We start from the raw sequence: 55,147 nt of genomic DNA, 5'->3' as shown, positions 1-55,147 counted from the left end.
GCGCGAAAGCGCGCGACCGTCTCCGGCGTGACGTCCAGCCCCCTCGCCTCCAGCACCATCGGCACGACGGCGAGCCGCGCCATGGCATCGTGCGCGGTTTCCTCCGCCGCTTCCCAAAGGCCCGCATGGGCGGGCAGTTCGCCGTAACCCGACCCCAAAGTCTTCAACCGGCGATGGAGAACAGCGAAGTGCATCGCCTCGTCCGCGCCGACCGAAATCCAGTCGTCGACAAAGGTGCGCGGAAACTGGCCGCCGAACCGCCCCGCCGCGTCGAAGGCCAGATCGATCGCCGCGAACTCGATATGCGCCAACGCATGGAGCAGCGCGATCCGTCCCTTTTCCGATCCGCCGCGCCCACGCTTGGGCATCCGGTTGGGCGGCAACAGCTCGGGCCGGTCGGGACGGCCGGGCGCATCGGGCATGGCGACGTCGAATTCATGCGCCAGCGCACCCCGCCGCCAGCCACGCGCCACCGCCCGCGCGGCCTGCACCTTGGCCAGCGGATCGCTTTCGCGCAGCACGCCTGCGCAGGCCTGGGCGATCGTCGTCAAAGCGCGCGCGCCGCCTCCAGCACGGCCTCGGCATGGCCGGGCACCTTCACCTTGCGCCAGCTCTGCGCGAGCTTGCCGTCGCGGCCGAACAGGAAGGTCGCGCGCTCGATGCCCATATAGGTCTTGCCGTAGAGCTTCTTTTCACCCCAGACGCCGAACGCCTCGCAGGCCGCACCGTCCTCATCACTCGCCAACTCGACGGTCAGCGCATGTTTCTCGCTGAACTTGCGATGCTTGGCCGGGCTGTCCTTGGAGATGCCGATCACCCGCACGCCCGCGCCCGCGAACTCCCCGGCCAGCGCGGTGAAGTCCTGCGCCTCGCGCGTGCAACCGCTGGTGTCGTCCTTGGGGTAGAAATAGACCACCAGTGGTCCCGCCAGATCACCCAGCACCAGCGCCTCGTCGTTCGCGGTCTTCACCGTCACCGCCGGGATCGCGTCACCCTGTTGCATCTTCGCCTCCTTGCCAGACTTCGGCCACCTCCTGCCGCGTCGCCTCCAGCGTGGCAACCACCGTCGCCCAGTCGGCCAGCCCCATGGCGCGCGCGATCAGGGGGCGGGTCGGCTCGGGCGGCTCCTGCCCGTCGGGCACCAGCAGGCGGAAGGACACCAGCGCGCGGGTCAGCACGTCATGTGCCTGCGCCATGGACGGCGGCGTCAGTCCCTCCGCTACCAGCGCCGCAATCGCCCGCCCCAGATCGGGGTCAAAGCCGGTACGGTGGATCAGCTGCGTCCGGTGCACCGCGAACTCCAAATCGACCAGCCCACCCGGCAGCAGCTTGATATCGAGCGGTCCCTGTGGCGGCTTGTGCCGCGCCATCTCGGCGCGCATTTCGCCCGCTTCCGCCGCGATATCGCGGGCGGGCCGGTTGCCGTTCAATACATCGGCGACGATCGCCGCCACCGCCGCCCGCGCGTCCGCCGAACCGAAGATCGGCCGGGCGCGGGTCAATGCCATATGCTCCCAGGTCCAGGCGTCTTCGCGTTGATATCGCGCAAAACTTTCGACCGAGACGACCAACGGCCCCTGCGTGCCCGAGGGCCGCAACCGTGTGTCGACCGGATAGAGCGGCCCCGCCTGGGTCGGCACCGACAAGGCCGCCGTCACCCGCTGCGCCAGGCGGTTATAGTAAAGCGTTGCCCCCAGCGGCTTCGGCCCATCGGACTCGCCCGCAAAGTCGCCGGTGAACAGATAGACGAGGTCGAGGTCGGAGGCATGGGTCAGCGCCGCGCCGCCCATCCGCCCCAGGGCCAGGACCACCAACTCGCTGCCGGGCACCCGGCCATGCGCCGCGACGAATTCGTCCACCGTCGCCTGCGCCAGCACGCCGACCGCCGCCTCGGCCACGCGCGCATAGCCCCCCGCCACCTCCAGCGGATCGGCCCGCCCCGCGACGATCTGCGCGCCCAGAGCAAAGCGCAACTCGCCGACGACGCGGCGGACATGGTCCAGCCGGTCCTGATAATCCTGCCCCGCCTCGCCCCCGCGCATCGCACGTTCGAGGAATTTGACGGCAGGCAACGGCTCGAACGCGGATGCGTCAATAAGCCCGTCCAACAGCGCGGGGCGCCGCGCCAGCTCCGCCGCAAGTGGTGCGGCATGGCTGAGGATCGCGACGGTCAGGCTGGCGAGCCCCGGCCGCGCCTCCAGCAGCCGGAAGATGTTGATCGCGCTGGTCATCCGCTCGAACAGCGAATCGAGTTTCAGGATCGCGGCGTCAGGATCGGGCGCCTCGCCCAGCGCCTCGACCAACGTCGGTAATACCGCGTCCAGCGCCTCGCGCGCCGCCGGGCTGCGCAGCGCGGCATAGTCGCCGCCGCGCCATGCCGAAATCCGCCGGGCCGCCGCCTCGACATCCTTCAGACCTGCTCCCGCCAGCCGCTCGTGCAGCAGGACCGGATCATGCGGCAGGCGCGGCCGTTCGTCGGCGTCGAGCGCGTCATAGAAGCGCCCCACCTGCGCGGTGACGGGGGCGAGCATGTCGACCAGCGCCTCGCCATCCACCAGCCCGTGAAGCCGTGCGACCCGTCCCAGCCCCTCGCCCATCGGCAGTTGATGGGTCTGGCGGTCGTCGATCATCTGGACCCGGTGCTCGATGGTGCGCAGCAGCACATAGGCATCGGTCAGCGCGGCCGCCTGCCCCCCATCGATCCGTCCCGCCTGGGCCAGCTTCGCCAGTGCGTCGCGGGTCGCGGGCGCGCGCAGCGCCGGGTCGCGGCCGCCATGGATCAACTGATGGATTTGCGCGAAGAACTCGATCTCGCGAATACCGCCGCGCCCGCGCTTCAGGTCATAGCCCGGCCCCATAGCCTGCCCCTGCGCATGATGGTCGCGGATGCGGCGGGTCAGGTCGCGAATCTCGCCGACCGCGCCGAAATCGAGCGCGCGCCGCCACACGAACGGCCGGATCGCGTCGAGGAAACGCTGCCCCAGCGCCAGATCGCCCGCTGCCGCGCGCGCCCGGATGAACGCCGCCCGCTCCCAGGTCAGCGCCTGGCTTTCATAATAGGCGATCGCCCCCTCGACGGGTATCGCGATCGGCGTCGCCTCGGGCGAGGGCCGCAGCCGCAGGTCGACGCGCAGCACATAGCCATCGCCGTCGCGCGCCTGGAGCAGCTCGACCACCCGCTTGCCGATCCGCACCGCCGCATCCTCCGGCTCCTCGCGTGGACGGCGGGGCAGCGTCAGCGGATCGAAGATCAGGATCGGGTCGATGTCGGACGAATAATTGAGTTCACGGCTGCCCTGCTTGCCCAGCGCAATGGCGGCGAAACCGACCGGCTCGGCACCGGGCGTGCGTTCATCGATCGCGGCACGGATCGCTTGGGTTAGCGAGCGGTCGGCGAAATCGCTCAGCCTGTGCGTGACCTCGGTCAGATCGTACAGCCCCGCCAGATCGCCCAGCGCGATGGTCAACGCCAGAGCGCGCCGCTCGCGACGCAACCGGGTGCCAACCGGCAAATCATCCGCCACGGCGGGCGGCGCCAGCAGCTCGCCCGCCAATGCCGCCGCCTCGATGTCGGGCTCCCGGTCGAGCAACATCGCCAGAAAGGACGAATGCCGACGCGCGCGGGCAACGGCATCGGGCAAGGCGGAACGGGACAGGCTGTTCATACCCGCGCTTCTACGCCGCGGGACGCACCGAAAGAAACACTTTCCAATAGGTTAACAAAAAGCAATTCAGATGATTTGCAACTTGTCAAGCCGTGATCGGTTATGTTGCCATGATGAGCACCGAAACCGGGACCAGCGATATCCGCATCGTCCGCGCACCGCAGCGCACGGACGATATCGGCTGCGTGCTACGCTCGGCCTATTCCCGGCCGGCGCGGTTGCCGGATCATTGGGTGCGGTTGCTCGCGCGGCTAGATCGGCGGCTCGGGCAGTCCTGATACGGCTACCGCTCGCCGGATTGGCAGCGGCCAAGGCTTTTATCCATTTCAGCCAGATATTCCGCCACGGGAGCCAGACCCACCGCGGCGCGCAGACGGTTTACCGCCTTCTCCTCCTCCAATGGCTGGGAAAGGCGCCTGCCCTTATCACATATCGCCTGCGTGCCGTAGCGCTGCTTGCCGGTGATCTTCAGCATCACGCGATCGTACAGATAGGCATAGTCCGTCTGGGATACGTCGCCACTCGGCACAAGCGGCTCCATGGCGCGGAGCACGGCGAGCTGAAACGCCGGGTCGGCATCCGCATGCTGAACCAGTAGCCAAGCCTCCCCCGCTGCGTCATCGCCGACATCCGATCGCTTGGGCCAGCCCCGCTCCGCGACGATCCGTTTGAGCCATTCGGTATTTTCATGGTCTTCGACCATGGCAGCCGCCATGAGACGCGCCCGAATGATGGCGCCGACCGGCTCGGGGACGGCCGGAGCCCTTACCAAGCCGTCTGGCCTCCAGTCACCGACATACCGCAACATTTGCTCGCCCATCGGGCGCGCCATCAGCAGATCATGAAGCTTGGGCGTCTTGGAAGCGCTGATCTGTTTGGCCGCCCCCACGGCCATCAGATAAGTGTCCACGATCGGCACGGCAGTTTCGAGAGACTGCTGGAAGGCGGAAAAATCAGCCCAATGGGATATATGGGGAGCAGCGCTCACCTGCGCGCATAGCACATCGTCAACGGGCGCCTCTTTCAGTATAGGATCGACGATACCAAGAGCACGCAGTTCAGCCCGCGTTTCAGCCAAGCCCTGCATATAACACGCCATCAACCAATCCCGGACCTGCTTCTCCTGCGCCTTCTCCTTGGGGGGGCGCGTCGGGGAAACACCCCTTCATCTATTTGTAATCACCCGGATCGAAGCGATCGCCCTTGATGTATGGCTTCAAGACTTCCGGCACCGGCGGCGTGGCCGCAGTCAGCAGGAAAGCGGAAAAGATCAGGGACAGCACGCGCATGGCCAGATCGGACAGAACTAGCCCAAAACCGTCAAGCCGATCGCCAGCCATCAAAATGGCCGCCCCGATCAGGATCGGAGCGGCCATCCATTAAAGCCTCAATAAGATAAGCGCTTACCGACCGCCGCTCAACTGGTCGACATCACCCATGATGCTGTCAAGCGCGGTCTTGCTGCTGTCGGTTTCATGCAGGCGACGCGAGGGCAGCGAGCCTTCGGTCAGGATCGCCTCCAGCGCGACGCGGCCACGCGCCACGCGGCTCTTGATCGTGCCGACCGCGACATTGCAGATTTCGGCGGCTTCCTCATAAGCGAAGCCGCCCGCGCCGACCAGGATCAGTGCCTCGCGCTGCGGCTGCGGCAGGTGCATCAGGGCACGCTGCATATCGCCCAGTTCGACATGACGGTCCTGGCTGGCCGGCGCGGCCAGAATGCGGTCGGCGACCAGATCGTCCCACTCGCCCTTGAAGCGCGCACGGCGCATCTGGGACAGATAAAGATTGCGCAGAATGATGAAGGTCCAGGCGCGCATGTTGGTGCCCGCCTGGAAGCGCTTACGCGCGGCCCAGGCCTTGAGCAGCGTCTCCTGCACCAGATCGTCGGCCAGATCACGGCTGCCCGACAATGACCGGCCGAACGCGCGCAGATGGGGAATCACGCGCGCCAGTTCCGCCTTGAACTCGGAATCGGGCAGCGCGACGTGCTCGACGGGCGCAACGGGTGCGTCGTCGTCCTCTAATTCGTCCCGAGTCAGTGGCTGCGTCATGAAAATCCGATCATCGGAAACGGCCGATCCTGCGGCCGTTTCGAAATATAAGGGGCCGACCCTATAATAGCCAGCCGTCCCAAGGGCCTAACCGCTCGAACGCGTGTCAGCGCAACACCAGAAAGGCGAAGATCGCGATCACGAGCACGAGGGAAATGGGCAGGACATACCGCGTAACATGCGGCGTCGATCCTGCCCGAGCGTCCTCTTTGGCGACATGAATGGGTTCATCGGAATCAGCCATGCCTGCCTCAACGCCTTTCGACCGTTTTGGGTCCGTAACTGTAAGTCTTTCTTATTCGGCCGGAACCGTGCTCTGGTCGAAGAACAGCGCCTGGCTGATCGCGGCCTTCACGGTCGACCGCTGGAACGGCTTGGTGATCAGGAAGGTCGGTTCAGGCCGCTCACCGGTCAGCAGACGCTCTGGGAAGGCCGTGATGAAGATCACCGGCACCTCGAACTCGGCCAGGATATCCTTGACCGCGTCGATCCCCGAGCTGTCGTCGGCCAGCTGGATGTCGGCCAGCACCAGGCCGGGGCGATCCTCCATGGCGAGCGCCACCGCTTCGTCACGGGTCACGGCGACGCCGGTGACTTCATGGCCCAGATCGCGCACGATCGTCTCGATATCCATCGCGATGATTGGCTCGTCCTCGATGATGAGCACGCGGGCACGGGTCTGCTTCTCGATCTCGGCCAGCGCCTGGGAGACGAGATTCTCGACCTCGCTCGGCTCCACGTCGATCAGATAGGCTGCGTCCTCGGGCGTGAAGCCTTCCATCGCGGTCAGCAGCAGCGCCTGACGCGACAGCGGCGTCATCCGGGCGAGCCGCGCACGGGCCAGCCCTTCATTGCCATCGGCATCGACGCCGTCATTGTCCAGTTCGTCATAATTGGCCGAGGACCAGATGCCCTGGAACATGCGGTACAGGCCCAGGCGGGGATCGACGTCACGCGGGAACTGATCCGGGGCCGCGACGATCGCCTCCAGCGTGGCGCGGACATATTTGTCGCCGTGCATCTGGCTGCCGGTCAGGGCCCGGCCATAGCGCCGCAGAAAGGGAAGGTGGGGCGCAAGCTGCTGTCCAAGCGACATGGGTAATAATCACTCCCTGAGGTATTCGCGGATGCCTGATGTGCTGACCCCCGCGCATGTTTTCAATGCCGTTTCCCGAAATCCCCGTCCGCCACGCCCTCTGGACGTGCTCTCCGGATTTTTCGTATCGGATCGGGAACCAACAAGATCGAATTTGGTTTCATCGCCACATCAACTATGGCCCAGGCATGACGCCGATCGGCGGTGCCCATGGCCGCCATTGCGTCGGTTGCCCCGCTAGTGGGTCGTGCAGGGGGATATTTTGAGTTTGGGCAACAAGACGAAGAAGACGCCGTCATCGACGCCCCAAAAGGGCGGTCAGAAGGATGCGGGCTCGGCACTTCGCCAAGCGTATCAGAAGACGGTCGACGAACGAATCCCGGACGAGATGCTTGACCTTCTCAGCAAGCTGGACTGAACGTCCGGCTGAATGGCCAGCGTCCCTCCCCAAGATTTCGAGGCCCCCGAACGCCTCCGTCCCGCCCCGCACCGCCTGACCACGGGCGCGAAGCTCGTGCTGGTGCTGGGAAGCACCCTTTTCATCCTGGCAGCCATCGCAGTGTTCGCGACGCTTCAGACGACGCGGCTCGCGGACAGCGAAGCCAGCGGCCGTTTGCGCATTGCCGCCAACGAGGATGCCCGCGCCATCGCCGTCGAGCTGATGGGCGACATGACCGCGCTGCGCGTCGCGGTACGCGCCATGGGTCAAGACCCGCTCGACATGCCGAGTTGCGCGCGGGCTCAAGGCGTCTTTGCGCAGCAGTCGATGACCGGCGCCCGCTTCCTCATCACCGACCGCTCGGGGAAGACGCTGTGCGGCGACCCGCTTCCCGCCGCGCTGCCGACGCCGGTCGACGGTTCCCCCATCGGCGCCGATGTGCTGCCGGGCAAGGGGCTGGTCCTGTCGGTCCAGAGCCAGGACGGCCGCGCCCAGGCCCGCGCCTTCTTCTCCCTGCCCTTCCTCCAGTCGCTGGTCGACCAGAGCAGCACAGCAAGCCCGATCGAATCGGTGCTGGAGCTGGACGGCGAATTGCTGCCCATCCACCAGCTGCCCCGCCAGGGTGCGCTGGCGCGGATGAAGTCGATGCGGACCGAGCTGGGCATTGCCGGACTGGTCCTGCGCACTTCGACGCCCAGCGCGCCGATCACCTCCTCGCTGATCGTTGCACTTGCGCTGCCGCTGCTGATGTGGCTGGCCGCCGTGGTGCTGGGTTGGTTCATCGTCGACCGGCTGCTGATCCGGCCGCTGCGGCGTCTGCGGGCCGTTGTCGCGACCTATCGACCGGGCGAAGTCCTCGACATTTCGCAAGTCGAGGCCGCACCCGCACAGGAAATCCGCGATCTGGCGGACACGTTCGAGGCGATCACCCGCACCGTCGCCACCCATGAAGCCGGGCTGGCCGAAGGACTGGTGCGCCAGACGAAGCTGACCCGCGAGGTCCATCACAGGGTCAAGAACAACCTCCAGGTCATCTCCAGCCTCATCAACTTCCATGCCCGGGGCGCGACGGGTCCGGAGGCCATGGCCGCCTATTCCTCGATCCAGCGTCGGGTCGATGCGCTGGCGGTCGTCCATCGGCATCACTTCGCCGAGCTGGAGGAAAATCGCGGGCTCAATCTGCGCACGATGATTGGAGAGCTGGCCGCCAATATCCGAGCGACCGCGCCGGAAGGCGCTGCTGGCATCGGCATCTCGCTCGACGTGGCACCCTTGCTGGTCAACCAGGACGTCGCCGTCGCCGTCGCCTTCCTTGTGACCGAGACGATCGAACTGGCGATGAATTGCGACCCTGCCGCACAGATCCGTGTCGCGATCAAACCCGCCGAGCAGGAAAGCCGCGCCGTCGTCCGCGTCATCTCGCGCGCGTTGGTCGAGACGGACGAACTGCGCCACCTGATCGGCAAGCGGTACGGACGCGTGATGGAGGGGCTGGCACGGCAGCTTCGGGCACCGTTGCACCATGATCCGTTGACCGGAGCCTATGAGATCGCGATCCCGATCGTCGGGCGCGACTGAATTTTTTCAAAAAAAATTGGCGGTTTGAAAAAAGGTGGGAACCCCTGCCTCGGCAGTGTGTTCTCCTCTTCGGATAGCGAACTTATGCCCCCCCCGCTCTCGCTGTCCAAGCCATAGGCCTGGAAGCGTCCACCCTCCCCCCCCCGGTGACGCTTCCAGGCCTTAATCTTTTCCGGGCCTGCTTGTCCGATTCCCTCCCCCTTTTCCCGCGTGCCGGCCGTGACAGGTCCGGAACGAATAAGCGCGTGACGCATTGGGCAAAACGGATTTGGTGAAGGAGATAGAGAATGCGTAAGCTGATGGGTCTGGCGATCGTCGCCGGTGCACTGCTGGTCAGCGCCTGCAACACCGTCGAAGGCGTGGGCCGCGACGTGAGTTCGGCTGGCAATACGGTTGCCAAGACGGCGGACGACGCGAAGTAAGCCCTTCACCCGGCTGACCATGCGAAGGGCTCCGGCGGATATCGCCGGGGCCTTTTTTCTTTGAAGATCGGCCGGCGGTCGCCGCTTTCGGTTTCGCTCAGACCGAACGAACCGAGGGAACAGCGTCCATATATCCACCTGAGCGAAGACGAACGCCACGCCCGCCCGCTATCACAAAAAAGGCCCCGGCTTTCGCCGAGGCCCCACGTCCAAAACGACCCTCTACAATCACGCAGTCGCGTCGGCTTCCTCATCTTCTTCCACCGCGACCTGTTTCGATCGCGCGCGCTCGGTGAACCAGATACCGATGATCGCCAGCTCGTAAAGAATGATGAGCGGCACCGCGAGCAGCACCTGCGACATCAGGTCGGGCGGGGTCAGGACGGCTGCGATCGCGGTCGCCGCGACGATCGCATAGCGCCGCGCTCCGATCAGTTGCTTGCGGGTCACGATGCCCGCCCGCTCCAACAGCATCAGCAGCACCGGCAGCAAGAATGCGAGCCCGAAGGCAAAAAGGAACTGCATGACGAAGGACAGGTAATTGCCGATCGCGGGCAGCGCCTCTCGCTTCACGCCGCCGACCATGCCGTCGAAGCCCAGCAGAAAGTGCAGCGCCATCGGGATGGCGATATAATAGGCCATCGCCGCCCCCATCAGGAACAGCACCGGCGTCGCCAGCAGGAAGGGCAGAAGCGCCTTCTTTTCCTTGCGATAAAGGCCAGGCGCGACGAACTGCCACAGCTGGTTGGCGATCACCGGGAACGAGATCATCATCGCGGCGAAGAACGAAACCTTCACCTGGACGAAAAACGCCTCGAAAATCTGGGTATAGACCAGCGTCCCCTGCCCGGCCCGCAGCAACGGCTTGGCGAGGAAGCCGAAAATCGCTTCCGAAAAATACATCGATACCGCAAAGGCCAGCCCGATGGCGACGATGCAGTAGAGCAGCCGACGTCGCAGCTCGATCAGATGCTCGAGCAAGGGCGCGCGGCTGGCGTCGATCTCGTCCTGGTCGGTCACGATGCCGCCCCCTCGGTCCCGCGCGAGGGATGCGTGCTCACGGGCGCAGGCGCGACCATGGGCTTTTCCACCATCACCGGTTCATCGCTGTGATCGGGGTGGGGATCGCCATGGTCATGGGCGTCGCGATGAGGCGCATCGGCGGCCGGCGCCTGATGCGACGCATCCAGCAAGGCCGCCGGGGTCGCTACTGCTGGCAGATCGGCATCGACATGCGGCACCGGCGGCGTATCGGCGGCATGTTCGCGCATGATCCGCTCATTCTCCGCGGCCCAGCGCTTCTCCATTTCCTCCAACTCGGCCTCGCGGACCATATTGTCGAAGCCCTGCCGGAACTGGCGGGTGACGCCACGCGCCTTGCCCACCCAATAGCCGACGACGCGCATCGCCTTGGGCAGGTCCTTGGGGCCGATCACGACGAGCGCGACGATGGCGACCAGCAGGAACTCGCTGGAGTCGATATTGAACATGGAGGTCCGGTATCAGCTGGCGGACCGGATCAGCGATCGTCGCGCACGCGCTCGCCGTCGCGATCGAAGGCGGGCTCGGCCGACTTCTGCACCTCGATCCGCGCCGACGGCTTGGCGGGTGTCTCGTCTTCCTCGGCCATGCCCTTCTTGAAGTTCTTCACACCCTTGGCGACGTCGCCCATCAGGCTGGAGAAACGCCCGCCGCCGAGCAGCAGGATCGCGACGATCGCGAGAACGACAAGATGGATCGGGCTAAAGCTGCCCATGGCACGTCTCCTGGAATTTATATTCTATCTAGGGCTTGGCATCGCCAGCGGCAATGGTCGACCGTGGGAATAGCCCCGAACCTGGGATGCGGGAGCCGTGGCCGAGCATTGTGACGCGGCCATGACGCAAAGGAAAGCGCTCAATCGCCGTCATCTGCCGCCGATTCCGCGGGCGTATCGGACATGTCCCCGTCGCCCATCCGCTCCAGCGCCAGATCGACCGGGTCGAGCAACCCAGCGGCGCGTAAATCTTCGAGCCCCGGCAGATCACGCCGACTGGTCAGCCCGAAATGCTGGAGAAAGGCGGGCGTCGTCGCATAGATGAGCGGCCGCCCCGGCACCTCGCGTCGCCCGGCGGGGCGTACCCAGCCCGCCTCCATCAGTACGTCGAGCGTGCCCTTGGAGATCGCTACACCGCGAATCGCCTCGATCTCCGCGCGGCTGACGGGTTCCTGATAGGCGATGATCGCCAACGTCTCGATGGCGGCGCGCGACAGGCGGCGTGCTTCCTCGCGATCCCGGCGGAGCAGATGGGCGAGGTCGGGCGCGGTCTGGAAATGCCAGCGGTCGCCGCGCCGGACGAGGATGATGCCTCGCCCGCGATAGTCCGCCTCCAATTGCTCCAACGCCGCGCGGATATCCCCGCCCTTCCCCACACCGACATGCGCACGAATCGAGTCGATCGCCATCGGTTCGGGCGAGGCGAACAGTACCGCTTCCACGGCGCGAACGGTCGCGTCGATCCCGGTCATGCGGGCTGGCGGATCAGCAGCGGGGCGAAGGGGGCGGCCTGGCGGAGTTCCACCTTACCCTGACGCGCCAATTCCAGCACCGCCAGAAAGCTCGACGCCAACGCCGATCGTCGCAGCCGCTCGCTGCCCTCGGGTAGGAAGGTCTCGATTGCGGACCAGTCGACCCGGCTGCCGACCAGTAGGGACACGCGCTCCAGGGCGGCTTCCAGCGTCATGACCTGTCGGTCGGCGACGACATGCATGACCGGGCGGGTCCGCGCGTTGATCCGGCCATAAGCAGAGATCAGGTCATACAGCTCGGCCTGCCACATCGCCTTGCGCTGCACGGCCAGCCCCTCCGGCGCGCCGCGCGCGAACACGTCGCGGCCCAGCCGGTCGCGTGCCATCAGCCGCGCCCCGCATTCGCGCATCGCGGCCAGCCTCTCCAGCCGAAGTTGCAGGCGCAGCGCCATTTCCTCGGGGTCGGGCTCTTCCTCGGGCTGGCGCGGCAGCAGCAGCGAGGATTTCAGATAGGCAAGCCAGGCGGCCATCACCAGATAATCGGCCGCCAGTTCCAGCTGCATCCGCCCGGCCTTGTCGACAAAGCGCAGATATTGTTCGACCAGCGCCAGGATCGAAATCTGCCGCAGATCGACCTTTTGCGACCGGGCGAGCGACAGCAACAGGTCGAGCGGCCCCTCCCACCCGTCCAGATCAAGCGTCAGCTGTTCCCCCGTCATGATGCGCGACCCTAGCCGCGATCATCCGGGATGGCGAGACGGCGCGTGACGACCCGATCCTCTCCCAATCTGGGCTTAGGGATGGATAGGCGTCCCTAAGCGACCAGCGACAGCAGCGCGTCGCGGCGGGCGATCAGTTCGGCGAAATCGCCCTCGCCCGGCCCGACACTGGCCATGGCACGGTCGAGCCGACTCCGTGCCGTTTCGCCGATCGGCGGCACGCGGCCGGCGATCTCGACCATCTCGTCCATCCGTGCCCAGCAGTCGAGGACGAGATCGCATCCGGCCGCCAAAGCGCCCGCCGCCTTCTCGCCCGCCGTCCCCGACAGCGCCTTCATATCGATATCGTCGGTCATCAGCAGCCCGTCGAAGCCGATCCGTCCGCGGATGATCCGATCGATCACGGTCGAAGACAGGGTCGCAGGCCGCTCGGCATCCCAGGCCTCGAACACGATATGGCTGGTCATCCCCATCGCCGCGCCCGACAAGGTGATGAAGGGTTCGAGATCGACCTCCAGCTCCGCCTCGCTGGCGGTGACGGTGGGCAGCAAATGGTGCGAGTCGACCAGCGCGCGACCATGGCCGGGCATGTGCTTGACCACACCGACGACACCCGCCGCCGCCAGCCCCTCCAGCATGGCGCGGCCGAGCGCGGCCACCTGCATCGGGTCGACCCCATAAGCGCGACTGGCGATCGCGTCGGTCGTATCGGCCTGCGCCACGTCAAGCAGCGGAGCGCAGTCGACGGTGATTCCCACTTCGCGCAGCATCACGCCCAACGCCTGGCCATTGGCGCGCATCGCCTGGATCGCCGACATCGGCGCCTTCTCGTATAGCTGCGCAAAAACCGGCCCGGCGGGGAAAGCGGGCCATTCGGGCGGCCCCATACGCGCGACCCGGCCCCCTTCCTGGTCGATCAGGATCGCCAGATCGTCACGCCCCGCCAGGTCCCGCAAGCTATCGGTCAGTGAGCGGACCTGCACCCGGTCGACGATGTTGCGCTTGAACAGGATATAGCCCGCCGGTTCGACCGAGGCGAAGAACGCCCGCTCGTCGGGGGTCAGCACCGGACCGGACAGGCCGAAGATGACGGGGATCATGGGCGGGCAATCAGCTGGCGACGAAGCAGCTCTCGCCCGCCACGCGCAGGCGGCCGCAGATGTCGGCGGCCTGGTTGGCCGAACCGGCATTCACGCGCAGGCGATACAGGGTCTTGCCGTTGGAGGCGACCGGCTGAACCACCTTGCCGAGCGCGGCGACATAGGAAAAGCGCTTGGAGAAGCGATCCCAGGCGGCATTGGCCGAGGACTCACTGGGATAGGCGCCCAACTGGACCATCGCGCCGCCGGTCGGGGCGGCAGCGGGCGCCCGCGCCGCCGCGACGGGCGCCGGGGCGACAAGCTTGCCACCCGATTCCGGCACCTGCGCCACCGCGTTGCGGCCGCCATTGGGCTCGGCAGGCTTTTGGACAACGCGCGTGCCGTTCATCGGTGCTTCGGGCACGGCGCGCAGATCGATCGCGCCCGTGCCGCCGGGCTTGCCCGCGCTGGTCGCGATCGCGGTGTTACCCTCCCCCTTGACCTTCAAGCCGCCGGGATCGGCCGGGCGGACCTTATAGTCGCCCTCCGGCGCGGCGATCAGCGCGCCGTCGCCATCCGCTGCCGCGCGGTTCGCCTGCCATTTGTAAAAGGCGAAGCCGATCGCCGCCAGGATGGCGAGACCGACGATGACCAACGCCATGACCTTGCCGATGCCGACACCTTCCGGCTCATCGGCCTCGACCGTTTCGAGCCAGGGCAGTCGATCCGCCTCATCCAGATCCAGGGCACGCCCGTCCGTCTCGTTCGCCATCACTTCATCTCCGACACGGCTTCGACGCCCATCAGGGCCAGGCCGTTACGTATGATCTGCCCGATCCCGTCGCTGAGGAAAAGACGTGCGCGCGTCAGTTCGGCATCTTCCGCGATGAGAAAGCGACGATCCACCCGGTCGTTGCCGACATTCCAGGCGGCATGGAAGGCGGCCGCCAGATCATAGAGGTAGAAGGCGATGCGATGCGGCTCGCGCGCCGCCGCCGCCGTCTCGACGATGCGCGGGAACTGGGCAGCGAGTTTGACCAGCGCCAGATCCTCCGCGTCGAGCAGCGACAAGTCGGCACTGCCTTCCGCAATCCCTGCCTCCGCCGCGCGGCGTTTCAGCGAGGCGATCCGGGCATGGGCGTACTGGACGTAGAAGACCGGATTGTCCTTCGACGCCTCGACCACCTTGGCGAAGTCGAAGTCCATCTGCGCGTCGGCGCGGCGGGTCAGCATGGTGAAGCGCACGACATCCTTGCCGACCTCGCGCACGACATCGGCGAGCGTGACGAAGTTCCCCGCGCGCTTCGACATCTTCACCGGCTCGCCGCCCCGCAGCAGGCGGACCATCTGGACGAGCTTGACGTCGAACTTGGTCTTGCCACCGGTCAGCGCCTCGACCGCCGCGACGATCCGCTTGACGGTGCCCGCATGGTCCGCCCCCCAGATGTCGATCAGCTGATCGGCGGACTGCGCCTTCTGATAGTGATAGGCCAGGTCGGCGCCGAAATAGGTCCAGGCCCCGTTCGACTTCTTGATCGGGCGATCCTGATCGTCGCCAAACTGGCTGGAGCGGAACAGCGGCAGCTCGACCGGCTCCCAATCCTCGGGCGTCTCGCCCTTGGGGGCCTCCAGAACGCCGTCATAGACGAGCCCGCGCGAACGCAGCTCGGCCTCGGCGGCCTCGGGCTTGCCCGCCGCCTGCAACTCGGCCTCCGAGGAGAAGATGTCGTGATGGATGCCGAGCAGCGCCAGATCCTCACGGATCATCGCCATCATCGCCGCCACGGCGCGAGTGCGGAACAGGACCAGCCATTCGCTTTCGGGCGCATCGACGAACTTGTCGCCGAACTCCGCCTTCAGCGCCTCGCCCACCGGCTTGAGATATTCGCCCGGATACAGGCCTTCGGGAATCTCGATCGTCTCGCCCAGCGCCTCGCGGTAGCGCAGATGCGCCGACCGCGCGAGGACGTCGACCTGGCCGCCCGCATCGTTGACATAATATTCGCGGATGACCTTGTGGCCCGCAAACTCCAGCAACGTGGCGAGCGCATCGCCCACCACCGCGCCACGACAATGACCCATATGCATCGGCCCCGTCGGATTGGCCGAGACATATTCGATGTTGACCGTCACCCCCTGCCCGCGCGTCGAGCGACCATAATCTCCGCCCGCCGCCGGAATCGCGGCCAGCTCGTCGCGCCAAGCCGCATCGGTCAGCCGCATGTTGAGGAAGCCCGGCCCCGCGAGCGACACGCTGTCCACCTCGTCCAGCTTGCCCAACTCAGCGGCAATCGCCTCGGCCAGCACACGCGGGTTGGTGCCTGCGGGCTTGGCCAGCACCATCGCGGCGTTGGTGGCCAGGTCGCCATGGCTGGCGTCGCGCGGCGGTTCGACCGTCACATTGCGGCGATCCAGCCCGCCGGGCAGCGTGCCGGCGGTGACCAGCGTGTCCAGCGCCGCGTCGATATGCGCGGCAAAGCGGGTGTAGAGCGTCATCACATCGTCCGATCGGGGTAGCAAAGCGTTGCGCTCTAGCGAAATCGGGCGCTGGCTTCAAACCATGGCGTACCTGGCCACGGGACGATTGCACCCACTGCAATCAGGCAGAACCCCTTTGCAGTTGCGCCTCATGCTGCATCGCAATATTTCGGTATACGAAAGTACAGCGCGGACAACGCGCGAGAGGACCTGATCCGGCTCAACGCAAATGCGGGAGTTTCGATCATGCGCAAGACCATTCTGATCCTGGCCGCCACCGTCGCCGCCGCCGTCCCCACCATCGGTGCGATCGCCGCCGAGGGCGAGCAGCGCTTCGTCCACGAGGGCAGCACCTATGTCTATACCCGTTCCAGTCAGAACGGCCAGTCGGTGATCCAGGGCCACCGCTATCCAGGCGGCGAGCCGTTCCGCTTCGTCGTGAAGGGCCACCGCGTCACCGGCACCACCGGCAACACCCCGGTTGCCTTCACCACCGACGAAGCGCGCGGCGCGCTGGGCGCGGGCGTCGAGACCAGCGCTCGCTGATCTCTGTCTGACGGCTTTAAGAAAAACGGCCCCGTGCCTCCGATAGGAGGCGCGGGGCTTTTTCGTGAAGCCGAATCCGCCGGAGCTACGATCCGAAGCGCTTCCAGAAGCAAACGCTTCGAACTCCATGTCGCTATGCATCCGAACTCGTCAGACCGGCCACTGCGTCCGGATCGGCAAGAACCTTTTCGAATTCGCTCGCCCGCGCGAGATCAGCCAAGTTCGAAAATATTCAAAGCCGTCATCCGATACGCCGCCCTTAGCTACTTTGGCGGCGCGCCATAGGTCCCATCGATATGATCGGATCATCGCCTCTTAAAACAACGGCGGAATGCGGCAATCTGGTTCGGCGTCGGCCGTTCGAGCGATGTGCAAAGATCAACCAACTGGGTATCCTCATCGTCGTCCCATGTTGCGGAGTGATCGACCGGCATCCGGAAATCGGGGCGGCTTAACCGGTCTCCGCCGATAACGGCCGGCGTCCATATCCCGATCTTGGCAACCCTAGAACTGCCCTTATACGGAGCGAACACCGCCAAGACTGGTGCTACGATCACCAGGAATATGATACCCTTCACGCCGATCCCAACCCCGTAGAGCGACGGTTAGTGATGCGGGTGGGGTCACAGCATCAAAACCCCTCCGGCAAGTCAATCGCGCCCACGACCTGCTGATAACACCGTACCGCATAACGATCGGTCATGCCCGCGATGAAGTCCGCGATGTGCCGACTGCGCGCTGGCTCTTCCTCCGGCAAGCGTTCGCGCCATTCCTCGGGCAGTTGTGCGGGGTCGGCGTGGTACGCCGCGAACAGCCCCTTCACGATGCCATGGGCCGCGTCCGCCGCCGCCAGCTGGCGCGGGTGATGATAGAGATTGGTGTACATGAAGCGCTTCAGGTCGCGCTCCTCGACGCGCATCGCGTCGGAAAAGCCGACCAGTGCCCAGCCCGCCGCGCGGACATCCGCCACGTCGCTCACCCCGCTCTCGGCAATGCGAATGCGAGTTTCGGCGACGAGGTCGTTGACCATCACGCCGATCTGCGAGCGGATCAGTTCGCTCGCCAGCCGCTTCGGGGCGACCTCGGGGAATTGCGCCCGCGCCGCGTCCCAGCCGCGCGCGACCAGCGGCACGGCCAGCAACTGATCCAGCGTCAGCAGCCCGGCGCGCAGGCCGTCATCGATATCATGATTGTCGTACGCGATGTCGTCGGCCAGCGCCGCGACCTGCGCCTCCAGCGAAGCATGGCTGTCCAGATCCAGCGGGAAGCCCGCATCCGCCTCCTGCAACGCCCAGCCGGGATGGCGCACTGGCCCGTTATGCTTGGCCAGCCCCTCCAATGTCTCCCAACTGAGGTTCAAACCGTCCCAACGGGGATAAGGCCGCTCGATCTCGGTCAGGGTGCGCAGCGTGTGGCCGTTATGGTCGAACCCGCCATGATCGGCGAGCGCCCCCTTCAGCGCATCTTCGCCCGCATGGCCGAAGGGCGGATGGCCGATATCGTGCGCCAGGCAGAGCGCCTCGGTCAGATCCTCGTTCAGCCCCAGCGTGCGCGCGATCGTCCGGCCGATCTGCGCCACCTCCAGGCTGTGGGTCAGCCGGACGCGGAAATGGTCGCCATCGGGCGCCATGAAGACCTGGGTCTTGTGCCGCAGCCGCCGGAAGCTGATCGAATGGATGATCCGGTCGCGATCGCGCTGGAACGCATCGCGTGGTCCGCGTGCCAGGGCCGTGGCCTCGTCATGACGACGGCCACGGCTGTGTTCGGGAAAGGAAGCCCAGGGTGCGAAGCGGCTCACTTCGCGTCGAGCCGCGTTACCGCCTGCCCTGCGTCGCTGGTCACGGGGAAGGCCGACACCCCCTTCTTGGCGAGCTGATTGACGAAGGCGCGCGCCTCCGCATCGGTCTTGAACGGGCCGGTCAGGACGCGATGGGTCGCGCGCAACGGGGTCTTGTAACCCTTGTGGCCCGCAAACATTTCGGGCGCCTTGGCCTTGGTCGCGGCCCAGGCCTTGGGCAGATCGTCCTCGTTCGCGCCGCCTGCGACCTGAACCCAGATACGCTCCGGATTGGCGCGGGCGCGCTTCTTTTCCTCGGCCGCTTCCTTGGCGGCGAGCGCCTTTTTATCGGCCTCGGCCTTTTTGGCGGCCAGTGCCTTCTTTTCGGCAGCGGCCTTGGCGGCGGCGGCCTTGCGCTCGGCTGCGGTCGGTGCGCGCGGCGCCTCTGCTTCGGCGGTCTTTTCGCGCGCTTCCTTATCGCGCTCCGCCTTGGCGCGCGCCTCCGCCACGACCCGTTGCGCGCCACTGCTCACCGGAGTCGCGGCGGCCATCGCGGCCGGGCGCTCGGGGCCTTCCACGCCCAGTTCGGACGCGGGAATCGAGAGGTTGGCGACGATCCGTGCCAGCACCGAGTCTTCCCGCGCCGCGCGTGTCGGCACCGGAGGGGTACGGCGGGACGCCACGCGCGTCGGGCGCGGTGCGGGGATGGGCTCCTCGGCCTTGCTCGGCAGCGGCTGCACCATCGCGGTCGCAACCGGCGCAGGAGTCGCTAGCACCGGGTCCGGCGCGGGCACGGTCTGCACCATCTGAAGCGGCGGCGTGGCCGTGGTCGCAGCAGGCACAGGCTGAACGATCGCGGTTGCCGTCGCCGGAGTCGTCGCGGCCGGAGCCGTCGCGGACACGGTGGGCAGCGGCTGGATCATGGGACGCGCGGTGTTCGACGCCATCTCGACCGGTGCGCGTGTTGCGGGCGCCGTCGGCAGCGCGCCAGTGAAGCCGGGTTGAGGTTGAGGTTGAGGTTGAGGTTGAGGTTGAGGCCGCGCTGACGCCTGGGGCAACGGCTGGATCATCTGCATCGGCGATGCCGCCGCGACGACACGGGGCGTGGTTGCCGATGCCACCGCCATCGGCGCAGGGCTTGCCGCCACCGCCGTACCGCGCGAAATGCGTCCACCGCGCCGCCGATCCTCGCGCGCCGCCGGGGAAGCGGACGGAAGAACGGGCGCAGAGGCGAGCGCCACCGGCGCCTGCGGGGTCAAAGGCGGCAGGTTGGGCGCCAGCCGTGCGTCGGCCAGCCGCTCCGGCGTCGCACGCGTTTCACCGAAATGGACGGCAAAGGCACGATCGACGGCGGGCAGGCTCGGCAGCCGCTGGAAAAAGGGTTGCAGCCCCTGCGCCAGTTGCGGCGGCATCATCGTCGACGCGATCCGCGTCGCTTCAGGCAGATCGCCGCCCATCGCCAGGATGAAGGCGCGCGCGCGCCACGCCGCGCGATCGGTCTTGCGCAACAGTGGGTCGAGTTGCTCGAGCGCCTGATCGCGCTGCCCCGAGATGCCCAGCGACAGGGCATAGCGACGGATGATCTCGTCACTCGGCGCATTGGCCAGCGCGAGACGATAATCGCGCTGCGCCCGCGCCTGATCGCCGATCAGGTCATAGGCCAGTCCCCGATCACCCGCGAAGCGCGCAGGCGGCAGCCCCGCCGCCTCCGCCTGGGTGAAGTAGCGAAGCGCCTCGCCCGGTCGTTCCGAACGGACCAGGATCGACGCCATCCCCGCTTTGACGCGCGGATCGCGGGCATCGACCTTCTCCGCACGCGCCAGCAGCGAGGCGGCGCCCGACAGATCGTCGAGATGGATGGACAACTCCGCCGCCTCCACCAGCGCGTCGACATTGCGGGGGTTCTGCGCGACGCGGCGCATCACGTCCCCCAGCTTGTCGGCGTCGGTGGTGCCGGGAAGCGGCTGGACCACTTCCTGCGCGAACGACGGCATGGGTGCAGCCGCAAGGGCCAGGGCGAGCGCCAGCGAGGCGCGGGGAAAAAATGCGAACGTCATGGGACCGTGGCTCATAAAGCGTGTTTCGCGGCGCACGGCAATGCCCCTCGCACACCCGCGCGCCCGATTGCTCCGGGCGGTCGACCAACAGGCGAAAATGATGGTGCGGTGGGTCGTCGGGGTTAGGTCTATCGTTGGCGCGGTGGCGTGCGGAAAGCCCCTCCCCCAACCCCTCCCGCCTGCGGGAGGGGAGAAGTGTGACGGCCGCCCTGCGCGCTCCCCCTCCCGCAGGCGGGAGGGGGGTCGGGGGGAGGGATTGGCTCAAACCTCGTTCCGATCGAAACAGAAAAGGCCCGCGCGATCGTCTCGCGCGGGCCTCTTTGCTCATCCTCATCCCGGCACGCCGGGGCAGGATATTACTGGTTGTTCTGTCGATGCAGGAAGCGCGGGATGTCGAGCGACGAGTCCGACCCGCCCTGGCCATTCTCATCCCGCTGCGCACCGCGCGCGGCGTTCGACATACGCTCGAACAGCGTGCCGCCCAGCTTCACGCGCGGCGCGGGCTGTGCGGGGGCTTCCCCGGCCTCACTGCCGGGTGCCAGCCAGCGTCGGCGTGCTTCGTCGCTTCCCGGAGCGGGCTCGGCGGCAGCGGGTTGGGAGGGTGCGGTCGGTGCGGGCACGATCGTGTCAGCGCCCAGCACCAACTCGTCATCCGCCGCCGGAGCCGGGGCCGGAGCTGCCGCGGGCTTGGCCACCGGCGCGGCGACGGTCGACGCGACAGGAGCCGCCACCGGAGCGGGGGTCGGCGCAGGCGCGGGGGCCGGCTGCTCGACCGGCGCGGAAGCAGCTACGCTGGCCTGCGGTGCGGACGCGGCGGGTTCGCTGGAGCGATGGCCCGGCGTCTCATCCGACTTGCGCGCCATGCCGCCCATGCTGAATCCGCTGCGGTTCGATTCCGAAGGCGACGGCGCAACCTTCACGTCGGCGTCGATGCCGGTCGCGACGACCGATACGCGGATGCGGCCTTCCAGTTCGGGATTGAACGCCGAACCCCAGATGATGTTGGCGTCGGGATCGACCAGTTCGCGGATATGGTTGGCCGCCTCGTCAACCTCCAGCAGGCGCATGTCGTCGCCGCCGGTGATCGAGATGATGACGCCCTTGGCCCCCTGCATCGACACGCCATCGAGCAGCGGGTTGGCGATCGCCTTCTGCGCCGCCTCGATCGCGCGATTGTCGCCGGTGGCTTCACCGGTGCCCATCATCGCCTTGCCCATCTCCTGCATCACCGAGCGGACGTCGGCGAAGTCGAGGTTGATGAGGCCCGGCATGACCATCAGGTCGGTGATGCCGCGCACGCCCTGCTGCAACACCTCGTCCGCCATCGCGAACGCTTCCTTGAAGGTGGTGTTGGCATTGGCGATCAGGAACAGATTCTGGTTGGGGATGACGATCAGCGTATCGACGTACTTCTGCAGTTCCTCGATGCCGCCATCGGCCGACTTGGCGCGACGATTGCCCTCGAACGCGAACGGCTTGGTCACGACGCCGACCGTCAGGATGCCCATGTCGCGCGCCGCCTTGGCGATGACCGGAGCCGCACCGGTGCCGGTGCCGCCGCCCATGCCCGCCGCGATGAAGCACATGTGGCTGCCTTCAAGCAGCTTCGACAGGTCCTCGATCGTCTCCTCGGCCGCCGCACGGCCGATTTCGGGACGACTGCCCGCACCCAGGCCTTGCGTGATCTTGGCACCCAACTGGATACGCTGCGGCGCGATCGACTGTTTCAGCGCCTGCGCGTCGGTGTTGGCGACGAGGAAATCCACGCCCTGCACCTCGGCGCGCATCATGTTCGCGATCGCGTTGCCGCCGGCACCGCCGACACCGATCACCGCGATGCGCGGCGTCAGTTCGTCGACCTCGGGTGCGATGAATTCGATGCTCATCCCAAATTTACTCCGCCGTTCCCGATCGGTACGCAAAGACCGGGCCCCTGAATTCATCGTTAGTGCACCAGTCCTGTGCCCGGTGCCAACCCAAAAGCGTCAAGCCTATGACGCTTTTCTCTAATAATTTGCCTTCGCCGCCTGAATCAGCCGCCGGAACAGCCCCATCCCGCTCGGCCGGTGCACCGTCTGGTTCACCGCCGGAATGCTGCGCAGGTCGATCGGGTCGGTCGCGGCATAGAAAGCCAGCCCCGCGAGCGTCGCGAAAGCCGGTCCGCCATGCGCATCGGGCAGGCCGGTCAACCCGCGCGGCCGGCCGATCCGGACCGAGCGGCCCAGCGCCTGCTGGGCATAGTCGGCGATGCCCTTCAGCTCCGCACCGCCGCCGGTCAGCACCACCTGGCGCCCCACCGGCCCCTCGAACTTCAGATGCTGGAGCGCCTTGCGGATTTCGCCCATCTGATGTTCCAGCCGCTGGCGGATCACGCCGATCAGCTGCGCCTTGGTGATCTGCATCGTGTCTCCGCCATCTTCCGCAGAAATGGGCGTCACCTGGAGCATGTCGTGATTGTCGCGCGGGGACGCATTGGCCGAGCCGTGGAAGCACTTCATCCGCTCGGCCATCTGCCGCCGCGTGCCGAACGCCGAGGCCACATCATCGGTAATGTCCGCCGCGCCCATCGGCAGCGAGCAGAGCCCGACCAGCATCCCGCCGGCGAACAGCGAGACATTGGTGATCCCCGCCCCCATCTCGACCAGCGCGACGCCAAGCTCGCGCTCTTCGTCCGACAGACAGGCCAGGCCCGTCGCGACGGGCGCGGCGATGATCGACTTCACCTCCAGATGCGCAGAGCGGACGCACAGGTCGAGGTTGCGCACCGGCGATCCATCGGCGGCGACCACATGGATATGCACGCCCAGCCGGTCGGCATGAAGCCCCAGCGGCTTTTTCACGCCGGTCAGCCCGTCGAGCGTATAGAGCGCGGGCTGCGCGTGCAGCACCATGCGCCCCTGCGGATCGATCGAGTTGCGCCCGGCCGCCAGCAGCGCGTCGATGTCGCCCTGTTCAACCTGATGGCCGCCCAGCTCGAACTCGACCTCGGCCACGTCGGACACCAGGCCACCGGCCGAAAAGCCGACCCAGACATTCTCGATATTGAGCCCCGCGATCCGCTCGGCCTGTTCGACCGCCTCGCGCACCGCCGCCTCGGTCGCGCCCATATCGGCGATATAGCCGCGCTTGACGCCCCGGCTCTCGCGCTGGCCGGTGCCCAGCACGATCAGTTCGCCGCCGTCGCCCTTGCGCGCGATCAGCGCCGACACCTTGGACGACCCGATATCCAGCGCGGTAATCAACCCTTCGGGTGCAATCTTCGCCATGACCTTGCTACCCCTGTATTGCCCCTTGGGCCGCCGCCCCTTCGGACGCCGCCCCGTCCGCGTCATTCCCGGACGCGGGATCGCTGCCCATGTCCCCGGCCTTGGCCGGATCGGCAAGCGCATGATTCTGATTCAAACCGGGCTTTCGCGCAACCAGCTTTGCAGGGTCGCGCATGTCGAAGCGCAGCCAGCCGCGCCCGAGCAGCGGCCGCGAGCCGTCCATGGCGGCGAACTTCATCAGCGCCGCCCCCGCCCCTTCCTCGGGCAGTGCCAGCGTCTCGCCGCTGTCGAAGGTCAGGTCCCAGCGGCGATTACCGATCCAGGTCGCCGCCTTCACACGCGGCTTCAGCGCGGGCGCGGCGGACAGCAGCGCCTGATAGGCGGGCTCCTGCAAATTAGCGCCCGGCCCGATGATCAGCGGCAGGTCGGGCATCGCCTCGGCCCGCACCGGCTCCAGCAGCACGCCCCCCGCGTCGATCAGGGTCAGCTGGCCATTGTCCTGCCACACGGCCGCCGGGGTTCGCTCCTCGATATCGACGAGCAGCGTGTCGGGCAGTCGCCTGGAGACATGCGCGTCCTTGATCCAGCCGTATCGCAGCAGCTTGGCCCGGACATCCTCCAGATTGACCAGCGGCATCGCCCGGCTCTGCTGGTCGAGCGCGACGGCATAGACGGTCATCCGGTCCATGCGCTTCAGACCGGTCACCTCGATCTGCTGGACGCGGAAACCGGCATGGCCCGCCTGTTCGGCGATCGCGGTGCCGATCATGCCGGGCACGCCGACATAGGTCGCGATCGCCAGCGCCGCCGCGCCTGCGCCGCCCAGGATCGTCCAGGTGACGGCCTTCTTGATCGTCTCCTCGCTGACCGGCACCCGCGCCAGCAAACGCTGCGCCAGCGTGACGCGCTTCACCGGCTGGCGGCGGCGCGGCACGGGGCGGCGGGGTGGCGGCCCGCGCTTGATCGTGCGGCTCATCCCGCCTGATCCTTGTACCAGGCCAGCGCCTCGTCGACGATCGCCTGGACCAGCGTGTCGTAATCCATGCCGACATGGCGCCCCTGTTCGGGCACCAGGCTGAGTGGGGTCATGCCCGGTTGGGTATTCACCTCCAACAGGAACAGCCCGTCGACGCCGCGCTCATCGTCCCAGCGGAAGTCGGAACGCGACGCCCCGCGACAACCCAAAATACGATGCGCCTCCAGCGCCAGCGATTTGCACGCCTCGGCGATCTCGTCGGGGATCTGCGCGGGGCAAACATGCTCGGTCAGGCCGTCGGTGTATTTGGCGTCGAAATCGTACCAGCCATTTTTGGGCTTGAGCTCGGTCACGCCCAGCGCGCGGTTGCCCAATACGGCGGTGGTCAGTTCGCGACCGCGAATATAGGGTTCGGCGAGCAGTTCCTCGAACTCGGCCCAGGGGCCGCTCGCGTCACGGGCGATCGGGTTCCCGTGATTGCTGGTGTCGGTGACGATCGCCACGCCGACCGACGAGCCTTCATTGACCGGCTTCAGCACATAGGGGCGCGGCAGCGGATCGGCGGCGAACAGTTCCTCGGACTTGACGATACGACCACCGGGCATGGGGATGCCATGGGGTACGAGTGCCTGCTTGGTCAGCACTTTGTCGATCGCAATGACCGAGGTGGCAAGACCCGAATGGGTGTACGGAATGCCCATCAGGTCGAGCATCCCCTGCACCGTGCCGTCCTCGCCGGGCGAGCCGTGCAGCGCGTTGAAAACCAGGTCGGGCTTGGCCTCGACCAGCTTGGCCGCCAGATCGCGGTCCATGTCGATCCGGGTGACGCGGTGGCCGTTCCGCTCCAGCGCATCGGCGACGCCGGCGCCGGACATCAGCGACACCGGCCGCTCCGCCGACCAGCCACCCATCAGAACCGCGATATGCAGATTGTCGGTCACTTCGCGATTCCCACTCGTTGAATTTCCCATTCGAGCGTCACGCCCGACTGCGCCTTCACCCTGGCGCGGACGTCCTCGCCCAGCGCCTCGATCTCCGCCGCGCTGGCATTGCCGAGGTTCAGGAGGAAGTTGCAGTGCTTCTCCGATACCTGCGCATCGCCCCGCGTCAGCCCGCGACAGCCCGCCGCATCGACCAGCGCCCAGGCCTTGTGCCCTTCCGGATTCTTGAAGGTCGAGCCACCGGTCTTGGAGCGCAGCGGCTGCGACGCCTCGCGCGCGGCGGCGATGCGGTCCATCTCGGCCTGGATGTCGGCGGGTTCGGCGGCGTGACCCCGGAAGGTCGCCTCGACCACCACCGTCCCGTCGGTCAGGTTGGAGTGGCGATAGGTGTAGTCCAGGTCCGCAACGCCCAGCGTCTCGACCGTGCCGTCACGGCGAACGACCGTGGCAGAGACCAGCACATCGGCCACCTCGCGACCATAGGCCCCGCCGTTCATCCGCACGAAGCCGCCAACCGTGCCGGGAATCGAGCGCAGAAACTCCAGCCCGCCAATCCCTGCGTCACGGGCATTGGAGGATACGAGAATGCCCGAGGTGCCGCCCCCGCAGGTTATGAGGTGCCCCTCCCCAGCCCGCGCGTAGCTGAACGGCTTGCCCAGACGGATCACCACGCCCGGCACGCCGCCGTCACGCACGATCAGGTTGGAGCCGAGGCCCAGCGCCATCACCGGCACTTCGGCTCCAAGGCCGCGCAGGAACGCCGACAGATCGTCAACATCCCTCGGCTCCAGCAGATATTCGGCCGGTCCGCCCGCCTTGAACCACACGAGCGGCGCCAGCGGCGCGTCCGGGGTCAGTCGGCCAGCGGTGTCGGGCAGGTTCATCGGCGCGCCTCGATCGCCGCCGCCAGACCCGCCGCCCATTTGGTGATGTCGCCAGCCCCCAGGCAGACGATCATGTCGTCCGCGCGGATCGAGCCCGCCAGCTCCTCGGCCAGCGCATCGGCATCGGCGACCGTCGCGGTCGAGCGATGCCCGCGTCGCTTTAGCCCCTCGACCAGCGCGTCGGCATCGACGCCCTCGATCGGCGGCTCGCCCGCCGCATAGACCGGCGTCACCAGCACGCGGTCGGCGTCGTTGAAGGCCGTCTGGAACTCCTCCATCAAATTGCCGAGTCGGGTGAAGCGGTGCGGCTGCACCACCGCGACCACGCGGCCGCGCGCGCCTTCGCGGGCGGCGGCGAGAACCGCGCGGATCTCGACCGGGTGATGGCCGTAATCGTCGATCACGGTCGCGACGCCGCCGTCCACCGCGATCTCGCCGACCTTGGTGAAGCGCCGCTTGACCCCGCCGAACTGGCCGAAGCCCTGTTGGATGGTCGCATCGTCGATGCCCAGTTCCAGCGCGACGCCGATCGCGGCCAGCGCGTTCTGAACATTGTGGCGGCCCGGCATGGGCAGCTCGATCCCCTCGATCGAACGCGCCGTGCCGTCGCGGTGGCGGATGATCGCTTCGAATCGGTTGCCGCCGGGAATCGGCGTGACGTTGACGCCGCGCACATCGGCCTGCGCCGAGAAGCCGTAGGTCACGACACGCCGGTCGCGGACTCGCGGCAGGATGTTCTGCACTTCCGGATGGTCGAGGCAGAGCAAAGCCGCGCCGTAAAAGGGCACATTCTCGACGAACTCGACGAACGCGTCCTTCACCCGATCGAACGAGCCGTAATGATCCAGATGCTCGGGATCGATATTGGTGACGACCGCGATCGTGCCGTCGAGCCGCAGGAAGCTTCCGTCGCTCTCGTCCGCCTCCACCACCATCCAGTCGCTCGCACCGAGACGCGCGTTCGAGCCATAGCTGTTGATGATGCCGCCGTTGATAACGGTCGGGTCGACACCCCCGGCATCGAGCAGCGCCGCGACCATCGAGGTCGTCGTCGTCTTGCCATGCGTGCCTGCCACCGCGACGGTGGACTTCAGCCGCATCAACTCAGCCAGCATCTCGGCGCGGCGCACCACCGGAATGCGGCGTTCGAGCGCGGCTTCGACTTCGGGGTTGGACCGGGTGATCGCGGTCGAGGTCACGACCACCGCCGCATCGCCCAGATTATCGGCGGCATGGCCGATGGCGACCTGAATGCCCTTGTCGCGCAGGCCCTGCACCACATAGCCCTCGGCCACGTCGGAGCCCTGCACCCGGTAGCCGAGATTCTTCATCACCTCGGCGATGCCCGACATGCCGATGCCGCCGATGCCGACGAAATGGATCGTGCCGATATCCGTGGCGACGCCCTTCATGCGCCCGCTCCCGCCAAATTTTGTGTCCCTTGCGATTTGCCCACCGGCAAGACCATGCGCGGCGCGTCCAGGCTTTCGACCAGATCGGCGAGGTCGCTTGCCGCTTCGGGCCGTCCACAGCCTCGTGCGCGCCCTGCCGCATTCTCCAGCGCCGCCGGATCCAGACCCAGCTTCTGCATCTGCTTGGCCAGCTCGACCGGCGTGAAATCCTTCTGCGCGATGGTCCGTGCGCCGCCCGCCTTGGTCATCTCGCGCGCGTTCACCGTCTGGTGATCGTCGGTTGCGGATGGCAGCGGCACCAGGATCGCAGGCCGCCCCGCCACGGTCAGTTCGGCGAGCGTCGAGGCACCGGCCCGCGCGATCACCAGATGCGCCCAGGCGAGCTGTTCGGGCAGGTCGGGCAGATAGGTGGCGAGTTCGGCCGGAATTTCATGCTCGGCGTACTTCGCACGCACAGCGTCGATATCCTCGATCCGCGCCTGATGCGTTACCTGCAACCGCCGCCGGAAGGTGACGGGCAGCATGGCGAGGCCATCGGGCACGACCTGCGACAAGACGCTCGCCCCCTGGCTGCCGCCGGTCACGAGCACACGGAAGATACCGTCCTCCTCCAGCAGCGGATAGGGCCGGGACCGCAGCGCCAGCACCTGGTCGCGCACCGGATTGCCGATCAGCCGCGTCTTGCCCGCGTACTTGGCGCTGAGCCGCTGCGTATCCTCATAGGACAAGGCGATTGCATCGACCTTGCCCGCGACCAGCCGGTTGACCCGGCCCAGCACGGCATTCTGCTCATGGATCGCCGTCGGGATGCCCTCCGCAAACGCCGCCAGCAGCGCGGGCATCGCCGGATAGCCGCCGAAGCCGATCACCGCCGCCGGGCGGAAGGTCTTGTACAGTTCGCGTGCCATCGCCCGGCCGCGCCACATTTCGCGCAGCGCCCTGGCCCAGCCGACCGGCCCGCCCGAAAAGCGCCCGGCGGGCAGGACATGGGTCTGGATATCCTCGAACAACCCTGGAAAGCGCACGCCGCGCGCATCGGACACCAGCGCGACACGGTGCCCGCGCCGGGTCAGCTCGGCCGCAAGGGCGGCGGCGGGAACCATATGGCCGCCGGTTCCCCCGGCGGCGAGGACGAAGTGACGGCTCATTGCCCGCTCCACCTGACTATATAGGGGCTGCGCGTCAGGAACGGATTGCGCCGGGTGAACGCCAGCAACAACCCCATCCCGATCGACAGCGCGATCATCGACGAGCCGCCATAGCTGATGAACGGCAGGGTCATGCCCTTGGACGGGGCAAGCCCCGTATTCACCGCCATCGAGATCAGCGCCTGCGCGCCGAACTGCACCGCCAGCCCGGAGGCGGCGTAGAGCTTGAACTCGTCCTGTTCGTCAAGCAGCTTCACGAACACGCGCACCACGATCGCCAGGAAGACGAGCGCGATGATCGAGCAGGCGATCAGGCCGAACTCCTCGCCGATCACCGAGAAGATATAGTCGGTATGCGCCTCGGGCAGGCCAAACTTGGCGGTGCCGCCACCCGGCCCAGTGCCGGTCCAGCCGCCCGCAGTCAGCGTATTGTGCGCAGCGTTCACCTGGAAATGGTCGGCCGCTCCCTCGCCATCGACATCGGGGAACAGGAATGCGTTGATGCGGTTGCGCGCCACGCTGTAGAACATATAGGCCGCCGTCAGCCCGACCGGCACCATAGCCGCCAGGCCCAGCATGATCCGCATCGGCGTTCCCGAAATCATCAGCAACGCGGCCCAGATGACGCAAAATACGATCGTCTGACCAAAATCCGGCTGCATCATCAGCAGTCCCGCAACCAGCCCGGTCAGCCCCAGGGTGAGCAGCGTGGCGGGCAGATCGCGCTCCTTGGCCTTCAGCGACAACAGCCAGGCGGTCGTCACCACGAACATGGGCTTCAGAAACTCGGACGGCTGAAACTGCGCGATGCCAAAGCCGATCCAGCGCCGCGCACCGTTGATCTCCACCCCGATAAAGGGCGTGACGGCCAGGATCGCAATCAACACCCCCGTCCCCAGTACCGCCATGCGCCGCGCGGTGACGACCGGCAGCATCGACACGACGAACAAAACGGGCAGCGAGACGCCGACCCACATCACCTGTCGCCAGAAATAGTAGAGCGGCGTGAATTTCCGGTGCTCACCCGAATAACGCATCGCCGTCGCGGGGCTGGCGGCGGCGACTGCAATCAGGCCGATCGCGATCAGGAACAGGGTCAGCAGCAGCAGCACCCGGTCGATGTCCCAGAACCAGGTGCCCAGCGGCGAACGGTCGCCTCGGCCACCACGGCCCTTCATCGATCCGATCAGGCCCGGACGTGGAGTCTTGGGCGCGCGCTCACTCATGCCAATGCCTCCACGGCGGCGCGGAAAGCGTCGCCGCGTGCTTCGTAATCGCGAAACTGGTCAAAGCTGGCACAGGCTGGCGACAGCAGCACGGTATCGCCGGGCTGCGCCGCTGCCGCCGCATGGGCGACCGCCGCCTCCAGCGTGCCCGATTGCTCGACGACAGGAACCTTGTCTTTCAACAGATCGAAAAAGAGCGGGGCCGCCTCGCCTATCGTATAGGCGGCGGCGACATGATCGAGATGCGGAGAACAGGCGTCGAGATCGTCGCCCTTGCGCTTGCCGCCGACGATCCAGTGGACGCGGGGGAAGGCCGCCAGCGCTGGCGCGGTCGATTCGGGGTTGGTCGCCTTGGAATCGTTGACAAAGGCGACGCCGTTGCGCGTTGCGACATGCTGCATCCGGTGCGGCAGGCTGGCATAGGTGCGCAGTCCCATTCGGATAGTATCCAGATCGAGACCCAGAATATCGCACACTTCGACGGCGGCGCGGGCGTTGTGCCGGTTATGTGGCCCCTGCAAGGCGGGCCATTCGCGCTGTTCGCGATCGTCAATGGCCTTGAAATCAAAAGCATCCTCAATAAAGCTCGCGACTAGGTCCTTTGAGCCGCGCAAAGCATCATGATCGGCCGCCGAGACGACGTCGACCACCGCGTTATGCCCGGCCGACTGCATCGAAAATAGCCGCGCCTTGGACGCTGCATAATCCTCGAACCCGTCATAACGGTCGAGATGATCGGGCGTGATGTTGAGCAGGACCGCGACGTCACAATCCAGGCTCTGCGTCAGGTCGATCTGATAGCTGGACAGTTCCAGCACATAGACCCCGCCCGCGGGCAGAGGCTCCTGCCCCAGGATCGGCAGGCCGATATTGCCGCCCATCAGGGTCGGCACGCCCGCCGTCTTCAGGATGTGATGGACCAGTGCCGTCGTGGTCGACTTGCCGTTGGTGCCGGTGATGCCGACGACCTTGTTCGGCGGCAGGTCGCGCCGCGCCTGGGCGAAGAGTTCGATGTCGCCGATCACCGGCACGCCCGCCGCCCGCGCGGCGGCGGCCAGCGGATGGGTGTTGAGCGGCACCCCCGGCGACACGACCAGCGCGTCAAAGCCCGTTAGGTCCTCGGTATCGAGGTCAACCAATCTCAGCCCCTCCCCTTCAGGAGCATCGGGTAAACCGCGCCCCGCGCGGTTTAGATCAGGCTGGGAGCCTGATCGACCCGATGCTGGGTTGGGGTGGGGCGCGTCCTCAGGCTGTGCAGTTTGCGGTGAGGCCCCACCCCCGGCCCCTCCCCTGAAGGGGAGGGGAGACAAGGCAGCACGCTTGGCGGGATCGCTGTCCCAGGCCACCACACTCGCGCCGCCCGCCAGCAACGCCGAAACGGTCGCGGCGCCGGAGCGTGCAAGCCCCAGCACCGCGTACCGTTTCCCCGCCCAGTCGCTGGCGACGATCATCGCAGCTTCAACGTCGACAGGCCCGCCAGCGCCAGGACGAAGGCGATGATCCAGAAGCGGATCACCACCGTCGGCTCCGACCAGCCGAGCTGTTCGAAATGATGGTGGATCGGGGCCATGCGGAACACCCGCTTGCCGGTCCGCTTGTAGAAGAAGACCTGGATGATGACCGACATCGCCTCGACCACGAACAGGCCGCCGATGATGCCCAGCACAATCTCGTGATGCGCGACCACCGCGATGGTGCCGAGCGCGCCGCCCAGCGCCAGGCTGCCGGTGTCGCCCATGAACACCGCCGCCGGGGGCGCATTGAACCACAGGAACGCAAGGCCCGCCCCCACCACAGCGCCGCAGAAGATCGCCAGCTCGCCCGCTCCCGGCACATGCGGGATACCGAGATAATCGGCGAACTTCACGTTACCCGCCAGATAGACGATGACCATGAAGGCCACGCTGGCGATGATGACCGGCATGGTCGCCAGCCCGTCCAGTCCGTCGGTCAGGTTCACCGCATTGCCGAACGCCACGATGGTGAAGGCGGCGAACAGCGGGTAGAAATAGCCGAGGTCCAGATACATGCGCGAGGTGAAGGGCAGGTACAGATGCGGCCCGTTCTGCCCCATGATGATCCACGCCGCGACGCCCGCGATCGCGAACTCCAGCAACAGCCGGGTCCGACCCGACACGCCCGCCGTCGAGGCCTTCCGCACCTTGTCATAATCGTCGAGGAAGCCGATCGCGCCGAAGCCAAGCGTCACGAACAGGCACGCCCAGACGAACGGGTTGAACACGTTCATCCAGATCAAGATGGACAGCACCATGCTGGTCAGGATCATCAGCCCGCCCATGGTGGGCGTACCGCGCTTGGCGAGGTGCGTCTGCGGACCGTCGGCGCGGATCGGTTGCCCCTTGCCCTGGCGGACGCGCAGCCAGCCGATGAATCGCGGCCCGATGATGAGGCCGATGAACAGCGCGGTCGCCACGGTCGCGCCGGTGCGGAACGACTGGTAACGGATGAGGTTCAGAAGCCCCGGAAACCCGAGATGCTCCGCGATCCAGTACAGCATCTAACTCACGCCCCGCCCGTTGCGGTGTCGCCCCGCAGAGCCGCCACGACACGCGACAGCCCCACTCCGTTCGACCCTTTGATCAGCACCACGTCATCCGGTGCGATGAACCCGGCCAGCGCCTCGTGCGCAGCCTTCGCGTCCGCCACATGGACGAAATCGACCCGCCCCTCAAGCGCGGCGGCCAGCGGTGCCATCGACTCGCCGACCAGCAGCGCCCGTTCGACGCGCGCCGCAACGATCGGCTCGGCCAGTCCCGCGTGATAGTCGGCGGAGTCCTCACCCAGCTCACGCATCTCGCCCAGCACCGCGACATGGCGGCCGGGTTCCTCGGCCAGCACAGCCAGCGTCGCGCGCATCGAGGCGGGGTTGGCGTTGTAACTTTCGTCGATGACCAGCGCGCCATTGGTCGCGCGAAACCGCGCGCCGCGCCCGGCGAGGCCACCCAGTTCGGCGAGCGCGAGCCCGGCCAAACCCAGATCGCCGCCCGCCGCATCGACGGCAGCCAGCACGGCCAGCGCATTGGACACCCAATGCCGTCCCGGCTGGGACAGGGTGAAATTCAGTTCCTTGTCGCCCAGCTTGGCGGTGACGAAGCTGCCGCCACGCGTGCCGCGCATCGCCTCTACCGCGCGAACGTCTGCGGCGGGATCGAAGCCGAAGGTCACGATCCGGTCGGCATAGGGCCTGGCGGCGGCGATCAGGCGGTCGCGGTGTGGGCTGTCATAGGGGATGATCGCCGTGCCACCGGGCTGCAGCCCCTGGAAAATCTCACCCTTGGCGTCGGCAATGGCGGATTCGTCGGAAAAGAATTCGGTATGGGCGGGCGCGATGGCGGTGATGATCGCGATATGCGGCCGCACCATCGCGGTCAGCGCGGAAAGCTCGCCCGCATGGTTCATCCCCATCTCGAACACGCCCGCCCGCATGTCGCGCGGCATCCGCGCAAGGCTCAAGGGCACGCCGGTATGGTTGTTATAGCTCTTGACCGAGCGATGCACGGCACCCCGCCAGCCGCGTTCGAGCGCGGCGTAGAGCGCTTCCTTGGCGCTCGTCTTGCCGACCGATCCGGTGACGCCGATGATCGTCGCACTGGTCCGCGCGCGGCTGGCACGGGCCAGATCCTGCAGTGCGCGAAAGCTGTCCTCGACGCGGACATGCGGATGATCGGTGGGGTTGCTGACCAGAGCGCCCGCCGCGCCTTGGCCGAACGCCTGATCCAGAAAGCGATGGCCATCAGTCGCCTCTCCCGACATCGCGACGAATAGGTCGCCAGAGCCGACCTCCCGGCTGTCGAAGGCGACGCCCGATACGGCGAAGTCGGCCGATGCCGTGCCGCCGGTCGCCGCCGCGATCTCCTGTGCGGTCCAGAGGGTCATTTGCGCTCCTCGGCCGTCTTGGCGCCATAATGCAGCGACAGCTTGGGACGCACGCGGGGCGCCGCCTCGGGCTGAGCACAGGCAGGGGGCGATGCCGGGGGCACCTTGGTTGCCGGGGCCTTGGCGGTCATACCGCGCACTCCCGAGCGACGGTGACATCGTCGAAAGGCAGGACAAGATCTCCGACGATCTGGCCCTGTTCGTGACCCTTGCCCGCGATCAGGACGATGTCCTGCTCGCCCGCTTCCATGATGGCGGCCGCGATCGCTTCGCGCCGGTCGCCGATTTCGATCGCGCCGGTCGCCCCCCGCATCACTTGGGCGCGGATCGCGGCGGGGTCCTCGGTCCGGGGATTGTCGTCGGTCACGATCACCCGGTCCGCGTGCATCGAGGCAACCTGCCCCATCACCTCGCGCTTGCCCGGATCGCGATCACCGCCCGCACCCAGCACGACGATCAGCCGCCCACCCGCATGAGGCTTTAGCGCGGCGATCGCCGCCTCGATCGCGTCGGGGGTATGGGCATAATCGACATAGATGGGCGCGCCGCTTCTCGCGATGGCGGCGCGTTCCAGTCGCCCGCGTACCGGCTGCAATCGGGCAAGGTTCGCGATGGTCGTGGCCATCGCGCCGCCGGTCGCCAGCACAAGGCCCGCCGCGACCAGTGCGTTGGCGGCCTGATAGGCGCCGATCAGCGGCAGTTGCACCTTATGCGCCTGGCCATGCTCATCCTCGATCACCAGCCCCTGCCCCAGCAGCGTCGGATGCCGCTCGACCAGCTTCAGCGTCGATCCGCGTTCGCCGACCGTGACCAGCTTGTTTCCGCGCGCCCGCGCCAGGTCGATCACCCGGCCGCTCTGGACGTCGTCCGCCCAGACGACAGCCGTGCCGCCCGGCGACAGGACTTCCGAGAAAAGGCGCATCTTTGCCGCAAGATAGGCGCCCATATCGCCATGATAGTCCAGGTGATCGCGGGACAAATTGGTGAAGGCGGCCGCCGACACCTCCAGCCCCTCGGTCCGATACTGGGTCAGGCCATGGCTGGATGCCTCGAACGCCAGATGGGTCACGCCCTCGCGCGCCAGCCCTGCGACGTTGGACAGGAAGGTCACGACATCGGGGGTGGTGAGGCCGGTATAGGTTCGTTCGTCGGCGGTGGTGACGCCCAGCGTCCCGATCGAGGCGGCGTGATGCCCCGCCATCCGCCAGAGCTGGCGCGTCATCTCGACGGTCGAGGTCTTTCCGTTGGTCCCCGTCACGGCGACCGCCGTAGCGGGGAAAGGCGCGAAGAACGCCGCCGCCAGCCGGGCAAAGGCCGCACGCGGCTCGTCCGAGGCGATGTGGACGGCACCCTCGACCCGGACGCCCGGCCGCGCCACGACGGCCACGGCGCCGCTGCGCACGGCATCCGCGATGAAATCCTCGCCATTGACCCGCGCACCCTGGAACGCGCCGAATATGGTGCCGGGCGCGACCTTGCGATGGTCGATCGCGAAACCGGAGACGAGGGCGTCACCGCCCTCGCCCTGAATGTCGCCGGTCAGTTGGTTCAGCTTCATGCCGCGCCCCTCATCGTCCGTCCACCGGCGGTGCCTTGGGATCCTGCCACAGGGTCGGCAGGATGTCCGACACGTCCACGTCCTTGTTGGCGTCGGGCACGACGCCCAGCATCGCGCCCACCCGCGTGATCGTCCGCCCGACCACGGGGGCGGCGTTCCAGGCTGCGGTCTTCCACCCGAACGTCTCCTTCGTACCCTTTGGCGAGTCGAGCATCGCCAGCACCACATAGCGAGGCGCATCCATCGGGAACGCCGCCGCAAAGGTAGCCACGTTGCGCGACCGATCATAGCCGCCCGCGACCGCCGCCTCGGCGGTGCCTGTCTTGCCCCCGACGCGGTAGCCTGGCGCATCGCCCTTGCGGCCCGTGCCGCGCATGACGATCAGACGCAACATCTGCCGCATCCGCGCGCTGGTCGCTTCGCTCAGCACCCGCCGTCCCGTCGCACCATGGCCCGGCTGAACCTTCAGCAGCGTCGCGGGCCGCCAGATGCCGCCATTGACCAGCGCGGCATAGGCCGAGGCCAGATGCAGCGGCGTCACCGCGATGCCATGCCCATAGGCCGTCGTCATCGTCGTGGTCCGCGCCCAATAGGTCGGCAGCAGCGGGCGCCCCTTTTCGCGAAGCTCGATATCCGGCTTGGTGTCGAAGCCGAGCTTCTTGAACATGGCCTGCATCCGCTGCGGCCCGATCTCGTCGGCGATGCGCGCGGTGGCGATGTTGGACGAATAGATCAGCGTCTCGGCCATGTTCAGCCAGCGCTTGGGATCGCCCGCTTCGTCATGGATCGTATACCCGCCGACCTTGAGCGGGTGGGTCGCGTCGAAGCGCCGCTGCATCGAGGTAACGACGCCATTCTCCATCGCCACCGCCATCGTGATCGGCTTGAAGGTCGAACCCAGCTCGAACACGCTCTGCGTCGTGATGTTGCGCAACTCCTCGGTGCCCGCCATCCCGACCCGGTTGGGATTGAAGGTGGGCAGCGAGACCATGGCGATCACCTCGCCGGTATGCACGTCCAGGATGATGCCGCCGCCACCGCGCGCGGAGAAGGTGTTCATCGCCCGGCCAAGTTCGCTTTCCAACGCGGCCTGGGCACGGGTGTCGATCGACAGCGCCACGGGCTTGCCCGCCTGCGCCGGATCGAGCAGCCGTTCATCGAGCACGCGCTCCATGCCGCTCATCCCATGTCCGTCGGTCGACAGGAAGCCTAGCGCATGGGCGGCGAGCGAGGATTGCGGATACAGGCGCTGCGTCTCGCGATCGAAGACCAGACCGGGCTCGCCGATGGCATTCACCTGCTCGACCAGCGCGGGGCTGGCGCGGCGTTGCAGATAGACGAAATTCGCCTTGCGGGTCAGCTGGTTGTAGAACCAGGCCTGATCGCCGCGATCGGGCATCAGCGCGGCGAGGCGCGCGGCGATCTCCATCGGGTCGCCGATCAGTTTCTTCGGGTGGACCGCGATCGTCCAGCTGTCGATCGTGCGCGCAAGCGGCGCGCCGTTGCGGTCGACGATATCGCCGCGCGCCGCCAGCGTCGCCGTCCGCGCCGCCGCATCGGCGGGTCCGGCGAACAGCGCCAGCAGCATCAGCCGCCCGATCACGACGAGGACCGCCGCGCCGAACAGCATCATCAGCATCATCAGCCGCATATGCGTCGTCGCGACCAGCGCGTGGCGCTGGCCGGCGGTACGCTGCGTTCCGGCGGGACGCGCGACCAGAACGCTCAACGCCGCCGCCGCGATTCGGTCTTGGCGCCCTTCAGAATGTCACCCAGCGTCGTGTCGGACAGCAGCTGGCGGTCGAGCATCGCCACCGCCTCGGGCCGGACCTTCGCCACGGCGGCGGCGGTGCGAACGGTCGCCAGAGGGGCAGGCTTGGCCTTCCTAGGCGTCACGACATGCTCCGACACGGCCTGGACGATCTGGGGCTTGGGCAGATCGACCTTGGCGAGGCGGACGACGGGGGCGGGCGCGTTGGGCTTGGGCGAAGCGGCAGGCGTGGCGGCTTCCGGCTGGACGATAACCGGCGCGGGCTGCGAGGGGACGAGCAGCGCGGCGGTCTGGATCGCGCCTTCGGTTGGACCATGGGTCACGTCGAGCGAGGCAAGCTGCGTTTCGTCCCCGACGAACTGGCCCGCCACCGGCGCGGTCAGCGCCAGTGTGTCGCCATTCCACTTTTCCAGCTGGACCAGATTGGCGCGGGTGTCGAACTCGGTCTCCAGCGCGCGGATGTCCCGCTGCGCAGCGGCGATGCGGCCGTTGACGTCGTCGAGCTTCTTGCGCTCCGCCGCCACCTGCAACGAGACGAGGTAGAATCCCAGGACCACTGCGACGCAGCTCCCGAACCATCCTATCCCCTTCAACCGATACGCCGCCGTCATATGCGCAACTCCTGACTCAACTCGCCCATCGGCGCCCCGCCCTGCCCCGCCGACCAGGCGGGGGATTCCGTCCGCGTCGCAAAACGCAGCGTCGCCGAACGCGCGCGCGGATTGCGAGCCAACTCCGCATCACCCGCGCGCACCGCCTTGCCGACATGGGCAAAGCTGGGTGCGCGCGCCGCCGCCTGTTCGGGCAGATGACGCGAGCCGCCCGGCATCTGCCCGGCGCGCTCGCGGAAGAAGCGCTTGACCATGCGATCTTCCAGACTGTGGAACGTGACCACCGCCAGGCGACCACCCGGCTTCAACGCGCGCTCGGCCGCCGCCAGTCCTTCGGCCAGCTCGTCGAGTTCGCGGTTCACATGGATGCGGATCGCCTGAAAGGTTCGGGTCGCCGGGTCCTTCTTGTCGTGCGGACGATAGCCGAGCGCCCGGCGGACCACGGCGGCGAGTTCCCCGGTGCGGGTCAGCGGGCGGGCGGCGACGATCGCCTGCGCGACGCGGCGTGAACGCGGCTCCTCACCATAATGATAAAGGACGTCGGCAATCGCCGCTTCGTCGGCCGTGTTCAGGAAATCGGCCGCAGACTGGCCCGCCTGCGCCATGCGCATGTCGAGCGGACCGTCACCCTGAAACGAGAAACCCCGCTCGGCCTGATCGAGCTGCATCGAGGAGACGCCGATATCCAGCACCACGCCATCAACGCGGACATCAAGCGCCTGATCCAGACCGGAAAATTCGCGGTGGATCAGGGTCAGCCCGGGCTCGGCCGAGACCAGCGCCTGGCCATTGGCGATCGCATCGGGATCGCGGTCGAAGGCGATGACCTTCGCGCCCCGGCCCAGCATCGCGCGGGCATAACCACCCGCGCCGAACGTGCCGTCGACATGCGTCTCGCCAGGGGCAATGGCGAGCGCGTCGAGCACTTCGTCGAGCAGGACGGGGATATGGGGGGCGTCGGACATCCCGCTCACAACGCGATCCCCTTTTCCTGGCAATGGAAACGCGCGGCCGAAATCATCTTGGCCGGCAGCCCCGGCGTGTCGACCAGCGTCTTGGGATCCCAGATTTCGATATAGTCGAACGTACCCCAGAAAAAGGCATGACCGGTGATCCCGGCATGAAAGCGGGGAAAGCCCGGCATGATGAAACGGCCCGATCCGTCAAAGGGCACCGCCTCACCATTCGCCAGGTCGCGCTTGATGTTATAGTCGATCCGGCCATCTGGCCCGCGCGACATCTCCGTCCGCGCGTCCAGTTCCTTTTTCAGCACGGCAACATAACCCGGATCATAGGCGATCAGACAACGCTCGGTTTCATGGACCGCGATGATGATGGTCCCGCCATCCTTTCCGTCGGGGCGTGGCGCGTTCTGTGCCAGCGTGGAGCGGAGTGCATTGGGGATGGCAACGCGACCCTTGTCGTCGACAAGGCCAATGCCACTTCCCTGATACAAACCCCTTTCAGACACGCCAACCTCGCACATGGCGCGCACGACCTCACCGCTTCGAAACACGGCCATCGCCGCATTCCGACCATTTCTGGATCACAGTGAGCCTGCCCCTCTGTTGGAATACGGTTTACCTATAGCATAACCGGGAGGCAACGGGATTTTTGGGGAGAAGCGGGGAAATCCCGCCTGAAACCGGCATTTTGCGACGAACGGCCAGCCTGCACGCGGGACCGTGCGCACAGCGGGATCACCCGAAATGGTGGATTTCTGCGGACGGGGGGCAGATTCCCCGAATTTCCCCGGCCAATTCTCGCGTAAAGCGCTTGCGAGGCAATTAACATTTATTAAGCAAAAAGGCCGAAACGGACGGTTCGCGCGGTAACGCTTGGAGGGGGAGCACCCGTCGACAGACGGGTCAGACGCGCGCGATCAGCGCGCCGCTTCGGCGGAGGCCTGACTGTTGACCGGGGCAGGCGCGACACCCAGTTCGGCCAGCGGCTCGCTGCTTGCCGGGGTGGCTGCATTGGCCATAGCCATGCCGGCGACCATGTTCGACTGCGCCGCACCCGCGGCGACGACCGGCGGCTCGTCACGGTTAAGCGAGCCCAGGATCGTACTGGCGATCGCGATCAGCAGGATGACGGCGGCCAGGCCGATCATGCCGACTTTCACGCGCTGCATGATATGATGATGGTCGGGTGACTTCATGGAACCGAACGATACTACTCCGCGCGCCGCATCCTGTCGACCTCCGCCGCGCAGGGTCAGCGGCTACAGCCCCTTTTCGGCCCGCCACGCCGGGTTGTGGAGCGTGGAAAGATAGCGGAATCCCGTATCGCACAAAATGGTTACGATCCGCTTATCCGGCCCCATAGCACGCGCCAGTGCCACCGCACCCGCCACGTTGATCCCCGAGGACAGACCGAGGCACAGCCCCTCTTCGCTGAGCAACCGCTGCACCCAATACCATCCCTCGGCATCCGAAATTCGGAATTGGGTATCGATCGGCGCGCCTTCCAGATTGGCGGTGATCCGCCCCTGCCCGATCCCTTCGGCGACCGAAGAACCTTCGGACTTCAGTTCGCCATGCGCATAATAGTCATAGAGCGCCGCACCATGCGGATCGCTGAGCGCGATCGTCACCGATTCGTCATGCGCCTTCAGTCCCAGGCCGACGCCCGCGAGCGTGCCGCCGGTTCCCGCCGCACAGGTAAAGCCATGGATGCGCCCGCCCATCTGGTGCCAGATTTCCTCGGCCGTCCCGACGATATGCGCGCGGCGATTGGCGATATTGTCGAACTGATTGGCCCAGATCGCATTGTCCGTCTCCTCGGCGATCCGACGCGAGGTGTGAACGAAATGGCACGGGCTGGAATAGGGCGCGGCGGGGACCAGCACCAGTTCGGCCCCAAGCGCGCGCAGCGTATCCATCTTCTCGCGGCTCTGCGTCTCGGGCATCACGATGATCGTGCGATAGCCTTTGGCATTGGCGACCAGCGCCAGGCCGATGCCGGTATTGCCCGCCGTCCCCTCGACGATCGTGCCGCCGGGGCGGAGCAGCCCACGGGCCTCCGCATCCTCGACGATGAACAACGCGGCGCGATCTTTCACGCTGGCGCCCGGATTGGCGAATTCGCATTTGCCGAAGATATCGCATCCCGTCGCCTCGCTCGGCCCCTTCAGGCGGACGAGCGGGGTATTGCCTATCAGGGCCAGCGTGTCGGAGGTCACATCCATGCCGCCTAGATGGCTCCTGCCCCGCCATCGGGCAAGCAAAGCCTTGCTTGGGTGGTGACAAGAAGGATCGCGCCGGGGCCAAGGGGCGAAATGTTCGAGATTCGGGCGCCGGATGCACAGGTGATGCTTGACGCCGGGTTGCTGCATTTGCGAAGCACCGGCCCGCTATGAAAAGCCTCCTCCCCGTTTTCGTCGCCGCACCGCTGCTCGCCCTGGCAGCGTGCAATTCCAAGCCCAGCCAGCCCGAGGTCGTGGACACCAATCCCGACCCCATGGCCAACATCCTCGCCAACCGCGCGCCGGTCGAATTGCCGCCCGCGATCAAGGCGGACAAGAGCTTCCGCTGCAAGGACAACAGCCTCGTCTTCGTCACCTTCTTCCAGGGCGACAAGCAGGCCAATGTCCGTCTGAAGGAAGGCGAAACCCCGGTCGTGCTGAAGGCCCCGGCCGCCGGTGAACCGCTGACCGCCGAGGGCGGCTGGAAGATGACGGGCGACGAAAAGGCGGTCACGCTGACCACCCCGAAAAAGGCCGCGCAGGTCTGCCACATCTGATCGCGCGCAATTCATCCTTGGCGTCGCTTGATCGACGATAAGGACTTGATCGCAGACCGGCCGGCGGGGATATCTCCGTCGGCCTTTTCTTTGGGCTCTATGGGGAGGTCGAACGGACAAGCCGTGGCTGCGATCGCGATCTACAGCCTGAAGGGGGGCGTCGGAAAGACCAGCATGGCGGTCAATCTGACCTGGTGCGCCGCCAGCCTGTGCGCGCGCCGGACCCTGTTATGGGATCTTGACCCCCAGGCCGCCTCGACCTGGCTGCTGGGCGGCACGGCGCATGGCGAACGGGCGCAGGCCGTGTTTTCCCGCGACATTCCCGTCGACCGGCTGATCCGACAGACGAACATCCCCCGCTTGTCGCTGATCGGCGCCGACGACTCGCTGCGCGGCCTGGACCTGCTGTTCCACATGATCCAGAAGAAGAAGCGCCTCGGCCGGCTGATCGACGGGCTGGACGGTTACGACAGCGTGATCCTGGACTGCCCGCCCGGCCTGACCGAGACGGCGGAGCAGATACTGCGCGCGGTCGACCTGATCGTGGTGCCGGTCGTTCCCTCTGCGCTCGCCACCCGGGCGCTGGAGGTCGTGGATGGCCATGTCCGGGGCCGCGTGCCCCTGTTGCCCGTCCATGTCATGGTCGACCGCCGCCGCAGCCTTCATGCCGAGGCGCTGACCGCCCATCCCGACTGGCCGATCATCCCGATGGCCAGCCTGGTCGAGGCGATGGGGCAGCACCGCGCGCCCGTCGGTGCCTTTGCCCCTCGCAGCACCGCCGCCCGGGCTTACGCCGATCTGTGGCGGGTCATCGAACGAAGGCTGGCGGGAGGATGAGTCTCCGCGACGAACCCGGCCGTGTCGAACGGCTGACCCCGCATCTGGTGCTGGGGGCCTATGCCGTCGGCGTCTTCCCCATGGCGGACACGCGGGAGACCGACCATGTCTATTGGGTGGAGCCGCGCAAGCGCGCCGTCCTGCCCCTCGACGGGTTTCACCTGTCGCGTTCGCTGCGCAAGACGGTGGCCAAGGACCGGTTCCGCGTGACCGCCGACACCGCCTTCGAATCGATCATTCGGCTTTGCGCTGAAAGCGTGCCCGACCGGCCCGAGACCTGGATCAACTACGCCATCGAACGGGTGTTCATCGACCTGTTCGATATGGGCTTTGCCCATTCGATCGAATGCTGGGACGGCGACGAGTTGGTTGGAGGGCTCTATGGCCTGGCATTGGGCCGCGCCTTTTTCGGCGAGTCGATGGTCAGTCGCCGGACCGATGCGTCCAAGGTCGCGCTCGTCTGGCTGGTCGCCCGGCTTCGCGCCGGGGGCTACAGCCTGCTCGACTGCCAGTTTCAGACCGCCCATCTGTCGACCATGGGCGCGATCGAGATCGGACGTGAGGATTATGTCGCGCTGCTGTCCGACGCATTGGCGGGCGTGGTCGCGCCGGGAGCATCCGCAGCCGGGGTATCGGCCCCCGGCGACTTTGCCGCGCTCGATCGCTTCGGTGCGGCGCCGGGCAGCGAGGCCGGGACCGTGTCGGGCCCCGTCTCGGGCCAGGACATCGTGCAACTTTTGGCCCAGACGTCATAGACCGGGTGGAGCACGACATTCAGCGCAGGCCGCTCCTTGTAGAGCCAGCCTGAGAACACGCGCTGCCACCGCTGATTCGCACCGCGCACGTCGAGCTGGACGAAAGCGCCGGTGAGCGGCTCCGGCTCCCAGGACGCCGTCTTTTCACAAGCGCGAAGCCGCACCACGACATCGCCGACGCGCACCGCCTGACCGGGTTTCAGGGTCAGGTCACGCGACACGCCGTTGCGCTTGTTGAGCAGGCCGATCACCGCGACCCTCTCGGCCATCGGGGTTCCGCCGGTGGGGAGCGTCGCTTGCGCTCCGTCGACCGATTCGATTCCCGACGCGGCGCCGGGGCTATCGGGCAGGATCTGGCTGACCGCCGATTCGGTGGAATCGCCGCCGCCATGATCGGTCAGCGCCTGATAGCCGAACCAGCCGCCGACCCCCAGCAAGGCGACCAACGCACCGCTGGCGAGCCAGCGCGACGTCTTCACCCCTCAGGCGTCCAGGCTTCGTAATCCCCGGTCGCCGCCTGACGCTGCCCACCCTTTTCGAGCGCGCCCGACGGACGATAGGCCATAGCGGTGCCGGTCATGTTCGGCATAGCGGGCTTCTGCCACGCGCGACGCGGCGGCAGCGAACGGTCAGGCACGTCATCGATCTGATGATGCAGCCAGCTGAACCATTCCACCGGAACCCGGCTGGCATCATTGGCGCCCTTGTAGATCACCCAGCGGCGCGGCCGACCGGCGGTATCGCTGCCGCCTTCATAATAGACGTTGCCATGCGCGTCCTCGCCAACCTGCGCCTTGCCGCGCAGACCGAACCAGGTGCCGATGGTGGCGCCGTTCCACCAGGTGAAGGGATTGAGGTTGATGCCCATGACGGGCCGTGTAGCCCGGCTCTCGCCGCCCTTCAACCGCGTTCGTGTGATTGGGCGTCCCGATAATCCTCCCCGGCACGGGGAGGTGGCAGGGCGCAGCCCTGACGGAGGGGGGCTTCTTCACAGAACACGCCTTGCGGCACGCCCTTCTGAAGCCCCTCCTCCCGACAGGGGGGAGGGGTTTGGGGTGGGGGCAGGGCCGCGAGCGATGGTCTCGGTGAGACACCTTGCCCTCCCCCAGCCCCTCCCGCCTGCGGGAGGGGAGATGCTTGGGGCGACGCGAGATACTATTAAGCCCCTTCTGCCCCCTTGCAGGAAAGAAACGCCTCAGCGGATCACCTCCGCCAGGAAACCGAATCGCCCTCCGCTATACCCAGTTCCGCCGAACGTCCCCCGACGAGCTCCAGCACGGCCGCGACCGGCTCGCCCGAGGGAATCTGCGCCTCGCTGAACGGCACGGTGTTTTCCGCGATCCGGGCGATCGTGCCGTCGGCGCGGATGAACAGGATGTCGAGTGGGGTCGGCGTATTCTTCATCCAGAAACTTGCCGCACGCGGACCGCCCCCCTCGGGGGGATAAGGCGCGAACAACATGCCGCCATCAGGTTTCAGGTCGGTGCGATACATCAGCCCCTGCGCCTGCTCGGCGCTGGTACGGGCGGCTTCGACGTTGAAGCGGTGCCGGCCCTGCGCGGTTGTGATGGTGACGGGCACCGTCGCGACCTTCTGCCCCGCCTGTTCGGAGGAAGAGTTTTCGCCCGAGCATCCCGCCAGCCCCGCGCCCGCCAAGGCCAGAGCCATTACCGCAACCCGCATCATTCGAGTCCTCTCGGCGTCACGACCACCGCCAGCGGGCCTTTCGGCCCCTCGACCACGCGCGCCGCCAGCGGCTGGCCGGGTTCGACATCCAGGATTCCGCCGCGACGCAGCGTCTCCATATGGACAAAGACGTCTGCCCCGTCACGGTCGCGCAGCAGAAAGCCATAGCCTTTCAGTCGGTTGAACCATTTTACCGCGACCTGTTCAGGCTCCCCCGCTTCCCCCACCAGCGTGACCGGATCGATCCGGTCGGGCGAGCGGGGGCGTTTGGGAACTTCGGGCAGCGCATGGGCGAGGTCGATCGTCAGCACCTCGCGCGCCTGATAGCCGCGCCCGCCACGCGCGCCCAGCAGCTCGACCCGCGCGCCCTCCGGCAGACTGCGCCGCCCATGCGGCTGCAACACGGTGAAGTGCACCAGCACATCTCCGTAGATCGGGTCATCCGCGACCACGAAGCCGAAACCCCGCGTCACGTCGAACCACTTCACGACCCCCGCCAGCCTTACGGCCGTTTCCGCCGCCCCGCCGTCGATGCCGCCCCCTTCACTTGGCGTTTCTTCCAGCATCATCGTACCCTTGTGCCCAAGTGCTAGCATCATTGTTCGCACTCGCAATGCACGGACGTGCGTTTTTGCTGGTCCGGAGTGGGACGATGGCGCGAAAATTAACCCACGCCGCCCATATTCTTGCGCTGGATCAAAAATCCTCGTCATCCGGCAGATCGCCCGGAGCTGCCGACACGATCCGCCGCGACAGGTCCATGGGGTGTCCCGCGCGCATCATCGCCGCGAACTGCTTCTCGCGCATCGCCCGATCCGCCTCACCATCGCCATAAGGCCCGATTCGCCGCCGCCGGGCAAAGGCGAGTGCGGCGTCGCGCGTCGCCTCCGCAACTTGCGGCGCGATCGCCTCATGATCCTCCGCGCCAACCCGCGCGGCGTGCAGCGCCTGGGCCACGCGTCTGGCCCCCATTCCGCGTCGGGCGAGCGACGCAGCCTTGGCCTCCGCATAGGCGCGGTCGTCGATATAGCCGAGTGCGACCATTCGCGCCGCCAGCCCCCGCGGGTCGGCGGCACCGTCGCTGGCCCAGCCGCGTTCGCGCAGCTTGCGGTTCAGATAATCGACCAGCTTGCCTTCGGTGGTGGCAAATCGCTCGACATAGCGTAGCGCAAGATTCTCCAGCGTTTTGGGATCAAGGGGTTTTGGCGGGCGACGATCGGCGGGCACGCCTTGTTTGTGCCACACTGACACCGGATTTAGAACGCGGGAAGCCGCCATTCTTGGCGGAAAAGAATCACTCGTCCCCGCGCGATCACTTTGCGGGGGCGCAAAAGCATAAGGAACGAAGGCAAGGCCATGACGATCGAGCACCATCAGGACGACGCGCGCGCCATCATCGCGACGCCGACCGAGGATGCGCTGCCGCGCCGCTTCGCCGACTTCGACACGCTTGGCGAAGCGCTGGACTATGCTGCCTCGGGCGCGCGCGGGCTGAACTTTCATGACGCACGCGGCACCCTGACCCGCCCCTATCCCTTCGCCGAACTGCGCGAGGATGCGCTGGCCTGCGCCCGCCGGCTGATCGCCAGCGGCGTGAAACCGGAGGAGCGGATCGCGCTGGTCGCCGAAACGGGGCCGGAATTCGCCGCCTTGTTCTTCGGCGTGGTCTATGCGGGCGCATGGCCGGTGCCGCTGCCGCTGCCGACCTCGTTCGGCGGACGTGACAGCTATATCGAGCAGTTGCGCGTCCAGCTCGCCAGCTGCGACCCCAAGATGCTGATCTTTCCGCCCGAGCTGGCCCAGATGGCGAGCGCTGCCGCCCAGGCCGCGGGCGTCGAGGGCATCGACTGGGACAGCTTCGCCACCCGCGAGGCGCCCGAGACGACGCTGCCGCAAGCGAGCCCGGACGCCATCGCCTATCTGCAATATTCCAGCGGTTCGACCCGCTTCCCGCATGGCGTGGCGATCACCCATCATGCGCTCCTGAACAATCTCGCCGCGCACAGCCATGGCATGAAGATCCAGGACAGCGACCGCTGCATCTCGTGGCTGCCCTGGTATCACGACATGGGTCTGGTCGGCTGCTTCCTGTCACCCATCGCCAACCAGGTCTCGACCGATTACCTCAAGACCGAGGATTTCGCGCGGCGTCCGCTCGCCTGGCTCGACATGATCAGCCGCAATCCCGGCACCTCGGTCAGCTATTCGCCGACCTTCGGCTATGACATTTGCGCGCGCCGCATCTCGTCGCAGACCAAGGCGTCGGATCGCTTCGACCTGTCCCGCTGGCGGCTGGCGGGCAATGGCGCCGACATGATCCGCCCCGATGTGATGCAGTCCTTCGTCGACGCCTTTGCCGATGCGGGTTTCCAGGCCACCGCCTTCCTGCCCTCCTATGGCTTGGCCGAGGCGACGCTGGCCGTGTCGATCATGCCGCCGGGCGAGGGTATCCGCGTCGAGCTGGTCGAGGAAACCCAGCTGTCGGGCGGCGCACGTGGTACCGACCGCCCGCAGCGCTTCCGCGCCATCGTCAATTGCGGCAAGCCCGCACGCGACATGGAAATCCAGATCCGCGAAGAGGACGGCACTCCCCTGCCCGATGGCGCGATCGGCAAGGTCTGGTGCAAGGGGCCATCGGTCATGGTCGGCTATTTCCGCGACCAGGAAGCAACCGACGCCTGTCTGGTCGACGGATGGCTCGACACCGGCGACATGGGCTATATGTCCAAGGGCTATATCTACATCGTCGGCCGCGCCAAGGACATGATCATCGTCAACGGCCGCAACCACTGGCCGCAGGACATCGAATGGGCGGTCGAGCAGCTCCCGGGGTTCAAGGCTGGCGACATCGCCGCCTTTGCGATCACCACGCCGGGCGGTGAGGAAACCCCCGCCGTGCTGGTCCAGTGCCGCAGCTCGGACGACGAGGAACGCGCCCGCCTGCGTGACGAAATCCGCGAGCGGGTGCGCGCGGTGACCGGCATGAACTGCGTGATCGAACTGATCCCGCCGCGCACCCTGCCCCGCACCAGCTCGGGCAAACTGAGCCGCGCCAAGGCCCGCAACCTGTATCTGGCGGGTGAGATCAAGCCGTACGACGTCGCGGCGTGATCTTACCGATCCGATTGAGATGAAAGGGGCTCGGTCGAAAGACCGAGCCTTTTTTCATGGAGTTACAAGTCCGCTCGCACACCCATAGGCGCTTGATACGTCTGCAATGCTGACGCATCCTGCCGCGACCCAAGGGGAGACGACCGGCATGAACTACGCTCGCGCAATGATGATGACCCTGGCCGTCATGACGGCCGCCGCCCCCGCCATCGCGCAATCGGGACAGACGGCAGAAAAACCCAAGGTCAAGAAGACGTGCCGATCGCTGACACCTACCGGCTCGTTCCTGCCAACCCGCGTCTGCAACACCGACGAAGAGTGGCGCAAGTTCGACGGCATCGGCCAACAGGGCGTCGGCGAGTTTCGCCGGGCGCTGAACATGACCAGCACGAACGAGCGCAACCAGCGCAACTGAACGATCGATCGGGGCGGCGTCTTCGGGGCCGCTCAGCCCTTCAACGGATCATGCCCCCAGTTCATCAGCGAATAGCGCCACGGCGAATGTTCGACATCCTTGTCCGGTCCGCCCTGCTTCCGATGCCGGTGCACATAGCCGACGACCTTCTTCATATGGGCATAGTCGTCGTCGGTCAGATCGGCCTTCTTCTTGCGCTTGATCTCCACGATACGGCGGCCCGATTCGTGCCCGACGCTCTCGACTGATCCGCCCTTCTTCTGGCCGACTTTCTGCGACTCGTCGGTATCCAGAAAAGTCTCCAGCTCCGCCGGGGCCATGTTCACGGCCTCCTTGAAATCGGCGTAAACCTGCTCGTGATCGTCGGCCATGCGCGGCTCCTTTCGGGGCGGTCAACGTCGCGCAGCGGCTTTGGGGTTCAGATCAGCATCGCTTCATAGCTTTGCGGGGGCAGCGGCATGGTCGCCCGCGCGATGCCGCCGACGATCAGTACCACCACCAGCACCACGCCCGTGGTCCGCACGATCCATCGATCGCCATGCCACGGCTTGGCCAGAATCAGCCCCAGCGCGCACGCGACGATCGGCCAGAGGTGATAGCGAACGTCCGACGCCACGCTGATGACCAGGAAGCTCGCTTCCAGTCCCAGCGCCGAACCGAACAGCGCGCCAGCCAGTCCATTGCCGCGCGTCACCGCCAGGCCTCCCGCGGCCAGCACCAGCCAGACGATCGGCCACATGATCGGCATATCGGCCCAGCGACCCGCCATTTTCTGCCAGGCCAGCGCGGTTCGGCCGGGTTGCCCCAGATGATAGTCGTTGGGCTCGCTGCCCTGCGGCGGCGCGGCATTGATCCAGCCCGGCGGCACCCACAGCCGCCAGGTCGAGTTCACATGCGCCAGCCGCTGCTCGGCATAGGCCAGCGGATGGTGCAGGATCGCAGGGGCGAGCCGGGCATAGATCTGTCCCGGCGGGGTCTTCTCGAACCGGTGGAGCCGGGTGCCGCAGCGGGCGGGCTCGCCCAGCGGATCCCAGAAGAACGGCTTGACGCAATGCTTGGCGCGAATCTCCACCACCTCGGCCGGGGACAACCCCAGTCGGGGGTCATAAGGCACCCGCACCGCGATCCCCGCAAGGTCGTACAGCGCCTGGGTCCGCGCGACGCCGCTATCCGCCGCACCCAGCAGGCGATGGTTGACGAACGGCGCCGCCGCCAATGTCACGAGGGTCAATGCGATCGTAATCGCGATCCGGCGGGGCCAGCGATCGGCCACCAGCAGCGCGACGAACGGTGCGATCGCGAAGATCGCATTCGCCCGCACCAGCGCGGCATAGACCAACAGCAGCGCCGCCGCCCCCCAAGCGCCGCGCGGCACCGACGCCCCGCGCAAGCGCCACCAGCCAATGATCCCTGCGGCAGCCAGCATCGCGGCTGTCATCTGCGCATCCTTCAGGATCGCGACCTGCCATCCGAGCCAGGGTGGCATCAGCCCGACCGCCAGCACCATCAGCGCGGCGCGCGGCCGCCGATCGACGATCGCCGCCGCCAGTGCCCCCAGTCCCAGCCACCATCCGGCCAGTTGCAGCGCGAGCATCGGCGCCGTCCCCCGATGCACGAACAGCGACCAGAGCCGCGCCATGATTGGCGGGTGCCAGTCGTCATATTTCCCGGTGAGCGCCTGGGCATATTGGCCGACGCTGTCATATTGAATGAAGCCGGGCGAGAAGATGGCGACGCCGAGCGCGAACAGGATCAGGGCCGCAACGATGACGCGCAGACGGTGGCTATGGGCTCTGGTCATGACGGATGCGACCGATGCGGCCAAAACCGGATGTTTCGCAAGCGGAATTCGCCGTATCGGCGCGGACGAATGGTCATCGGAGACGGCTCACCCTCGGCCGGATCGAAAGCCGGGGTGATCCTCGAAATTACCAAGGCGTTGCTGTCGGCGGATTTTGTCGAGGGGATGGGAAGTCGGGAGGTCTTCGACTTCGCTCGGCAACCATGATGAATTGGGAGGCCATTTGGTCTGGCTGGCACGTTGATTTGCCAGGGCCTGCCGGGTGCAGGCCATCGCCACAACCATCGGCTTGAACCGATGAATGACCGGCACGTTGCAAATCGCTTGCCAATCGGACACCATAGCCCATACATTACGATTTAATGACGCTTACCGCCCCCGACATGTCACGGGACCGTCGGATAGAGGATCCGACAAATCTCTGGATCATTCATCCAGCGGCTCGCCGCCTTTTGCCTTGGTTCGTCGAGCGTGGAATCTCAGCCAATGCCGTTTCCTTGGCCGGGCTGGCTCTGGGCACATCCGCGGCGCTGGCCTACACCCAATGGAAAATCTGGTTTTTGGCCTTTGCCGGCTTGCTGCTGTCAGTCGGATGGCTTGTCGCCGACGGCTTGGACGGGATGATAGCGCGGGCCACCGGCACAGCCAGTCCGCTGGGGCGCGTGCTGGACGGGTTGTGTGACCATGGTGTTTTCTTCCTGATCTATGTCTCGCTGGCCTTCTCCATCGGCACGTTGGAAGGCTGGGCATTGGCGGTCGCTGCAGGCATTGCCCATATGGTTCAATCCAACATGTACGAAAGCGAACGAGCCCGCTTTCACCGTCGTCGCAATGCGGTGGCGACGATTGTCCGTCCTGCCCCTAGCCGCAATCCGCTCGTTCAACTTTATGATTATAGCTGGGGAATGCTGGATCGCGTCGCCGCGCGGTTCGATCAGGCGCTGGGGCACCACCCTGCCCCCTCTGAGCTTGCGGCGAGATATGCCACCCTGGCCGTTCGGCCCATGCGGCTAATGAGTCTGTTGTCCGCCAATGTGCGGGTCTATGCCATTTTCCTGGCCTGTCTTTTCGGTAATCCACGCCTGTTTTGGTGGTTTGAGCTCATCCCACTAAACATCATCCTCATCCTTGGACTTTTCCAACACCGCACCGTCGAGAATTGCTTAACAGTGCCGGGAAAGTATTTTCCAGAAATAAAAGGAAGTAAGAAGTAATGCCGGCCATTAACATTGCCATCGTTGGGGTAGGCAACTGTGCCAGCTCTCTCGTGCAGGGGCTTTCCTATTATCGCGAGGGTGCAAATGAAACGGTCGGGCTCATGCATTGGGACTTGGGCGGTTATAAGCCGACTGATATAAACGTTGTCGCGGCTTGGGATATTGACCAACGAAAAGTCGGCAAGGACGTAGCAGAGGCGATTTTCGCCAAGCCCAATTGCACCACCGTCTTTTGCGAAACCGTGCCTCCCACTGGGACCAAGGTGCAGATGGGGCATGTTCTTGACGGCGTCGCCGAACATATGTCGGATTATGACGATCATCGGACGTTCCTGCTCGCGCATGAAAAGGAGGCGTCCAAAGCGGAAGTGGTCGCCGCGCTGCGCGAGACCAAGACCGATGTGCTGATGAACTATCTGCCGGTTGGTTCGCAGGCTGCCAGCGAGTTCTACGCCGAATGCGCGCTCGAGGCGGGTGTGGCTTTCGTGAACAATATTCCGGTGTTCATCGCCAGTGACCCCATATGGGCGGAGCGCTTCACCAAGGCTGGCGTGCCGATCATTGGCGACGACATCAAGGCGCAGCTCGGTGCCACCATCGTTCACCGCGTGCTCACCGATCTGTTCGCCAAGCGGGGCGTCAAGCTGGAGCGCACCTACCAGCTCAACACCGGCGGCAACACCGACTTCCTCAACATGTCCAATCATCGCCGCCTTGCCTCGAAGAAAATCTCGAAGACCGAGGCGGTGCAGTCGGTCGCGGCGGAGCGGCTGCACGACGACAATGTTCATATCGGCCCGTCCGACTATGTGCCTTGGCAGAACGACAACAAGATCTGCTTCCTGCGGATGGAAGGGACGATGTTCGGCGGTGTGCCGATGAACCTCGAGTTGCGCCTGTCCGTCGAGGACAGCCCGAACAGCGCCGGCGTCGCCATCGATATGATCCGGTGCGCCAAGCTGGCGAAGGATCGCGGTTTGGCGGGGCCAATCGACGCGGCCTCGGCGTATTTCTGCAAGCATCCGCGTATTCAGATGACCGATGACCTTGCAGCGCAGGCAGTCGATGAGTTCATTGCCGTAGCGGCGGAATGATCGAAACCGGTATTGTTCTCGCGGCAGGCGAAGGCTCGCGCCTTCGCTCTGTCGCCCCGCTCAAGCCGCTCTGCCGCGTTGACGGGCGGACACTGCTTGCCCATGCCGTGTTCGGCATGGCTGAGGCAGGGCTGGCGCGAACGGTTGTGGTCGTCGGCTATGAGGCGGAGAGGATCGAATCCTACGTTGCGGCGAACGACTGGCCGATCATCGTCGAGACGATACGGGTCGAAGATCATCGGAATCCCAACGGTTCATCGTTGCTCGCAGCGGAACCACTGCTGGGCGGCGATGAGGCAATTCTGGCGATGTGCGACCATCTAGTCGAACCAACATTCTATCGGCGAATGGCCGGCGCCAATACGGGCGGCGGTGCGTCGCTCGGAATCGACCGTCGGATCGATAGCGATTGGATCGATCTTGAGGATGTGACCTGCGTTCAGACCGATGGCGACTGCGTGGTCGGGATCGGCAAGGGCCTGGCCGTCTATGATTGCTTCGATACGGGCGTCTTCACCGTCGGCAAGGGCCTTTTCGACGCGCTCCGCGGATTGGAAAAGCCCTCTCTCACCGAAGGAATGCGGCGCCTGGCATCCGACCGGGCCGCCGCCGTCAAGGATTGCAGCGATCTTGAATGGATCGATGTAGACGATGAGCGGGCATGGCACATTGCAGAAACATGGCTCGCGGCAGGGCGTCGCAGCGCAGACATCGGCGAAATGGCGACCAGGACGATGCTGCCGACTTGAGGTGAGCTGCTCTCCACCGGATGCATGTCGATCCTGAAGGCGGTCTTGCTGGGGCGCGAAATCCTGCCACTTCGCTGGCTCGGTGGAGCGTTGGTCCCGAAAAGTCTGGCGATGGATGAGCCTGAGACCGGCAAACCGGCCGCGTGGCACGTCGATCGACAGCTTGCCGGTATCGATCGTTACGTCTTCCGACCGTAGCCGTTGCGGGACTTGCCGCCCCCCCTCCCCCGGCGAGGTGATGATCCGGGAGCGTCAGGAATTTCGTGTGCGAGCGGGCGGATGAACATTACGCTGCCATGGCCCTGATGAAGCGTTCGCCAAAGATGACGGCGACTTGGGCCTTTGCCATGGTCCACTCACGCGGCGGCATCTTTCACTCTTTCTCCGAGCGGTTCAAGATCAGGTAGAGCAGCTTGGTGGCGGCCTCGTCGCTGTGAAAATGCCCCCGGGCGCTCACCGCCCGCGCCAGAAAGTTGCCCGCCTACGCCAATGTCGTGCTCGCCAGACAGACCAAATGGTCCCCCAATGCATAATGACTGCTGAGCGAAGTCGAAGGCCAAGGGAACCCTAACAAAAAAGGGGTCCGCAAATGCGAACCCCTTCGTCATAATCTGCTCGGCAAAAATCAGATGTGCAGCGCACGGCCATAAGCGGCCAGCACCGATTCGTGCATCGATTCCGAGATGGTCGGGTGCGCGAACACCGTTTCCATCAGCTCGGCTTCGGTCGTCTCCAGCTGGCGGGCGACGACATAGCCCTGGATCATCTCGGTCACTTCCGCGCCGACCATGTGCGCGCCCAGCAGCTCGCCGGTCTTGGCGTCGAACACGGTCTTCACGAACCCTTCCGCCTCGCCCAGCGCGATCGCCTTGCCGTTGCCGATGAAGGGGAACTTGCCCACCTTCACCTCGTAACCGGATTCCTTGGCCTTCGCCTCGGTCAGACCGACGCTGGCAACCTGCGGACGCGAATAGGTGCAGCCCGGGATGTTGCCCTTGTCCATCGCGTGCGGGTGGACATCCTTGTTGCCCAGCGCCTGCGCGATGGCTTCGGCGGCGATCACGCCCTCATGGCTCGCCTTGTGCGCCAGCCAGGGTGCGCCGGTCACGTCGCCGATCGCCCAGATGCCGTCGACATTGGTGCGGCCATAGCCGTCGGTCTTGATGTGACCACGATCGCTTTCGACGCCCAGCTTTTCCAGACCGATATTCTCGGTGTTGGGGACGATGCCGATGGCGACGATCGCATGGCTGAACTCCGCGGTTTCGACCTTGCCGTCCGGGCCTTTCATCGCGGCCTTCACGCCCGATGCGGTGGCTTCCAGCTTTTCCAGACCCGTCTTGGTCTTGATGGTCATGCCGAACTTGGTCAGCTGCTTGGTCATGAACTCGCTGACTTCGGCGTCCTCGACCGGCATGATCCGGTCGAGCATCTCGACGATGGTCACTTCGGCGCCCATGTCGTTGTAGAAGCTGGCGAACTCGACCCCGATCGCGCCCGATCCGATGACCAATAGCTTGGTCGGCATGGCGGGCGGCACCATCGCATGGCGATAGGTCCAGATCCGCTCGCCATCGGCCTTGGCGAAGGGCAGGTCACGCGCGCGCGCGCCGGTGGCGACGATGATGTG

59 protein-coding genes and 2 pseudogenes (2 of these 61 cut by a window edge) are annotated in these 55,147 nt (G+C 66.2%); 14 read left to right on the top strand and 47 right to left on the bottom strand.

Annotation, left to right across the window (positions count from 1 at the left end; translation table 11 throughout):
• The 3 genes in view from GGR45_RS04425 to GGR45_RS04415 are tightly spaced (each overlapping or abutting the next) and all read right to left on the bottom strand, a layout consistent with a single transcriptional unit that may run on beyond the window.
• Positions 1–551, bottom strand: the 5' portion of a protein-coding gene (locus GGR45_RS04425; RefSeq protein WP_175312930.1) for a ferritin-like domain-containing protein. 274 nt of this gene lie to the left of the window's left edge; the window shows 551 of its 825 coding nt (coding positions 1–551); its start codon is at positions 549–551; its stop codon lies beyond the left edge, outside the window.
• Entirely contained in the window at positions 548–1,003 is a 456-nt protein-coding gene (locus tag GGR45_RS04420) for a peroxiredoxin (protein WP_175312929.1), read from the bottom strand. Before GGR45_RS04420 ends, GGR45_RS04425 begins: the two co-directional genes overlap by 4 nt.
• A complete protein-coding gene (locus tag GGR45_RS04415) occupies positions 990–3,665 on the bottom strand; it encodes a bifunctional [glutamine synthetase] adenylyltransferase/[glutamine synthetase]-adenylyl-L-tyrosine phosphorylase (protein ID WP_175312928.1) in 2,676 nt (891 codons plus the stop codon). Before GGR45_RS04415 ends, GGR45_RS04420 begins: the two co-directional genes overlap by 14 nt.
• A 113-nt stretch (positions 3,666–3,778) precedes the next feature.
• Between GGR45_RS04415 and GGR45_RS04410 the strand changes: the two genes are divergently transcribed.
• Positions 3,779–3,943, top strand: coding sequence for a hypothetical protein (locus GGR45_RS04410; RefSeq protein ID WP_175312927.1), 165 nt, complete (start codon positions 3,779–3,781; stop codon positions 3,941–3,943).
• Positions 3,944–3,948: 5 nt separating this feature from the next.
• Here GGR45_RS04410 and GGR45_RS04405 read toward each other — a convergent pair whose 3' ends face one another.
• The 5 genes from GGR45_RS04405 to GGR45_RS04385 form a co-directional block, all read right to left on the bottom strand.
• The gene (locus GGR45_RS04405) at positions 3,949–4,752 is read right to left on the bottom strand and encodes a DUF6624 domain-containing protein (RefSeq protein ID WP_175312926.1); all 804 of its coding nucleotides are present in this window, start codon (positions 4,750–4,752) and stop codon (positions 3,949–3,951) included.
• A gap of 82 nt (positions 4,753–4,834) precedes the next feature.
• Positions 4,835–5,041, bottom strand: a complete 207-nt coding sequence (locus GGR45_RS04400) for a hypothetical protein (RefSeq protein WP_175312925.1) — start codon at positions 5,039–5,041, stop codon at positions 4,835–4,837.
• 27 nt (positions 5,042–5,068) lie between these two features.
• Positions 5,069–5,719 (bottom strand): sigma-70 family RNA polymerase sigma factor, encoded by a 651-nt coding sequence (locus GGR45_RS04395; RefSeq protein WP_175312924.1) that lies wholly within the window; start codon positions 5,717–5,719, stop codon positions 5,069–5,071.
• 106 nt (positions 5,720–5,825) lie between these two features.
• Complete coding sequence (locus GGR45_RS04390; protein WP_175312923.1) at positions 5,826–5,963, bottom strand: hypothetical protein; 138 nt, start codon at positions 5,961–5,963, stop codon at positions 5,826–5,828.
• Positions 5,964–6,014: 51 nt separating this feature from the next.
• Positions 6,015–6,815, bottom strand: a complete 801-nt coding sequence (locus tag GGR45_RS04385; protein WP_175312922.1) for a response regulator — start codon at positions 6,813–6,815, stop codon at positions 6,015–6,017.
• A gap of 262 nt (positions 6,816–7,077) precedes the next feature.
• On the opposite strand from GGR45_RS04385, the gene GGR45_RS04380 reads away from it, so the two are divergent.
• From GGR45_RS04380 to GGR45_RS04370, 3 genes are all read left to right on the top strand, one after another.
• Positions 7,078–7,233, top strand: a complete 156-nt coding sequence (locus GGR45_RS04380; protein ID WP_246358045.1) for a NepR family anti-sigma factor — start codon at positions 7,078–7,080, stop codon at positions 7,231–7,233.
• 12 nt (positions 7,234–7,245) lie between these two features.
• The gene (locus GGR45_RS04375; protein ID WP_175312921.1) at positions 7,246–8,832 is read left to right on the top strand and encodes a sensor histidine kinase; all 1,587 of its coding nucleotides are present in this window, start codon (positions 7,246–7,248) and stop codon (positions 8,830–8,832) included.
• Positions 8,833–9,119: 287 nt separating this feature from the next.
• A complete protein-coding gene (locus GGR45_RS04370) occupies positions 9,120–9,254 on the top strand; it encodes an entericidin A/B family lipoprotein (RefSeq protein ID WP_007405456.1) in 135 nt (44 codons plus the stop codon).
• Between the two features lie 228 nt (positions 9,255–9,482).
• On the opposite strand, the gene tatC is transcribed toward GGR45_RS04370, so the two are convergent.
• From tatC to argS, 8 genes are all read right to left on the bottom strand, one after another.
• Positions 9,483–10,274 carry a twin-arginine translocase subunit TatC gene (gene tatC / locus GGR45_RS04365; protein WP_175312920.1) on the bottom strand — a complete coding sequence of 264 codons (792 nt, stop codon included), beginning with the start codon at positions 10,272–10,274 and terminating at the stop codon, positions 9,483–9,485.
• The gene (gene tatB / locus GGR45_RS04360) at positions 10,271–10,744 is read right to left on the bottom strand and encodes a Sec-independent protein translocase protein TatB (RefSeq protein ID WP_175312919.1); all 474 of its coding nucleotides are present in this window, start codon (positions 10,742–10,744) and stop codon (positions 10,271–10,273) included. Before tatB ends, tatC begins: the two co-directional genes overlap by 4 nt.
• A 29-nt stretch (positions 10,745–10,773) precedes the next feature.
• Positions 10,774–11,010, bottom strand: a complete 237-nt coding sequence (locus GGR45_RS04355; RefSeq protein WP_175312918.1) for a twin-arginine translocase TatA/TatE family subunit — start codon at positions 11,008–11,010, stop codon at positions 10,774–10,776.
• Between the two features lie 140 nt (positions 11,011–11,150).
• Positions 11,151–11,762 (bottom strand): SMC-Scp complex subunit ScpB, encoded by a 612-nt coding sequence (gene scpB / locus GGR45_RS04350; RefSeq protein ID WP_175312917.1) that lies wholly within the window; start codon positions 11,760–11,762, stop codon positions 11,151–11,153.
• A complete protein-coding gene (locus tag GGR45_RS04345; protein WP_175312916.1) occupies positions 11,759–12,481 on the bottom strand; it encodes a segregation and condensation protein A in 723 nt (240 codons plus the stop codon). The genes scpB and GGR45_RS04345 overlap by 4 nt, the downstream gene beginning before the upstream one ends.
• 95 nt (positions 12,482–12,576) lie before the next feature.
• On the bottom strand, positions 12,577–13,581 hold the full coding sequence (locus GGR45_RS04340; RefSeq protein ID WP_175312915.1) for a glycoside hydrolase family 3 N-terminal domain-containing protein: 1,005 nt from the start codon (positions 13,579–13,581) through the stop codon (positions 12,577–12,579).
• A gap of 10 nt (positions 13,582–13,591) precedes the next feature.
• Positions 13,592–14,332, bottom strand: a complete 741-nt coding sequence (locus GGR45_RS04335; RefSeq protein ID WP_175312914.1) for an SPOR domain-containing protein — start codon at positions 14,330–14,332, stop codon at positions 13,592–13,594.
• Positions 14,332–16,056: an arginine--tRNA ligase gene (gene argS / locus GGR45_RS04330; protein ID WP_175312913.1), complete on the bottom strand. Its 1,725-nt coding sequence runs from the start codon at positions 16,054–16,056 to the stop codon at positions 14,332–14,334. The genes GGR45_RS04335 and argS overlap by 1 nt, the downstream gene beginning before the upstream one ends.
• A 228-nt stretch (positions 16,057–16,284) precedes the next feature.
• Here argS and GGR45_RS04325 point away from each other — a divergent pair, with 228 nt between their 5' ends.
• Complete coding sequence (locus GGR45_RS04325; RefSeq protein ID WP_175312912.1) at positions 16,285–16,584, top strand: hypothetical protein; 300 nt, start codon at positions 16,285–16,287, stop codon at positions 16,582–16,584.
• A 150-nt stretch (positions 16,585–16,734) separates the two neighbouring features.
• Here GGR45_RS04325 and GGR45_RS19985 read toward each other — a convergent pair whose 3' ends face one another.
• From GGR45_RS19985 to GGR45_RS04220, 22 genes are all read right to left on the bottom strand, one after another.
• Positions 16,735–16,893, bottom strand: a complete 159-nt coding sequence (locus GGR45_RS19985) for a DUF4240 domain-containing protein (RefSeq protein ID WP_217498085.1) — start codon at positions 16,891–16,893, stop codon at positions 16,735–16,737.
• A 322-nt stretch (positions 16,894–17,215) separates the two neighbouring features.
• Positions 17,216–18,382: a deoxyguanosinetriphosphate triphosphohydrolase gene (locus tag GGR45_RS04315; protein ID WP_175312911.1), complete on the bottom strand. Its 1,167-nt coding sequence runs from the start codon at positions 18,380–18,382 to the stop codon at positions 17,216–17,218.
• Positions 18,379–20,418, bottom strand: coding sequence for an SPOR domain-containing protein (locus GGR45_RS04310; RefSeq protein WP_175312910.1), 2,040 nt, complete (start codon positions 20,416–20,418; stop codon positions 18,379–18,381). The genes GGR45_RS04315 and GGR45_RS04310 overlap by 4 nt, the downstream gene beginning before the upstream one ends.
• 356 nt (positions 20,419–20,774) lie before the next feature.
• Positions 20,775–22,304, bottom strand: coding sequence for a cell division protein FtsZ (gene ftsZ, locus GGR45_RS04305; protein WP_175312909.1), 1,530 nt, complete (start codon positions 22,302–22,304; stop codon positions 20,775–20,777).
• Between the two features lie 120 nt (positions 22,305–22,424).
• Positions 22,425–23,684, bottom strand: a complete 1,260-nt coding sequence (gene ftsA, locus GGR45_RS04300; protein ID WP_175312908.1) for a cell division protein FtsA — start codon at positions 23,682–23,684, stop codon at positions 22,425–22,427.
• 7 nt (positions 23,685–23,691) lie between these two features.
• Positions 23,692–24,660, bottom strand: coding sequence for a cell division protein FtsQ/DivIB (locus GGR45_RS04295; protein ID WP_175312907.1), 969 nt, complete (start codon positions 24,658–24,660; stop codon positions 23,692–23,694).
• The gene (locus tag GGR45_RS04290) at positions 24,657–25,631 is read right to left on the bottom strand and encodes a D-alanine--D-alanine ligase (RefSeq protein WP_175312906.1); all 975 of its coding nucleotides are present in this window, start codon (positions 25,629–25,631) and stop codon (positions 24,657–24,659) included. Before GGR45_RS04290 ends, GGR45_RS04295 begins: the two co-directional genes overlap by 4 nt.
• The gene (murB, locus tag GGR45_RS04285; RefSeq protein WP_175312905.1) at positions 25,598–26,485 is read right to left on the bottom strand and encodes a UDP-N-acetylmuramate dehydrogenase; all 888 of its coding nucleotides are present in this window, start codon (positions 26,483–26,485) and stop codon (positions 25,598–25,600) included. The genes GGR45_RS04290 and murB overlap by 34 nt, the downstream gene beginning before the upstream one ends.
• A complete protein-coding gene (gene murC, locus GGR45_RS04280) occupies positions 26,482–27,897 on the bottom strand; it encodes a UDP-N-acetylmuramate--L-alanine ligase (protein WP_175312904.1) in 1,416 nt (471 codons plus the stop codon). The genes murB and murC overlap by 4 nt, the downstream gene beginning before the upstream one ends.
• Positions 27,894–29,045, bottom strand: coding sequence for an undecaprenyldiphospho-muramoylpentapeptide beta-N-acetylglucosaminyltransferase (murG, locus tag GGR45_RS04275; protein ID WP_175312903.1), 1,152 nt, complete (start codon positions 29,043–29,045; stop codon positions 27,894–27,896). Before murG ends, murC begins: the two co-directional genes overlap by 4 nt.
• On the bottom strand, positions 29,042–30,271 hold the full coding sequence (locus GGR45_RS04270) for a peptidoglycan glycosyltransferase FtsW (RefSeq protein ID WP_175312902.1): 1,230 nt from the start codon (positions 30,269–30,271) through the stop codon (positions 29,042–29,044). The genes murG and GGR45_RS04270 overlap by 4 nt, the downstream gene beginning before the upstream one ends.
• Positions 30,268–31,722 (bottom strand): UDP-N-acetylmuramoyl-L-alanine--D-glutamate ligase, encoded by a 1,455-nt coding sequence (gene murD / locus GGR45_RS04265; protein ID WP_246358044.1) that lies wholly within the window; start codon positions 31,720–31,722, stop codon positions 30,268–30,270. Before murD ends, GGR45_RS04270 begins: the two co-directional genes overlap by 4 nt.
• On the bottom strand, positions 31,719–32,789 hold the full coding sequence (gene mraY / locus GGR45_RS04260; RefSeq protein WP_175312901.1) for a phospho-N-acetylmuramoyl-pentapeptide-transferase: 1,071 nt from the start codon (positions 32,787–32,789) through the stop codon (positions 31,719–31,721). Before mraY ends, murD begins: the two co-directional genes overlap by 4 nt.
• Positions 32,790–32,794: 5 nt before the next feature.
• The gene (locus GGR45_RS04255) at positions 32,795–34,168 is read right to left on the bottom strand and encodes a UDP-N-acetylmuramoyl-tripeptide--D-alanyl-D-alanine ligase (protein ID WP_175312900.1); all 1,374 of its coding nucleotides are present in this window, start codon (positions 34,166–34,168) and stop codon (positions 32,795–32,797) included.
• Entirely contained in the window at positions 34,165–34,299 is a 135-nt protein-coding gene (locus GGR45_RS19795) for a hypothetical protein (protein ID WP_281394111.1), read from the bottom strand. The genes GGR45_RS04255 and GGR45_RS19795 overlap by 4 nt, the downstream gene beginning before the upstream one ends.
• Positions 34,296–35,726 carry a UDP-N-acetylmuramoyl-L-alanyl-D-glutamate--2,6-diaminopimelate ligase gene (locus tag GGR45_RS04250; protein WP_175312899.1) on the bottom strand — a complete coding sequence of 477 codons (1,431 nt, stop codon included), beginning with the start codon at positions 35,724–35,726 and terminating at the stop codon, positions 34,296–34,298. The genes GGR45_RS19795 and GGR45_RS04250 overlap by 4 nt, the downstream gene beginning before the upstream one ends.
• A gap of 10 nt (positions 35,727–35,736) precedes the next feature.
• Entirely contained in the window at positions 35,737–37,455 is a 1,719-nt protein-coding gene (locus GGR45_RS04245; RefSeq protein ID WP_175312898.1) for a peptidoglycan D,D-transpeptidase FtsI family protein, read from the bottom strand.
• Positions 37,452–38,108, bottom strand: a complete 657-nt coding sequence (locus tag GGR45_RS04240) for a hypothetical protein (RefSeq protein WP_175312897.1) — start codon at positions 38,106–38,108, stop codon at positions 37,452–37,454. Before GGR45_RS04240 ends, GGR45_RS04245 begins: the two co-directional genes overlap by 4 nt.
• Entirely contained in the window at positions 38,105–39,073 is a 969-nt protein-coding gene (gene rsmH, locus GGR45_RS04235; RefSeq protein ID WP_175313099.1) for a 16S rRNA (cytosine(1402)-N(4))-methyltransferase RsmH, read from the bottom strand. The genes GGR45_RS04240 and rsmH overlap by 4 nt, the downstream gene beginning before the upstream one ends.
• A gap of 5 nt (positions 39,074–39,078) precedes the next feature.
• Positions 39,079–39,630: a division/cell wall cluster transcriptional repressor MraZ gene (locus GGR45_RS04230; RefSeq protein WP_246358043.1), complete on the bottom strand. Its 552-nt coding sequence runs from the start codon at positions 39,628–39,630 to the stop codon at positions 39,079–39,081.
• A 360-nt stretch (positions 39,631–39,990) separates the two neighbouring features.
• Complete coding sequence (locus GGR45_RS04225; RefSeq protein WP_246358042.1) at positions 39,991–40,269, bottom strand: hypothetical protein; 279 nt, start codon at positions 40,267–40,269, stop codon at positions 39,991–39,993.
• A 63-nt stretch (positions 40,270–40,332) separates the two neighbouring features.
• Positions 40,333–41,298 carry a cysteine synthase A gene (locus GGR45_RS04220; protein WP_175312895.1) on the bottom strand — a complete coding sequence of 322 codons (966 nt, stop codon included), beginning with the start codon at positions 41,296–41,298 and terminating at the stop codon, positions 40,333–40,335.
• Between the two features lie 167 nt (positions 41,299–41,465).
• On the opposite strand from GGR45_RS04220, the gene GGR45_RS04215 reads away from it, so the two are divergent.
• From GGR45_RS04215 to aat, 3 genes are all read left to right on the top strand, one after another.
• Positions 41,466–41,852 carry a hypothetical protein gene (locus GGR45_RS04215; RefSeq protein ID WP_175312894.1) on the top strand — a complete coding sequence of 129 codons (387 nt, stop codon included), beginning with the start codon at positions 41,466–41,468 and terminating at the stop codon, positions 41,850–41,852.
• A 123-nt stretch (positions 41,853–41,975) separates the two neighbouring features.
• Positions 41,976–42,689 (top strand): ParA family protein, encoded by a 714-nt coding sequence (locus GGR45_RS04210; RefSeq protein ID WP_175312893.1) that lies wholly within the window; start codon positions 41,976–41,978, stop codon positions 42,687–42,689.
• On the top strand, positions 42,686–43,444 hold the full coding sequence (gene aat / locus GGR45_RS04205; protein WP_175312892.1) for a leucyl/phenylalanyl-tRNA--protein transferase: 759 nt from the start codon (positions 42,686–42,688) through the stop codon (positions 43,442–43,444). Before GGR45_RS04210 ends, aat begins: the two co-directional genes overlap by 4 nt.
• A gap of 35 nt (positions 43,445–43,479) precedes the next feature.
• Here aat and GGR45_RS04200 read toward each other — a convergent pair.
• From GGR45_RS04200 to GGR45_RS04180, 5 genes and pseudogenes are all read right to left on the bottom strand, one after another.
• Positions 43,480–43,713: pseudogene (locus tag GGR45_RS04200) on the bottom strand (DUF2155 domain-containing protein); the annotation flags it as partial.
• Positions 43,714–43,919: 206 nt separating this feature from the next.
• Positions 43,920–44,312, bottom strand: coding sequence for an NADH:ubiquinone oxidoreductase subunit NDUFA12 (locus tag GGR45_RS04195; RefSeq protein WP_175312891.1), 393 nt, complete (start codon positions 44,310–44,312; stop codon positions 43,920–43,922).
• A gap of 335 nt (positions 44,313–44,647) precedes the next feature.
• Positions 44,648–45,130 (bottom strand): DUF192 domain-containing protein, encoded by a 483-nt coding sequence (locus tag GGR45_RS04190; RefSeq protein ID WP_175312890.1) that lies wholly within the window; start codon positions 45,128–45,130, stop codon positions 44,648–44,650.
• The gene (locus GGR45_RS04185; RefSeq protein ID WP_175312889.1) at positions 45,127–45,696 is read right to left on the bottom strand and encodes a cold-shock protein; all 570 of its coding nucleotides are present in this window, start codon (positions 45,694–45,696) and stop codon (positions 45,127–45,129) included. The genes GGR45_RS04190 and GGR45_RS04185 overlap by 4 nt, the downstream gene beginning before the upstream one ends.
• Positions 45,697–45,826: 130 nt before the next feature.
• The gene (locus GGR45_RS04180) at positions 45,827–46,357 is read right to left on the bottom strand and encodes a regulatory protein RecX (RefSeq protein ID WP_343051149.1); all 531 of its coding nucleotides are present in this window, start codon (positions 46,355–46,357) and stop codon (positions 45,827–45,829) included.
• Positions 46,358–46,486: 129 nt separating this feature from the next.
• Here GGR45_RS04180 and GGR45_RS04175 point away from each other — a divergent pair, with 129 nt between their 5' ends.
• Together GGR45_RS04175 and GGR45_RS04170 are read left to right on the top strand one after the other, a co-directional pair.
• Positions 46,487–48,241 carry a fatty acyl-AMP ligase gene (locus GGR45_RS04175; RefSeq protein WP_175312887.1) on the top strand — a complete coding sequence of 585 codons (1,755 nt, stop codon included), beginning with the start codon at positions 46,487–46,489 and terminating at the stop codon, positions 48,239–48,241.
• 106 nt (positions 48,242–48,347) lie between these two features.
• Positions 48,348–48,656: a hypothetical protein gene (locus GGR45_RS04170; protein WP_246358041.1), complete on the top strand. Its 309-nt coding sequence runs from the start codon at positions 48,348–48,350 to the stop codon at positions 48,654–48,656.
• 32 nt (positions 48,657–48,688) lie between these two features.
• Here the strand turns inward: GGR45_RS04170 and GGR45_RS04165 are convergent, their stop codons facing one another.
• Both GGR45_RS04165 and GGR45_RS04160 read right to left on the bottom strand, forming a co-directional pair.
• Entirely contained in the window at positions 48,689–49,027 is a 339-nt protein-coding gene (locus GGR45_RS04165; RefSeq protein WP_175312886.1) for a DUF3140 domain-containing protein, read from the bottom strand.
• A 47-nt stretch (positions 49,028–49,074) separates the two neighbouring features.
• Positions 49,075–50,457, bottom strand: coding sequence for a hypothetical protein (locus tag GGR45_RS04160; protein ID WP_175312885.1), 1,383 nt, complete (start codon positions 50,455–50,457; stop codon positions 49,075–49,077).
• A 362-nt stretch (positions 50,458–50,819) separates the two neighbouring features.
• Between GGR45_RS04160 and GGR45_RS04150 the strand changes: the two genes are divergently transcribed.
• From GGR45_RS04150 to GGR45_RS04135, 4 genes are read left to right on the top strand one after another with little or no spacing between them, the layout of a single operon-like run.
• Complete coding sequence (locus GGR45_RS04150) at positions 50,820–51,671, top strand: CDP-alcohol phosphatidyltransferase family protein (RefSeq protein ID WP_175312884.1); 852 nt, start codon at positions 50,820–50,822, stop codon at positions 51,669–51,671.
• Positions 51,671–52,768 (top strand): inositol-3-phosphate synthase, encoded by a 1,098-nt coding sequence (locus tag GGR45_RS04145; protein ID WP_175312883.1) that lies wholly within the window; start codon positions 51,671–51,673, stop codon positions 52,766–52,768. The genes GGR45_RS04150 and GGR45_RS04145 overlap by 1 nt, the downstream gene beginning before the upstream one ends.
• Positions 52,765–53,517, top strand: coding sequence for a phosphocholine cytidylyltransferase family protein (locus tag GGR45_RS04140; protein ID WP_175312882.1), 753 nt, complete (start codon positions 52,765–52,767; stop codon positions 53,515–53,517). Before GGR45_RS04145 ends, GGR45_RS04140 begins: the two co-directional genes overlap by 4 nt.
• Positions 53,518–53,541: 24 nt before the next feature.
• A complete protein-coding gene (locus tag GGR45_RS04135; RefSeq protein ID WP_175312881.1) occupies positions 53,542–53,715 on the top strand; it encodes a hypothetical protein in 174 nt (57 codons plus the stop codon).
• 88 nt (positions 53,716–53,803) lie between these two features.
• Here the strand turns inward: GGR45_RS04135 and GGR45_RS19980 are convergent.
• Positions 53,804–53,986: pseudogene (locus GGR45_RS19980) on the bottom strand (hypothetical protein); the annotation flags it as partial.
• Positions 53,987–54,142: 156 nt separating this feature from the next.
• Positions 54,143–55,147, bottom strand: the 3' portion of a protein-coding gene (lpdA, locus tag GGR45_RS04130) for a dihydrolipoyl dehydrogenase (RefSeq protein WP_175312880.1). 408 nt of this gene lie beyond the right edge of the window; 1,005 of the gene's 1,413 nt are visible here — the last part of the coding sequence; its start codon lies beyond the right edge, outside the window; the stop codon is at positions 54,143–54,145.

It is taken from the genome of Sphingomonas zeae, from assembly GCF_014197135.1.
Lineage (GTDB): Bacteria > Pseudomonadota > Alphaproteobacteria > Sphingomonadales > Sphingomonadaceae > Sphingomonas > Sphingomonas zeae.
This window is presented reverse-complemented; position numbering and strand designations above follow the sequence as displayed.

Bases quoted from the DNA above. Each gene is read 5' to 3' on its own strand.
- GGR45_RS04420 (WP_175312929.1), bottom strand. From the start codon at position 1,003: ATGCAACAGGGTGACGCGATCCCGGCGGTGACGGTGAAGACCGCGAAC.
- GGR45_RS04415 (WP_175312928.1), bottom strand. From the start codon at position 3,665: ATGAACAGCCTGTCCCGTTCCGCCTTGCCCGATGCCGTTGCCCGCGCG.
- GGR45_RS04410 (WP_175312927.1), top strand. From the start codon at position 3,779: ATGAGCACCGAAACCGGGACCAGCGATATCCGCATCGTCCGCGCACCG.
- GGR45_RS04405 (WP_175312926.1), bottom strand. From the start codon at position 4,752: ATGCAGGGCTTGGCTGAAACGCGGGCTGAACTGCGTGCTCTTGGTATC.
- GGR45_RS04400 (WP_175312925.1), bottom strand. From the start codon at position 5,041: ATGGCCGCTCCGATCCTGATCGGGGCGGCCATTTTGATGGCTGGCGAT.
- GGR45_RS04395 (WP_175312924.1), bottom strand. From the start codon at position 5,719: ATGACGCAGCCACTGACTCGGGACGAATTAGAGGACGACGACGCACCC.
- GGR45_RS04390 (WP_175312923.1), bottom strand. From the start codon at position 5,963: ATGGCTGATTCCGATGAACCCATTCATGTCGCCAAAGAGGACGCTCGG.
- GGR45_RS04385 (WP_175312922.1), bottom strand. From the start codon at position 6,815: ATGTCGCTTGGACAGCAGCTTGCGCCCCACCTTCCCTTTCTGCGGCGC.
- GGR45_RS04375 (WP_175312921.1), top strand. From the start codon at position 7,246: ATGGCCAGCGTCCCTCCCCAAGATTTCGAGGCCCCCGAACGCCTCCGT.
- GGR45_RS04370 (WP_007405456.1), top strand. From the start codon at position 9,120: ATGCGTAAGCTGATGGGTCTGGCGATCGTCGCCGGTGCACTGCTGGTC.
- tatB (WP_175312919.1), bottom strand. From the start codon at position 10,744: ATGTTCAATATCGACTCCAGCGAGTTCCTGCTGGTCGCCATCGTCGCG.
- GGR45_RS04355 (WP_175312918.1), bottom strand. From the start codon at position 11,010: ATGGGCAGCTTTAGCCCGATCCATCTTGTCGTTCTCGCGATCGTCGCG.
- scpB (WP_175312917.1), bottom strand. From the start codon at position 11,762: ATGACCGGGATCGACGCGACCGTTCGCGCCGTGGAAGCGGTACTGTTC.
- GGR45_RS04345 (WP_175312916.1), bottom strand. From the start codon at position 12,481: ATGACGGGGGAACAGCTGACGCTTGATCTGGACGGGTGGGAGGGGCCG.
- GGR45_RS04340 (WP_175312915.1), bottom strand. From the start codon at position 13,581: ATGATCCCCGTCATCTTCGGCCTGTCCGGTCCGGTGCTGACCCCCGAC.
- GGR45_RS04335 (WP_175312914.1), bottom strand. From the start codon at position 14,332: ATGGCGAACGAGACGGACGGGCGTGCCCTGGATCTGGATGAGGCGGAT.
- argS (WP_175312913.1), bottom strand. From the start codon at position 16,056: ATGACGCTCTACACCCGCTTTGCCGCGCATATCGACGCGGCGCTGGAC.
- GGR45_RS04325 (WP_175312912.1), top strand. From the start codon at position 16,285: ATGCGCAAGACCATTCTGATCCTGGCCGCCACCGTCGCCGCCGCCGTC.
- GGR45_RS19985 (WP_217498085.1), bottom strand. From the start codon at position 16,893: ATGATCCGATCATATCGATGGGACCTATGGCGCGCCGCCAAAGTAGCT.
- GGR45_RS04310 (WP_175312910.1), bottom strand. From the start codon at position 20,418: ATGACGTTCGCATTTTTTCCCCGCGCCTCGCTGGCGCTCGCCCTGGCC.
- ftsZ (WP_175312909.1), bottom strand. From the start codon at position 22,304: ATGAGCATCGAATTCATCGCACCCGAGGTCGACGAACTGACGCCGCGC.
- ftsA (WP_175312908.1), bottom strand. From the start codon at position 23,684: ATGGCGAAGATTGCACCCGAAGGGTTGATTACCGCGCTGGATATCGGG.
- GGR45_RS04295 (WP_175312907.1), bottom strand. From the start codon at position 24,660: ATGAGCCGCACGATCAAGCGCGGGCCGCCACCCCGCCGCCCCGTGCCG.
- GGR45_RS04290 (WP_175312906.1), bottom strand. From the start codon at position 25,631: ATGGGAAATTCAACGAGTGGGAATCGCGAAGTGACCGACAATCTGCAT.
- murB (WP_175312905.1), bottom strand. From the start codon at position 26,485: ATGAACCTGCCCGACACCGCTGGCCGACTGACCCCGGACGCGCCGCTG.
- murC (WP_175312904.1), bottom strand. From the start codon at position 27,897: ATGAAGGGCGTCGCCACGGATATCGGCACGATCCATTTCGTCGGCATC.
- murG (WP_175312903.1), bottom strand. From the start codon at position 29,045: ATGAGCCGTCACTTCGTCCTCGCCGCCGGGGGAACCGGCGGCCATATG.
- GGR45_RS04270 (WP_175312902.1), bottom strand. From the start codon at position 30,271: ATGAGTGAGCGCGCGCCCAAGACTCCACGTCCGGGCCTGATCGGATCG.
- murD (WP_246358044.1), bottom strand. From the start codon at position 31,722: ATGATCGTCGCCAGCGACTGGGCGGGGAAACGGTACGCGGTGCTGGGG.
- mraY (WP_175312901.1), bottom strand. From the start codon at position 32,789: ATGCTGTACTGGATCGCGGAGCATCTCGGGTTTCCGGGGCTTCTGAAC.
- GGR45_RS04255 (WP_175312900.1), bottom strand. From the start codon at position 34,168: ATGACCCTCTGGACCGCACAGGAGATCGCGGCGGCGACCGGCGGCACG.
- GGR45_RS19795 (WP_281394111.1), bottom strand. From the start codon at position 34,299: ATGACCGCCAAGGCCCCGGCAACCAAGGTGCCCCCGGCATCGCCCCCT.
- GGR45_RS04250 (WP_175312899.1), bottom strand. From the start codon at position 35,726: ATGAAGCTGAACCAACTGACCGGCGACATTCAGGGCGAGGGCGGTGAC.
- GGR45_RS04240 (WP_175312897.1), bottom strand. From the start codon at position 38,108: ATGACGGCGGCGTATCGGTTGAAGGGGATAGGATGGTTCGGGAGCTGC.
- rsmH (WP_175313099.1), bottom strand. From the start codon at position 39,073: ATGTCCGACGCCCCCCATATCCCCGTCCTGCTCGACGAAGTGCTCGAC.
- GGR45_RS04230 (WP_246358043.1), bottom strand. From the start codon at position 39,630: ATGGCCGTGTTTCGAAGCGGTGAGGTCGTGCGCGCCATGTGCGAGGTT.
- GGR45_RS04225 (WP_246358042.1), bottom strand. From the start codon at position 40,269: ATGAAGTCACCCGACCATCATCATATCATGCAGCGCGTGAAAGTCGGC.
- GGR45_RS04220 (WP_175312895.1), bottom strand. From the start codon at position 41,298: ATGGATGTGACCTCCGACACGCTGGCCCTGATAGGCAATACCCCGCTC.
- GGR45_RS04215 (WP_175312894.1), top strand. From the start codon at position 41,466: ATGAAAAGCCTCCTCCCCGTTTTCGTCGCCGCACCGCTGCTCGCCCTG.
- aat (WP_175312892.1), top strand. From the start codon at position 42,686: ATGAGTCTCCGCGACGAACCCGGCCGTGTCGAACGGCTGACCCCGCAT.
- GGR45_RS04195 (WP_175312891.1), bottom strand. From the start codon at position 44,312: ATGGGCATCAACCTCAATCCCTTCACCTGGTGGAACGGCGCCACCATC.
- GGR45_RS04190 (WP_175312890.1), bottom strand. From the start codon at position 45,130: ATGATGCGGGTTGCGGTAATGGCTCTGGCCTTGGCGGGCGCGGGGCTG.
- GGR45_RS04185 (WP_175312889.1), bottom strand. From the start codon at position 45,696: ATGCTGGAAGAAACGCCAAGTGAAGGGGGCGGCATCGACGGCGGGGCG.
- GGR45_RS04175 (WP_175312887.1), top strand. From the start codon at position 46,487: ATGACGATCGAGCACCATCAGGACGACGCGCGCGCCATCATCGCGACG.
- GGR45_RS04170 (WP_246358041.1), top strand. From the start codon at position 48,348: ATGCTGACGCATCCTGCCGCGACCCAAGGGGAGACGACCGGCATGAAC.
- GGR45_RS04165 (WP_175312886.1), bottom strand. From the start codon at position 49,027: ATGGCCGACGATCACGAGCAGGTTTACGCCGATTTCAAGGAGGCCGTG.
- GGR45_RS04160 (WP_175312885.1), bottom strand. From the start codon at position 50,457: ATGACCAGAGCCCATAGCCACCGTCTGCGCGTCATCGTTGCGGCCCTG.
- GGR45_RS04150 (WP_175312884.1), top strand. From the start codon at position 50,820: ATGACGCTTACCGCCCCCGACATGTCACGGGACCGTCGGATAGAGGAT.
- GGR45_RS04145 (WP_175312883.1), top strand. From the start codon at position 51,671: ATGCCGGCCATTAACATTGCCATCGTTGGGGTAGGCAACTGTGCCAGC.
- GGR45_RS04140 (WP_175312882.1), top strand. From the start codon at position 52,765: ATGATCGAAACCGGTATTGTTCTCGCGGCAGGCGAAGGCTCGCGCCTT.
- GGR45_RS04135 (WP_175312881.1), top strand. From the start codon at position 53,542: ATGTCGATCCTGAAGGCGGTCTTGCTGGGGCGCGAAATCCTGCCACTT.